General features: G+C 37.6%; 45 protein-coding genes (1 of these 45 cut by a window edge). 20 read left to right on the plus strand and 25 right to left on the minus strand.

Features of this window, described 5'->3' with window-relative positions:
• The 5 genes from B5X53_RS08325 to B5X53_RS08345 form a co-directional block, all read right to left on the minus strand.
• Positions 1-415 carry the beginning of a glycoside hydrolase family 13 protein gene (locus B5X53_RS08325; RefSeq protein WP_079712775.1) on the minus strand. The gene continues 1,442 nt to the left of window position 1, outside the view, so only the first 415 of its 1,857 coding nucleotides appear in the window; it begins with the start codon at positions 413-415; the stop codon falls past the left edge of the window.
• A 206-nt stretch (positions 416-621) separates the two neighbouring features.
• A complete protein-coding gene (locus B5X53_RS08330; protein ID WP_079712776.1) occupies positions 622-2,928 on the minus strand; it encodes a glycoside hydrolase family 65 protein in 2,307 nt (768 codons plus the stop codon).
• Between the two features lie 78 nt (positions 2,929-3,006).
• On the minus strand, positions 3,007-3,666 hold the full coding sequence (gene pgmB, locus B5X53_RS08335; RefSeq protein ID WP_079712777.1) for a beta-phosphoglucomutase: 660 nt from the start codon (positions 3,664-3,666) through the stop codon (positions 3,007-3,009).
• A gap of 31 nt (positions 3,667-3,697) precedes the next feature.
• Positions 3,698-5,044: an MFS transporter gene (locus tag B5X53_RS08340; RefSeq protein WP_079712832.1), complete on the minus strand. Its 1,347-nt coding sequence runs from the start codon at positions 5,042-5,044 to the stop codon at positions 3,698-3,700.
• A 224-nt stretch (positions 5,045-5,268) separates the two neighbouring features.
• A complete protein-coding gene (locus tag B5X53_RS08345; RefSeq protein WP_079712778.1) occupies positions 5,269-6,291 on the minus strand; it encodes a LacI family DNA-binding transcriptional regulator in 1,023 nt (340 codons plus the stop codon).
• A 225-nt stretch (positions 6,292-6,516) separates the two neighbouring features.
• Here B5X53_RS08345 and B5X53_RS08350 point away from each other — a divergent pair, with 225 nt between their 5' ends.
• The 5 genes from B5X53_RS08350 to B5X53_RS08370 all read left to right on the plus strand — a co-directional run bounded on the left by B5X53_RS08350 (position 6,517) and on the right by B5X53_RS08370 (position 16,729).
• On the plus strand, positions 6,517-9,435 hold the full coding sequence (locus B5X53_RS08350; RefSeq protein WP_079712779.1) for a SusC/RagA family TonB-linked outer membrane protein: 2,919 nt from the start codon (positions 6,517-6,519) through the stop codon (positions 9,433-9,435).
• A 24-nt stretch (positions 9,436-9,459) separates the two neighbouring features.
• Positions 9,460-11,046: a RagB/SusD family nutrient uptake outer membrane protein gene (locus tag B5X53_RS08355; RefSeq protein ID WP_079712780.1), complete on the plus strand. Its 1,587-nt coding sequence runs from the start codon at positions 9,460-9,462 to the stop codon at positions 11,044-11,046.
• Between the two features lie 18 nt (positions 11,047-11,064).
• Entirely contained in the window at positions 11,065-12,216 is a 1,152-nt protein-coding gene (locus B5X53_RS08360) for a SusE domain-containing protein (protein WP_079712781.1), read from the plus strand.
• A gap of 57 nt (positions 12,217-12,273) precedes the next feature.
• The gene (locus B5X53_RS08365) at positions 12,274-13,731 is read left to right on the plus strand and encodes an alpha-amylase (protein ID WP_079712782.1); all 1,458 of its coding nucleotides are present in this window, start codon (positions 12,274-12,276) and stop codon (positions 13,729-13,731) included.
• Positions 13,732-14,173: 442 nt separating this feature from the next.
• Positions 14,174-16,729, plus strand: coding sequence for an adenosylcobalamin-dependent ribonucleoside-diphosphate reductase (locus B5X53_RS08370; RefSeq protein WP_079712833.1), 2,556 nt, complete (start codon positions 14,174-14,176; stop codon positions 16,727-16,729).
• Between the two features lie 220 nt (positions 16,730-16,949).
• Here B5X53_RS08370 and B5X53_RS08375 read toward each other — a convergent pair whose 3' ends face one another.
• From B5X53_RS08375 to pabB, 10 genes are all read right to left on the minus strand, one after another.
• Entirely contained in the window at positions 16,950-19,520 is a 2,571-nt protein-coding gene (locus tag B5X53_RS08375; protein ID WP_079712783.1) for a cellulase family glycosylhydrolase, read from the minus strand.
• Between the two features lie 9 nt (positions 19,521-19,529).
• Complete coding sequence (locus B5X53_RS08380; protein ID WP_079712784.1) at positions 19,530-20,426, minus strand: hydroxypyruvate isomerase family protein; 897 nt, start codon at positions 20,424-20,426, stop codon at positions 19,530-19,532.
• Positions 20,427-20,684: 258 nt separating this feature from the next.
• Positions 20,685-21,389, minus strand: coding sequence for an NUDIX hydrolase (locus tag B5X53_RS08385; RefSeq protein WP_079712785.1), 705 nt, complete (start codon positions 21,387-21,389; stop codon positions 20,685-20,687).
• 59 nt (positions 21,390-21,448) lie between these two features.
• A complete protein-coding gene (locus B5X53_RS08390) occupies positions 21,449-23,038 on the minus strand; it encodes a solute:sodium symporter family transporter (protein ID WP_079712786.1) in 1,590 nt (529 codons plus the stop codon).
• A 70-nt stretch (positions 23,039-23,108) separates the two neighbouring features.
• Entirely contained in the window at positions 23,109-24,104 is a 996-nt protein-coding gene (locus B5X53_RS08395; protein ID WP_232764147.1) for an aldose epimerase family protein, read from the minus strand.
• A 10-nt stretch (positions 24,105-24,114) separates the two neighbouring features.
• Entirely contained in the window at positions 24,115-25,938 is a 1,824-nt protein-coding gene (locus B5X53_RS08400; protein ID WP_079712788.1) for a DUF885 domain-containing protein, read from the minus strand.
• Positions 25,939-25,941: 3 nt separating this feature from the next.
• Positions 25,942-27,789, minus strand: a complete 1,848-nt coding sequence (locus B5X53_RS08405; RefSeq protein WP_079712789.1) for a CocE/NonD family hydrolase — start codon at positions 27,787-27,789, stop codon at positions 25,942-25,944.
• Positions 27,790-27,938: 149 nt separating this feature from the next.
• Positions 27,939-29,954: a protein-disulfide reductase DsbD family protein gene (locus B5X53_RS08410; protein ID WP_079712790.1), complete on the minus strand. Its 2,016-nt coding sequence runs from the start codon at positions 29,952-29,954 to the stop codon at positions 27,939-27,941.
• On the minus strand, positions 29,951-31,261 hold the full coding sequence (gene tilS, locus B5X53_RS08415; RefSeq protein ID WP_079712791.1) for a tRNA lysidine(34) synthetase TilS: 1,311 nt from the start codon (positions 31,259-31,261) through the stop codon (positions 29,951-29,953). Before tilS ends, B5X53_RS08410 begins: the two co-directional genes overlap by 4 nt.
• A 121-nt stretch (positions 31,262-31,382) precedes the next feature.
• Complete coding sequence (gene pabB / locus B5X53_RS08420) at positions 31,383-32,678, minus strand: aminodeoxychorismate synthase component I (protein ID WP_079712834.1); 1,296 nt, start codon at positions 32,676-32,678, stop codon at positions 31,383-31,385.
• Between the two features lie 215 nt (positions 32,679-32,893).
• On the opposite strand from pabB, the gene B5X53_RS08425 reads away from it, so the two are divergent.
• Complete coding sequence (locus B5X53_RS08425; protein ID WP_079712792.1) at positions 32,894-33,844, plus strand: sterol desaturase family protein; 951 nt, start codon at positions 32,894-32,896, stop codon at positions 33,842-33,844.
• A gap of 3 nt (positions 33,845-33,847) precedes the next feature.
• Here B5X53_RS08425 and B5X53_RS08430 read toward each other — a convergent pair whose 3' ends face one another.
• Positions 33,848-34,384: an NADPH-dependent FMN reductase gene (locus tag B5X53_RS08430; protein ID WP_079712793.1), complete on the minus strand. Its 537-nt coding sequence runs from the start codon at positions 34,382-34,384 to the stop codon at positions 33,848-33,850.
• A gap of 584 nt (positions 34,385-34,968) precedes the next feature.
• Between B5X53_RS08430 and B5X53_RS08435 the strand changes: the two genes are divergently transcribed.
• From B5X53_RS08435 to B5X53_RS08445, 3 genes are all read left to right on the plus strand, one after another.
• Complete coding sequence (locus tag B5X53_RS08435) at positions 34,969-36,318, plus strand: DEAD/DEAH box helicase (protein WP_079712794.1); 1,350 nt, start codon at positions 34,969-34,971, stop codon at positions 36,316-36,318.
• Between the two features lie 6 nt (positions 36,319-36,324).
• On the plus strand, positions 36,325-37,197 hold the full coding sequence (locus B5X53_RS08440; protein WP_079712795.1) for an aldose 1-epimerase family protein: 873 nt from the start codon (positions 36,325-36,327) through the stop codon (positions 37,195-37,197).
• A gap of 80 nt (positions 37,198-37,277) precedes the next feature.
• Positions 37,278-38,372 carry a DUF748 domain-containing protein gene (locus tag B5X53_RS08445; RefSeq protein ID WP_079712796.1) on the plus strand — a complete coding sequence of 365 codons (1,095 nt, stop codon included), beginning with the start codon at positions 37,278-37,280 and terminating at the stop codon, positions 38,370-38,372.
• 156 nt (positions 38,373-38,528) lie between these two features.
• Here B5X53_RS08445 and B5X53_RS08450 read toward each other — a convergent pair whose 3' ends face one another.
• Positions 38,529-38,777 (minus strand): hypothetical protein, encoded by a 249-nt coding sequence (locus tag B5X53_RS08450; protein WP_079712797.1) that lies wholly within the window; start codon positions 38,775-38,777, stop codon positions 38,529-38,531.
• A gap of 93 nt (positions 38,778-38,870) precedes the next feature.
• Positions 38,871-39,260: a bacillithiol system redox-active protein YtxJ gene (gene ytxJ, locus B5X53_RS08455; protein ID WP_079712798.1), complete on the minus strand. Its 390-nt coding sequence runs from the start codon at positions 39,258-39,260 to the stop codon at positions 38,871-38,873.
• A 181-nt stretch (positions 39,261-39,441) separates the two neighbouring features.
• On the opposite strand from ytxJ, the gene clpB reads away from it, so the two are divergent.
• Positions 39,442-42,048 (plus strand): ATP-dependent chaperone ClpB, encoded by a 2,607-nt coding sequence (gene clpB / locus B5X53_RS08460; RefSeq protein WP_079712799.1) that lies wholly within the window; start codon positions 39,442-39,444, stop codon positions 42,046-42,048.
• Positions 42,049-42,119: 71 nt separating this feature from the next.
• Here the strand turns inward: clpB and B5X53_RS08465 are convergent, their stop codons facing one another.
• Positions 42,120-42,305, minus strand: a complete 186-nt coding sequence (locus B5X53_RS08465) for a CsbD family protein (RefSeq protein ID WP_079712800.1) — start codon at positions 42,303-42,305, stop codon at positions 42,120-42,122.
• A 120-nt stretch (positions 42,306-42,425) separates the two neighbouring features.
• On the opposite strand from B5X53_RS08465, the gene B5X53_RS08470 reads away from it, so the two are divergent.
• Together B5X53_RS08470 and B5X53_RS08475 are read left to right on the plus strand one after the other, a co-directional pair.
• Complete coding sequence (locus tag B5X53_RS08470; RefSeq protein ID WP_079712801.1) at positions 42,426-43,520, plus strand: esterase-like activity of phytase family protein; 1,095 nt, start codon at positions 42,426-42,428, stop codon at positions 43,518-43,520.
• A gap of 3 nt (positions 43,521-43,523) precedes the next feature.
• Positions 43,524-44,066 carry a SixA phosphatase family protein gene (locus B5X53_RS08475; RefSeq protein WP_079712802.1) on the plus strand — a complete coding sequence of 181 codons (543 nt, stop codon included), beginning with the start codon at positions 43,524-43,526 and terminating at the stop codon, positions 44,064-44,066.
• Between the two features lie 45 nt (positions 44,067-44,111).
• On the opposite strand, the gene B5X53_RS08480 is transcribed toward B5X53_RS08475, so the two are convergent.
• Together B5X53_RS08480 and B5X53_RS08485 are read right to left on the minus strand one after the other, a co-directional pair.
• Positions 44,112-44,444 carry a hypothetical protein gene (locus B5X53_RS08480; RefSeq protein WP_079712803.1) on the minus strand — a complete coding sequence of 111 codons (333 nt, stop codon included), beginning with the start codon at positions 44,442-44,444 and terminating at the stop codon, positions 44,112-44,114.
• Complete coding sequence (locus B5X53_RS08485) at positions 44,408-44,764, minus strand: hypothetical protein (RefSeq protein ID WP_079712804.1); 357 nt, start codon at positions 44,762-44,764, stop codon at positions 44,408-44,410. The genes B5X53_RS08480 and B5X53_RS08485 overlap by 37 nt, the downstream gene beginning before the upstream one ends.
• A gap of 134 nt (positions 44,765-44,898) precedes the next feature.
• On the opposite strand from B5X53_RS08485, the gene B5X53_RS08490 reads away from it, so the two are divergent.
• A complete protein-coding gene (locus B5X53_RS08490; protein WP_079712805.1) occupies positions 44,899-45,711 on the plus strand; it encodes a response regulator transcription factor in 813 nt (270 codons plus the stop codon).
• A 105-nt stretch (positions 45,712-45,816) separates the two neighbouring features.
• Here the strand turns inward: B5X53_RS08490 and B5X53_RS08495 are convergent, their stop codons facing one another.
• Together B5X53_RS08495 and B5X53_RS08500 are read right to left on the minus strand one after the other, a co-directional pair.
• A complete protein-coding gene (locus B5X53_RS08495; RefSeq protein WP_079712806.1) occupies positions 45,817-47,202 on the minus strand; it encodes an NAD-dependent succinate-semialdehyde dehydrogenase in 1,386 nt (461 codons plus the stop codon).
• 129 nt (positions 47,203-47,331) lie between these two features.
• Positions 47,332-48,075: a DUF6503 family protein gene (locus tag B5X53_RS08500; protein ID WP_079712807.1), complete on the minus strand. Its 744-nt coding sequence runs from the start codon at positions 48,073-48,075 to the stop codon at positions 47,332-47,334.
• A gap of 161 nt (positions 48,076-48,236) precedes the next feature.
• Between B5X53_RS08500 and B5X53_RS08505 the strand changes: the two genes are divergently transcribed.
• The 5 genes from B5X53_RS08505 (at position 48,237) to B5X53_RS08525 (ending at position 53,784) form a co-directional block, all read left to right on the plus strand.
• Positions 48,237-48,671, plus strand: coding sequence for a lipocalin-like domain-containing protein (locus B5X53_RS08505; protein ID WP_079712808.1), 435 nt, complete (start codon positions 48,237-48,239; stop codon positions 48,669-48,671).
• Between the two features lie 91 nt (positions 48,672-48,762).
• A complete protein-coding gene (gene smpB / locus B5X53_RS08510) occupies positions 48,763-49,227 on the plus strand; it encodes an SsrA-binding protein SmpB (RefSeq protein ID WP_037320176.1) in 465 nt (154 codons plus the stop codon).
• A 6-nt stretch (positions 49,228-49,233) separates the two neighbouring features.
• On the plus strand, positions 49,234-50,409 hold the full coding sequence (locus B5X53_RS08515) for an MFS transporter (protein WP_079712809.1): 1,176 nt from the start codon (positions 49,234-49,236) through the stop codon (positions 50,407-50,409).
• Positions 50,410-50,482: 73 nt separating this feature from the next.
• A complete protein-coding gene (locus tag B5X53_RS08520; RefSeq protein WP_079712810.1) occupies positions 50,483-52,972 on the plus strand; it encodes a DUF5686 and carboxypeptidase regulatory-like domain-containing protein in 2,490 nt (829 codons plus the stop codon).
• Positions 52,973-53,190: 218 nt separating this feature from the next.
• Positions 53,191-53,784 (plus strand): hypothetical protein, encoded by a 594-nt coding sequence (locus tag B5X53_RS08525; protein WP_079712811.1) that lies wholly within the window; start codon positions 53,191-53,193, stop codon positions 53,782-53,784.
• Between the two features lie 17 nt (positions 53,785-53,801).
• Here the strand turns inward: B5X53_RS08525 and B5X53_RS08530 are convergent, their stop codons facing one another.
• Positions 53,802-54,950, minus strand: coding sequence for an MFS transporter (locus B5X53_RS08530; RefSeq protein ID WP_079712812.1), 1,149 nt, complete (start codon positions 54,948-54,950; stop codon positions 53,802-53,804).
• A gap of 80 nt (positions 54,951-55,030) precedes the next feature.
• Positions 55,031-56,413 carry an MATE family efflux transporter gene (locus B5X53_RS08535; RefSeq protein ID WP_079712813.1) on the minus strand — a complete coding sequence of 461 codons (1,383 nt, stop codon included), beginning with the start codon at positions 56,411-56,413 and terminating at the stop codon, positions 55,031-55,033.
• Positions 56,414-56,618: 205 nt separating this feature from the next.
• Here B5X53_RS08535 and B5X53_RS08540 point away from each other — a divergent pair, with 205 nt between their 5' ends.
• Together B5X53_RS08540 and B5X53_RS08545 are read left to right on the plus strand one after the other, a co-directional pair.
• Positions 56,619-56,852, plus strand: coding sequence for a cation transporter (locus tag B5X53_RS08540; protein ID WP_079712814.1), 234 nt, complete (start codon positions 56,619-56,621; stop codon positions 56,850-56,852).
• A 21-nt stretch (positions 56,853-56,873) separates the two neighbouring features.
• The gene (locus B5X53_RS08545; RefSeq protein ID WP_079712815.1) at positions 56,874-57,557 is read left to right on the plus strand and encodes an aspartate/glutamate racemase family protein; all 684 of its coding nucleotides are present in this window, start codon (positions 56,874-56,876) and stop codon (positions 57,555-57,557) included.
• Positions 57,558-57,671 lie beyond the last annotated feature (114 nt).

Here is a 57,671-nt window from a genome sequence, read left to right on the forward strand (position 1 = left end):
CATTAGATTTATCACCGTTGGCAAAACGATCGGGAGTGATTAAATAAATCGCGTCAGAATTGTCGAAACCAACGTATTCTGAAGCAGGTTTTTCTCGTTCTTTCAGCTCATATTTATATACTTCTTCTGAACCATTTTCCAGCTCAAAAGTGATATCAAAAGTTCCAGCTTGGGCCTGCCCGATTTGCAAATCGATAAACAGGTAATTCGGACTATCGGCTTTTTTTACATTTTCAATGCTTACTCCGGGATAATCGATCTTTGGAGTGGCATTTCCAATATGCTCCCCGTAAACCATTAACTGGAGTTCGGATTCTTCAAAACCCGTCCACCAGTTTGGTGGCTCTATGCGTTCAATTTGCGCAAAACCGGTAAAACCGGCAAAGAGCATTAAGGTGATTAGTATTTTTTTCATGATTATTTATTTAAAAAATGATATGTTGAAAATTGTTCGTCAAGCTGAACTTGATTCAGCTTCTAACATTTTTCGATAATTAACTTATTAGATCCTGAATCAAGTTCAAGATGACGGTAAATATCCAAAGCAACGAATTATATCTCCGTATAAATTTCGGAGCAAGCTCTCAAACGATTCTGAAGCTTCGGGACCGATTACCGTAACTACACCGCAAATTCCTGATTCGGATGTACCTCTACAGCTTTTCCTTTCACGTTTATTTCAATGGTATTCTCCCCTTCTAAATGAAACACAGTTTTTTCAGCAGAGACTTTTACTTTTAAAATCTGGTCTCTAAAATTCACTTTAAAGGAATAGGATTTCCAATCTTCAGGAATTGTGGGATTGAATGAAAGCTGATCATTTTTAACTCGCATTCCACCAAAACCTTCAACAATACTCATCCAGGTACCCGCCATACTGGTAATGTGGCAGCCCTGCTCTACTTCTTTATTATAATCGTCCAGATCAAGTCTGGAAGTCCTTAAATAAAAATCGTAAGCCTGTTTTGTTCTTCCTAAAAGTGCCGCCTGAATACTATGAACGCAGGGAGAAAGTGAAGATTCATGAACGGTTATGGGCTCGTAATAATCAAAATGTTTTTCGAGTTCGTTTTTACTAAAATGGTCTTCAAAGAAGTAAAAGCCCTGCAAAACATCGGCTTGCTTTATATAGCAGGAACGTAAAATCCTGTCCCAACTCCATTTCTGATTGATTGGTCGCTGAGATTTGTCTAATTCAGCGATTGGTACGATTTCTTTATCTAAAAATCCGTCCTGCTGAAGGAAAACTTTGTGCTCTTCAGAATAAGGAAAATACATATTTTCGGCAACTTCTTTCCATTTTGCGAGTTCGCCTTCGTTAAGTTTGGTTTTACCCATTATACGCTTATAATCCTCAAAATAGGCGTCTTCAACTTTATCAATCGTTTCTAAACAATACTCAATACACCATTTTGCCAAATAGTTGGTATACCAATTGTTATGCACATTATTTTCGTATTCGTTTGGTCCTGTTACACCCAGCATAACGTATTTATTCCGGTCTTTGCTGAAATTCACCCGTTGCTGCCAGAATCTCGCAATTGCGATCATTACTTCCAGGCCTTTTTCAGGGATATATTCGAAATCGCCGGTATAACGTACGTAGTTATAAATGGCATAAACCATTGCACCGTTTCTATGAATTTCCTCGAAAGTAATCTCCCATTCGTTATGACTTTCTTCACCGTTCATCGTTACCATTGGATAAAGTGCAGCTCCATTTTTAAACCCAAGTTTTTCGGCATTTTCTATGGCTTTATCGAGGTGGTTATATCGATAGGTCAAGAGATTCCTGGCCACCTGCTGGTCTTTGGTTGCCATATAGAAAGGAATACAATAAGCTTCGGTGTCCCAGTAGGTACTTCCGCCGTATTTTTCACCGGTAAAACCTTTCGGGCCAATATTTAATCGCTCGTCTTTTCCTAAATAAGTTTGATTCAGCTGAAAAATATTAAAGCGGATTCCCTGCTGGGCTTTTACATCCCCTTCAATAGTAATATCGGCCATTTCCCAAATTTTCCCCCAGGCTTCTTTTTGCTCCTGAAGCAATTTTGAAAATCCAGTTTTTTTAGCGTAATCTAATACCTTACTCGCCGCTTCATGCAATTCTGAACGTTTATGGTTCATGTCGGTTACATAACCGGCGTATTTTCTAAGGCTTAATTTTTGACTTTTTTCAGCTTTAACTGAGTAGGAAAAAGTAAGTGAATCTTCGGTTTTGGTTTCAGTGAAATCAACATCCTGTTTTTCACCATTCAACAAAACTTCAGAGTGCATATAGGTGTTTACATGAAACTCCGTTTTTAGAGTTTTAGAAAGGACAAAACCTCTATTTCCTTCAGATTTCACTTCTAAAGTTTTCCAAAAACGCTCTTCCCAATTGGCATCGGTATTGGTAATTCCACCATCAAGATATGGATCAAAACGAACCTCAGCATCGCTGTTTAAAACTTCAATTTCAAAATCTATCGCGCCAAGTTCATCTTCAACAATAGATAGAAAACGGGTAGCCTTTACTGAAATTTCAAGCTCGTTTGGTAAAGTAGCTACGAAACTACGGCGGTGAAAACCTTCTTTCATATTAAGCTCTCGCTTAAAATCTTCTACTTTTTTACAGGTAAAAAGATCTAAGGCTTCATCGTTTATAAACACATTGATCCCAATCCAGTTGGGCGCATTGAGCACTTTTGCGAAATATTCGGGATAGCCGTTTTTCCACCAGCCTACTTTGGTTTTATCGGGATAATAAACACCACCAATATAGCTTCCCTGGAAACTTGGCCCTGAATATTGTTCTTCAAAATTGGCTCGCTGACCCATCACGCCGTTACCGATACTAAAAAGGCTTTCAGACGATTTTACTCGTTCTACATCAAATCCTTCTTCCAGAATGGACCACTCGTTAGCTTGTATATAATCTTGGTTCATTGCTTTATTTCTGTCTAATTTCTAATTAATTAACCCCGGGACAGGCCCATAGGTTTAAATTCTAATATTTTAAAAGCCTCACTTAGTGAGTAATTTCTTTATAAAATCTATATCTATTTCCGTGAAATCTTTAAATACATAATCGGCTTCGCCCAATGTTTTTTGTTCCCCAATTCCTATGCTGATCATATTTGCATTATTCGCCGCCTGTACCCCAGCTACGGAATCTTCAAAAACGATACTGTTTTCCGGTTTAATATTTATTTTTTCGGCAGCGATAAGAAATACTTCGGGATCTGGTTTTGCTTTGCTCACATCGTTTCCGTCTACAATGGCATCAAACTTTTCCAGCAAATTGATCTTTTTCAAAATGACACGGGCATTTTTACTCGCGGATCCTAATGCAAACGGAATATTATTTTCAATTAAATAATCGATCAATTTTTGAACGCCGGGAAGAATTTCATCTTCCTCCATTTTGGCAACATAAGAGAGATAATTTTCGTTTTTAAGCGCCATCTGGCGTTTAAATTCTGTTTTTGAAAGTTCCAGTTCTCCCCATTCCAGTATTTTTTTTAGAGATTCTACCCTGCTAACACCTTTAAGTTGCTCGTTTTGAGCTTTGGTGAAGTCGAAACCCAAATCGTTAGCCAGTTTTCTCCAGGCCAAAAAGTGAAATTTCGCGGTATCTACAATCACCCCGTCTAAATCGAATATTACTCCTTTATTTGTTTCCATTATTTTAAATTATCTGGATCTGTTTTTTATTTTATGCTTTTACTGGTTCATCTACATCATCTATTCTAAATGTGAGTATTGCTGCAATTAGGAAAGCAATTCCGCTGGTAACCAACGCGTAAATCGGGTTTCCATCGTAAAGATATTTTACCATTAATCCGCCAACCAGGGCATTTACTATTTGCGGGATCACAATAAAAAAGTTAAAAATCCCCATATAAACCCCCATTTTTTTCGCAGGGATGGAACCTGCAAGAATCGCATAAGGCATCGCTAAAATACTGGCCCAGCCAATTCCAATTCCGAACATAGAAAGCAAGAGCCAATACTCGTTTGGCATAATGTAAATGGAAAGCATACCTAAGGCTCCTATAAACAAGGAAACGATATGCGTACTCTTTCTTCCAATTTTAAGTGCAATTGCCGGAAGGAAAAATGCAAAAACAGCTGAAACAGCATTATAAACCCCGAAAAGTACACCAACCCAATCACCGGCATCCTGGTAGGTTTCACTGCTGTTATCTGATAATGGCAAACCGTAAATATGATGAGCTATGGCGGGAGTAGAAAACACCCACATTCCAAATAGACCGAACCACGAAAAGAATTGAACCCAACTAAGTTGCCGCATGGTATGTGGCATCTTGGCAAAATCTGAAAAAATATCCATTAAACTGGATTTTTCTTTTTCATCGACCGTCTCGGGCACGTGGTCGTCCATTTTCTCGAGTTCTTCAGGAGAATATTCTTTGGTGGTAATTACCGTAACCAGAATACTTCCCACCAAAATGGCCGCCCCGATCACAAAAGAAAGCAGTAAATTCAATGGAACTTCACCTATTACCGCCCTGTTACTAATATCAAACCAGTTGGTTAAAACATAAGGCAACCAGGAACCAATTACGGCCCCAATTCCTATTAAAACGGTTTGTACACTAAAGCCAAGGGTTCTTTGATCTGAAGGTAATTTATCGGCCACCAGGGCGCGAAAAGGTTCCATCGCAACATTAAAGGAAGCATCCATAATAAAGAGCATCCCGGCACCTACCCAAAGGGAAGGTAAAATAGCGATAAACCAATCGGCATTAGGCATTAAAATCAGACCTATGGCTGCTAAAATCGCGCCTGTAAGAAAGAATGGACGCCGACGGCCGAGGCTGGTCCAGGTTCTATCGCTGTAATAGCCAATTATAGGCTGAACGATTAAACCGGTAACCGGCGCAACCAACCAAAACCATGAAAGTTCATGAATATCGGCTCCGAAAATTTGTAAAATTCTACTTGCGTTGGCGTTTTGGAGTGCAAACCCCATCTGGATTCCAAGGAAACCAAAACTCATGTTCCAGATTTCCCAGAAACTTAATCTACGTTTTTGCATATCGTACAATTATCGTTTACGATAAGCATAAGGCTTATCAAAACTTATTTTAGGTAGGAAGTAAAAATATAAGTTCTGATAAATTAACTAAGCTGGGGTAAATATATATAAAATTTTAAAGATGAGAATCCAAAATTACTTGATAATCGAAATTTTAATATTTCAAGGAATATTTCAAGATCAAAAAAATCACCTAATACCCCGTTGACTTGATACGAAGTTGTTTACAATTTGGTTGAATTTCTTTCTATTAAATTGGTTTCTACAATTACTGTTCTGTAAGATTCTTCCTCCTCTGGTTTTCTTTCCAATTTATCTATTAAAAGCCTGGCAGCTTCCGCTCCCATCCGTTCGCCGTGTTGACTTACTGTAGTAAGACTGGGAATAAATCTTTTTGAAAGTTCTCCATCGGTAAATCCAATTACCGAGACATCTTCAGGCACTTTTAAACCTTTCTCCTGTATGGCTTTTATTGCGTAAATAGCGAAATGCTCATTTACTGCGAAAACTGCATCTACTTCATTTTTATCAATAAAGTCTTTAATTTCAGTTTCACTATTATCCATATCCTCTATTTTAAGGATAAGCTTATCATCAATTTCTACATTATTTTCTCTTAAAACTTCAAGATAACCGCGGGTTCTTAACTTCCCTACGCTCACATAATCTACCGTAGAAACCAGTCCGATTTTTTTAGATCCCTTATCCAATAAATATTGAACTGCTTTTTTAGCACCAAGAACATCATCAATAATCACTTTATCGCAATGAATTTCATCTACCACTCTATCAAATAAAACAACCGGCATTCCCTGGTTGGTGACCTCAGTAAGGTGATGATAATCTTCTTTTTGCATAGTTTCCTTTGCCATAGATAGGATAAAACCATCGGTACTGCCGTTGGCCAGCATTTCAAGGTTTAGCACTTCTTTATCAAAAGAATTATTAGACAAGCACACAATTACGTTATATCCCATTTCGTTTGCAACCTGCTCTACACCACTAATCACCGTAGTAAAGAAATAATGAACAATCTCGGGAATAATTATTCCTATAGTTTTTGTTTTTCGGTTTTTAAGACTAAGTGCAATATTATTTGGCCTGTAGTTATATAATTTTGCAAAAGCCTTAATTTTTTTTCGGGTTTCTTCCCCAATTTCAGAACTGTCTCTTAGGGCTTTTGAAACAGTAGAAATAGATACGTCTAATTCTCTTGCAATTTGTTTTAGGGTCAATTTTGGTTTCATAAAAATCTATTATTTAGAAATAACTCAGGGAGAATTTTTAAGATGTCGTAAAAATACTATAAAAATTACGCTATACCCGCAAAATTCAAAAGTTTTCAACACTCAAACGTTTGCGCAAAATACTGGTAAGGGAATGCCTATTTCTTTACATTCTGTTTACATACTTTTAACCTCAGGAAGTAAAAATATAAGCATAATTTTTAGTAAAAATCAATAAAATAATTTATGAAAACACTATTTAAAAGCACGTTGATGTTGCTCTTAATGCTGCCAATGAGCTTTTTTGCGCAGGAGACTGTGAGCGGGGTTGTTAGCGAAAGCGCAACCGGCCTTCCAATTCCCGGTGCAAACGTTATTGTGAAAGGAACAACTAATGGTGCAGTCACAGATTTTGATGGTAATTATACCATTCAAAACGTTAGTGAAGACGATATTCTTGTTTTTTCTTTTCTGGGTTTTGCCAGTGAGGAAATTCCCTATGAAGGGCAGGAAACTTTAGATGTTCAGTTAGACGAAGATCAGGCTACTTTAGAAGAGGTAGTTCTTATTGGTTATGGTAGTACATCTGAACAGGATGCTACAGGATCTGTAGAAAAGATTTCTTCGGAAAGCTTTAACCAGGGAGCAGTAGTTTCACCAGAACAATTAATATCGGGTAAATCGGCCGGGGTTAGAATTACTCCCGGAAGCGGTGAACCAGGTGGTGGTTCTGAAATTAGAATTCGTGGTGGTTCTTCCCTATCGGGTAACAACTCTCCACTTATTGTAGTAGATGGTGTGCCATTAGACCAAAGAGGAGTTCAGGGTGTTAGAAACCAGTTAAACTCTATTAACCCAAACGAGATTGAAGATTTCGTAATATTAAAAGATGCTGCTGCAACCTCTATTTATGGTTCCAGAGCTTCTAACGGGGTGATTTTAATTACTACCAAATCTGGTAAAAAAGACTCTCCGCTTGCGTTAAGTTACGATCTTAAAGTTTCAGCGGGTAGAATTATAGACAAAGTAGATGTGTTGGATGCCGATCAGTTTCGTAATTTAATAAACGATACTCCGGGAACAGATCCTTCTTTATTAGGCGATGCTAATACCGACTGGCAAGACCAAATTTACCAAACTGCTGTAGGAGCAATACATAACTTTACGGCAACTCAAGGTTTCGAGAATTTCTCTTACCGGGTAAATTATAACCATACTTCACAAACAGGAGTTTTAAAGACCGATGTTTACGAAAGAAATGCGCTTAACATTGCACTTAACCAGGATTTATTTGATAATCACCTAAAATTATCTTTAACTTCTAAAGGAATTGTAGATGAAAACCGTTTTGCAGATCAGGGTGCTATTGGCGCAGCTGTAGGCTTTGACCCTACCCAGCCGGTTTATGAGGAAGGAAGCTATTTTGGTGGGTATTATGAACACACACTTTCACCCGGGCAACAACAAATCCAGGCTACACGAAACCCGTTAGCACTCTTAGAGCAATTAGACGGTCGTGGAGTTACTAAAAGAAATATCACAAACCTGAATGCAGAATATAAATTCCATTTTCTACCGGAATTGAAATTTAATGTAAATGCAGGTTTTGATTATTCAGAAAATGATGGTTATAACAGAAGACCATTAACTTCTGCTGCAAACAACCAAGATATTCCTTATTTTGAGGATTATGGTGGTTTCAACAGAAATACACTTCTAGATTTCTATTTCAATTATAAAAATGATATAGATTTTCTGGATACTGAAATTGATTTAACTGCAGGACATTCTTACCAGGAATTTTTTATCACCAGTAAGACAACTGAAACAGTTTCTAATAATATTCTTGAGTCACCACGAGATACCGATCGTAATGCACTGGAATCTTATTTTGGTCGTGCCAGTTTTGACATTGCCAATAAATACCTGATTTCAGGTAGTGTACGTAGAGATGGTTCTTCAAGATTTGGAGGAGATAATAAATGGAGTATTTTCCCCGCATTATCTGTAGGTTGGAAATTGCACAACGAAAATTTCCTTGCAGATTCTAATGTATTGAACCAATTAAAACTTCGTGCAGGATACGGGGTAACCGGGAACCAGGAAATTGGACCAAATTATGGTTACTTCGGAACTTATAACCCAAGTGTTGGTGGAGCGCGCTACCAGTTTGGCAATCAATTCTACAATACTTTACGCCCTGAAGCATACGATTCTGACCTGAAATGGGAAGAATTACAAACCTATAATGTTGGTATAGATTACGGGCTCTTTAATAACAGAATTTCTGGTACCGTAGAAGCTTATTACCGCGAAACCGAAGACCTTTTGGCCACGGTACCGGTACCGGCAGGTGCTAACCTTACAGACCTTTTAGTTACCAACGTAGGTAGCACGGTAAGTAAAGGACTTGAATTTGGGATTAACGGTGCTATTATTCAGCAGGAAGATTTCAACTGGGATATAAATTATAATTTAACTTTCCAGGATTTAGAAATCACGAACCTAACTTTAGGTGACAATCCAAATTTCCAAATTCCACAAGGAGAAATTAGCGGTGGTGTTGGCAACAACATTCAGTTATGGAAAGAAGGTTACGATCCTACAACTTTCAATGTTTTCCGCCAGGTTTACAATGAAGATGGACAACCCATAGAAGGTGCGTATGTAGATGTAAACGGGGATAATGAAATTACAGAAGAAGACAGGGTTGCTTATAAAAAAGCTACACCAGATTACTTTATGGGATTAACTAATACTATGAGGTATAAAAACCTTGATTTCAGCTTTACTTTTAGAGGTAACTTCGGAAATTATATGTATAACAATACCCAATCAAGTAATGGATTTGTTGGCGCAGGTACCGTTACCCCGCAGCCTTACTATTCAAACTTTAACAGCAATGTTTTAGAAAGTAATTTCAACAATAACCAGTTCTTTTCAGACTACTATATTCAGAAGGCTGATTTTGTGAAATTAGATAACATTTCTGTAGGATATTCATTCCCTGGAGAAGAGCTTGATATTAGAACTTCATTAACCGCCACCAATGTATGGACTATAACCGATTATGAAGGTTTAGATCCAGAAATTGCAAACGGTATAGACAACAATTTTTATCCAAGATCTACCACCATTGTACTTGGTTTAAATCTTTCATTTTAAGAAAAAATATATAATAAATTAGTTATGTTAAAAACACTAAAACCATTCTTAATCCTATTTATAAGCGCCGGTTTCTTCTGGTCTTGTGAAGACGATTTAGATTTGCAGCCTGAAGATAACAGGCTCACGGCCGAAACCACCTTTGAAGATCCAGAATCTTACAAACAGTTTTTAGCCAAGCTTTACGCCGGTCTTGCAGTTAGTGGCCAGGAAGGCCCGGCCGGTGATCCAGACCTTATTGGTCTTGACGAAGGTTTCTCCCAGTATTTAAGATTATACTGGTCTATGCAGGAACTTACTACAGATGAAGCTGTAATTGGCTGGAACGATGGTACTATTCAAGACCTGCACGCCCAAAACTGGACAGCAGGAAATGAGTTTATTAGAACTATGTACTCAAGGATTATGTACCAGGTTGCTCTTACTAACGAGTTTTTAAGACAGAGCACTCCCGAGCTTCTAGAATCTCGCGGTCTTGCTTCTGAAGAAAGAGAAAATGTGGCCCGTTACCGAGCTGAAGCAAGGTTTTTAAGAGCTTTACATTATTATCACGCTTTAGATTTATTTGGAAATGTTCCATTTGTAACCGAAGAAGATCCTGTTGGAGCTTTTCTTCCGCAGCAAATTCAGAGACCGGAATTATACGATTTCGTAGAAAGTGAACTTTTAGCTATAGAAAACGACATTGTGGCCGCGAATTCTAATGAATACGGACGTGCTGACCAGGCTGCTGTTTGGATGCTTCTTTCTAAACTTTATCTAAATGCTGAAGTTTATACCGGTGAAGGCCGATATGCAGACGCATTAAATTATTCTGAAAAAGTAATTAACGCCAATTATACCCTGGCAGATAATTACCAGAATTTATTCCTGGCAGATAATGATTCTAATGGAGCTCAAACTGAGGTTATCTTCCCTATCGCTTTTGATGGGCAACAAACCCAATCTTACGGTGGGATGGCTTTTATTATTCACGCTGCTGTTGGTGGTGATATGGAACCTGAGGACTTTGGAGTGAGTAGTGGCTGGGCAGGTTTAAGAACTACCGCTGCCCTGGTTGATAAATTTCCTAATGGAGCAGAATCTGAAGACGAAAGAGCACTTTTCTTTACAGAAGGACAAACCAAAGAGATAGATGAAATTTCCAGCTTTAACGACGGTTTTGCGATTGCTAAATTCAAAAATGTGACCGTGGATGGCGAATGGGGATCTGATGATACAGGGGAATTCCCAGACACAGATTTTCCAATGTTCAGACTTGCTGATGCATATTTAATGTATGCTGAAGCTCACCTAAGAGGTGGCGGTGGTAGCCAATCGGCTGCTTTAGGTTATGTGAATGAATTAAGGGAAAGAGTTGATGCCGATCAAATTGGAGGATCAGACCTAAGCTTAGATTTCATATTAGATGAACGCGCCCGTGAATTATACTGGGAAGCTCATAGAAGAACAGATCTTATAAGGTTTAACCAATTTACTGAAAACGGAATCTGGCCCTGGAAAGGAGATGTTCCGCAGGGAGCAACTACCCAAAGTTACAGAGACCTAATGCCTATACCGGCTTCAGATTTAGGAGTTAACACCAATTTAGAACAAAATCCAGGATATTAATTTTATAAAAGAATTAAAATGAAAAAATTTTCAATTTTATTTTTAGCATTTGTCGCGCTACTAAGTTTTAACGCGTGTACACAAGACGACGATATTGTATTCGTTGCACAACCAGACCCGGAGGGAATTCAGTTTAGCAATTCATTTCAAAACACCTATGTGTTACCGGCCGGAAATCCAGATAATCTTGCCGAAAGATTTGTTTGGAACGAAGTAGATTTCGAGGCTCCTACTACAATTACCTATGAGCTTCAGGGATCTGCAGATGAAGCTTTTGGGGACCTTATGGTAATAGGAAGCACAGATAATAATAATCTAGGTGTAACTATTGGCCAAATGAGAGAACTTGCTGAAGATGCAGGTCTTGATAACGATCCTGAAACCGAAGCGCCAAATACTGGCATGGTTTACTTTAAGGTTCGTGCTTTTGCCGGTGACGGGGAAGGAAATGCTTTAGAAGAATTTTCTGAAACTATCGCTCTTAATGTAGAGTTACCAGAAGCTGAAGAAGAAGGTGAAGCACCAAAAATGGAGCTATTCCTTGTTGGAGATGCTACTGAAGCCGGTTGGGAGCCAGACAATAACAACACTCCTTTATTTAGAGATGGTGAAAATGAGTCTGTTTACTACTTTGAAGGAAGATTTGCCGGAGGCGGAGATACAGAAGGTTTCAAATTTTTACAAACTACAGAGTGGCAACCACAATGGGGGATTTCTAATGGAGAACTTACCAACAGTGAGATCTTAGGTGATGACCCTGATGCTTTCCCGGTAGAAGATGATGCTTACTATTCTTTAATGGTAAATGTTGATGAAATGACTTATACCTGGGAAGAAATTGATGAAAGTTCAGCAACAGTTTATGAAACAGTTGGACTTGTAGGTGAAGGAACCAGTGTTGGCTGGCCAACTGAGGATAATGAAACCCCTGATATTGTAATGAATCAGTCTGAATTCAACCCTCATATCTGGTATGCAGAAGACATTGTGCTTTCTGATGGACCAATTAAATTTAGGGCGGATCTTGCCTGGGATGTAAGTTGGGGTGGTACAACCTTCCCAAGCGGTGAAGCTGCCGGTGATGATATTCAGGCGACAGCAGGAACTTACGATGTTTGGTTTAATACACTGGATGGTCGATATATCTTTATCCCTCAAGGGGAAGAGTAAAAGACTCAATTAACTTAAAGGGCTGCCGCGTGCAGCCCTTTTTTAATTCTTTTTATTATGAAAAAAACTAAACTTTTATTCCCTTTTCTTTTCGGCTTGCTGTTAGTGCTATCCGGCTGTTCTAAAGACGACGATGAAGTTGTTGATGAAACAGATGATATTACCGGCGGTGAAGAAGAGGAAATACCAACTCCGCAGGATCCCGAAGCATTAGATCTTTCGCAATATACAAGCGGGCAAAAAGTAATGATGCAAACTTTTTACTGGGACGTAGAACCTCGCTTTGAGTGGTGGAACAATCTTTCAGATAAAGTTGAAGGCTGGGCAGATGCAGGAATAGACAGGTTATGGCTTCCTGTGGCTACAAAAGGCCAATCTGGCGGATATTCTATGGGTTACGATCCTTCAGATTATTTTGATTTTGGAGAATACGACCAGCACGGAACCGTACCTACCCGTTTTGGAAGCCGTGATGAACTGGAAAATCTTATTTCCAAATCTCACGATTTAGGCCTGGAAGTTATTGCAGATATTGTATTAAATCATAATTCCGGTGGAGGGTTAGAATATAACCCTTATCGCGAGAAAGAAACTTACACCAATTTTGATGAAGAAAATGGAAATGCTTCAGGAATGTTCAATAGAAGTTACGAGCATTTTCATCCAAATGATATAAGCGAGAGTGACGAAGGGGACCTTTTCTTCTCTGAACAGGATCTGGATCACGATGTTCCTTATGTACAGGAGTGGCTTTGGGAGAAAGAAAATTCTGTAGCAAAATATTACAAAAACGAAATGGGCTTTGATGGCTGGCGATTTGATTATGTAAAAGGTTTTGGAACCTGGGTAATTAAAGAATGGATGGATGAAGTTGGCGGATTTGCCGTAGGTGAAAATTTTGATGGTAATCCAGATGTTTTAGTAGACTGGGTAGACGCCACAGGAGTTTCAGCTTTCGATTTTGCCGCTTTCTACAAAATGGAAGAAGCTTTTGATCGTTTTGATGACTTAAATTATTTAGATGGAGGAATGCTTCGGAAGGTTTATCCGGACAAAGCAGTGACTTTTGTAGCTAACCATGACACCGAAAAAGACGAAAATGAGGATAATAGGATAGCTTCAGAAAATAAAATGAAGGCTTATGCCTATATTTTAACACACGACGGATATCCAACAATTTTCTATTCAGATTACGAAAATGAGACTTTTAACGAAGAAATTAAGCAGTTAATCGAGATTCATAACAGTCTGGCAGTTGGTGATGTAGAAGTACTTCACGTAGATAAAGACGAATATTTAATGAAAAGAGAAGGTAATGCTGAAAACCCCGGATTAATTATATATATTAGCACCGGCAGCACTACCAAGCGTAGAAACGTTCAAACTAATTGGAATAACGTTACCCTTTTAGATTATAGTGGTAACACAACATATACCCCTACCTCCGATGAAAACGGAATGGTAACGATTGAAGCTCCCGCGAATGGATATTCAATATATTCCATCACGAAATAGGTTTTATTTTGAATTTTCATAGGTGTTAATTCAAAGACTGGCTGGTTGTTAATTCAACCAGCCTCTTTTTTTCCAGCCATTCGGCTTTTACTCTTCCAAACAATTTTTTCCGGAATCAAATAATTTCTCTTTTTCAAACTGAATAAATAGTACAATTTTTCGCGAATATTGATTAAAATTATTCGTAAATTTTATGCGATTTTCAGTAGAAATTACTTTCTGCACTTCAGCTTCAGCAGTTTACTCCCGCCCAAACTTTAATTGACTTTTTTTACAAATTTGTCAACTTTTTAATGTTGATAAATTCGTATTTAACTGACAATTAGCTTATTAACAATTTTTGTTTGATAACTTTTTTTAACAAGATTTTATATTCTTGTACATCTTTGTCTATATTTACATTCCGCTTGAAACAATTACTAATCCAAAATCTAAAATTAATATGGGTGTGAACACTACTACCGCCGCTCCTAAGACGTATAGCCAGGATGAGGCTTTTAAAGCTTCGTTAGACTATTTTAAAGGAGATGATTTAGCCGCACGGGTGTGGGTAAACAAATATGCTCTTAAAGATTCTCAAGGGAACCTTTATGAACTTACGCCAAACGATATGCATCGTAGAATTGCAAAGGAAATTGCCCGTGTAGAGCAACGCTACCCAAACCCAATGAGTGAAAATGAAGTTTTTGACCTAATTAAAGACTTTAAATACATTGTTCCTCAAGGTAGCCCAATGGCCGGTATTGGTAATCCATACCAAATTGCTTCTCTTTCTAACTGTTTCGTTATTGGTAACGACGGGGATTCAGATTCTTATGGGGGGATCATGAAAATAGACCAGGAACAGGTTCAGCTTATGAAACGCCGTGGCGGTGTAGGTCATGACCTTTCCCACATTCGTCCAAAAGGTTCTGCGGTGAAGAACTCTGCCCTTACCTCTACCGGAATTGTTCCGTTTATGGAACGTTACTCCAACTCCACCCGCGAAGTGGCTCAAGATGGTCGTCGTGGTGCGCTTATGCTTTCGGTTTCTATAAACCACCCAGATTCTGAAGATTTTATAGACGCTAAAATGGAGCAGGGAAAAGTAACCGGCGCCAATGTTTCAGTACGAATAGATGATGAATTTATGCGTTCGGTTAAAGAAGATCGCAATTACGTTCAGAAATATCCAATCTTTAGCAAAAATCCTAAGAAATCTAAGGAAATTGAAGCTAATAAACTTTGGAAAAAAATAGTTCACAACGCCTGGAAATCGGCTGAGCCGGGAATCCTATTCTGGGATACGGTAATTAACGAATCGGTGCCAGATTGTTATGCCGATCTTGGTTACAAAACGGTTTCTACCAATCCTTGTGGTGAAATCCCGCTTTGTCCTTACGATTCATGTAGACTTTTGGCCATAAACTTATTTTCTTATGTAGAGAATCCGTTTACGGAAAATGCATCCTTTAATTTTGAACTTTTCAAAAAACATATCGCCGCTGCACAGCGCATTATGGATGATATTATTGATCTTGAATTGGAAAAAATTGATGCAATTCTTGCTAAAATAGAAGCCGATCCTGAAGGACTGGAAATTAAAGGTGTAGAATATAACCTTTGGAAAAATATTCAAACTAAAGCTAAAGAAGGAAGAAGAACCGGAATTGGCATCACTGCAGAAGGCGATATGCTTGCCGCTTTAGGTATTAAATACGGAAGCGATGAAGGAGTAGATTTCTCAGTAAAAATCCATAAAACCATCGCTTTAGAAGCTTACAGGGCTTCGGTTTATGCAGCAAAAGACAGAGGTGCTTTCGGTATTTTCGATTCTGAAAGAGAAAAAGAAAATCCTTTCATTCTTAGACTTAAAGAAGCCGACGAAAAATTGTATTACGATATGCTGGAATACGGTCGTCGTAACATTGCTTTACTTACTATTGCTCCAACCGGGACAACCAGTTTAATGACCCAAACCAGTTCTGGAATTGAGCCGGTATTTATGCCGGTTTACAAGAGAAGAAGAAAAGTAAACCCCAACGATAAAGATTCGCGCGTAGATTTTGTTGATGAAGTTGGGGATTCCTGGGAAGAATATGTGGTTTTCCACCATAGATTCAAAGAATGGATGAAGGTAAACGGCCACGAAATTACTGATGATTATTCGCAAGAAGAATTAGATAAACTGGTAAAAGCTTCTCCTTATTATAAAGCAACTTCTAATGATGTTGACTGGTTAAGTAAAGTGAGAATGCAGGGCGCAGTGCAAAAATGGGTAGATCACTCAATTAGTGTGACCATTAATTTACCAAACGATGCTACGGAAGAATTGGTGGGTCAGTTATATTTAGAAGCCTGGCAAGCCGGTTGTAAAGGAGTTACTGTGTATCGCGATGGATCACGCTCTGGGGTTTTAATTTCTAATGAAGAGAAGAAAGAGGAAGCCGAGGAAGAAAACAATACGCCATTCCCAACTACCAGACCTGAAACTTTAACGGCTGATGTGGTTCGTTTCCAGAATAACAAAGACAAATGGATTGCTTTTATTGGTTTAATAGACGACAGGCCTTACGAGATCTTCACCGGATTCGCCGATGACGAAGACGGAATCTTACTTCCGCGTTGGGTTACTGAAGGCGCTATTATTAAAGCCCGAAATGAAGATGGAACCTCCCGTTACGATTTTCAATACGAAAACAAACGAGGCTATAAAACTACTATTGAAGGATTATCACATAAATTCAATCCGGAATACTGGAACTATGCAAAACTAATTTCTACCACCCTTAGACACGGAATGCCTATTGAAAAAGTGGTAGATTTAATAAACAGCCTGCAGTTAGACAGCGAGTCTATAAATACCTGGAAAAACGGGGTTGCCCGCGCGTTAAAACGCTTTATCGCCGATGGTACCGTTGCCAAAAAACAAAAATGCAGTAACTGTAATTCTTCTAATCTTATCTATCAGGAAGGTTGCCTTACCTGTCAGGATTGCGGCTCTTCCAAATGTGGATAGAATAGCTCTTGTTAGATTAGATAAAAAATGCCTTTTGAGCTTTTCAAAAGGCATTTTTGTTTTGTAGAAATGTCGCTTCCCTGGAGCTGTATCTTTAAAATTCTGCTGTACTATAAATATACCGCCGCTCTGAGGCTCATTAAGATTTTGATCCTGGGTTTTTATATTTTAGAGATATACAATGGTAAAACAAGGTTTAAACATTCATCTATATTTTCTTTTACTCCAAACTCACTGAAATAATCCCCACCCCATGCGGATTTTCCAGTTCGTTATCTTCAATTCCGGGACCTATAGAAAATTGCAGGGCTTCCGCATTTTCCAACTCCAAATCTCCTTCATAAGAATGCTTAAAATAATATGGCAAAAAAGACGGATATGGTCTTGGTAAACTAACCGTTTTAACCGGTTTTAATGAAGAAAGTTCAATTTCGTAGGTTTCGGTTTCTGCATCTAAATCAATTAAAGTCCCAAAAGCTGCACCGTTTTTCATAATAATTGCAACCTGAAATTTATCTGTACTTTCAGTCAGTGCCCGAGCCTTAATTATAATTTTTTCTTTAGAGTCCAGCTCAGTTTTACGTCCCTCAATTTTTCTGCTAAAATTATATCGAAACGAATAATCATAAACAGGCTCTGCTTCAGGATTTTCAACATCTTCTTCAAAAAGCTTTTCTACTTTTACCTGGTATTCTGCTTCCCCGGGATTATTGGTTGGCACTAAATTATTCTGCGGACTCCACTCCCCTACTATATAATCTTCATCTTGGGATGCATTAAAAATATATAAAGGTTTTTCTTCTCGTACCACCCTTGTGGTATACTTTGCTTCGGAATGAAAATCCCAATCTTCTGGACTTCCTGAAACTTCCCCGGGAAAAGTTTCTTTTCCTTTATCTGTAGTTACTATAATCCTATACTCCAAAAACCCATTTTTTAATAGATTTTCAGGGATTTGGGCTGAAAAATTATAAGTCCTATCATTTTCTAATTCTACCGAATCATAAGTGTTTCCATTTTTTAACCAGGCTTCTACTCCTTCAATTTCTTTATCTGAAACGATCTCCGCCGTGATTTCCAACGAGGAATTTGCAGTAATCTCCTTAACTGGCTCGTGTAGAACATAAGTTTTCTCTACGGTGGATTCCGGCGCGGTAAACTCTTCCAATTCAACTCTTAAATCCAGCTCTGTGTTTTTATCCAATTCAGCACCATTATTTTTTAAAAGATAGGTGCCGGGGCGAATTTTAAAGGATTTTCCTTCAATTTCAGGGTTAAACGAATTATTTTCATTTATAGCTTCCAGACTGAAATTATCGCTTATTCCTGGCAGGTTTAAATCCATTTGCCAGTTCTCCCAGTTGATCACCGCCACGGTTTTATCAAGGCTGTTGCTTCCAAAAGGATTATCAACCAGAATAGCATCGGGCATTACTTCCAGCCGCCAGACACCATCGGTTAATTTATCCAGAAAATAAGCGCCTTTACCTTCATATTTAATCACTTCAGAATTTCCAAATCCGGCGACATGATTCAGGTTTTCTATAGATTTAGGCTGAACTTCATTGGTATTCGTATAAATAAATTTTCCTTCAGAATTTAAAACGGCCAGGTCATTTTCATAATCTATTGTAAAATCCTGGAATTCCAGATTTTTGGGAAAAACCCCAAAATCACTATTTACAGGAACCTGATGAAAAATCTCCCCTGCAATCATTAAAGCTAAAGCCCTTTGAGGCGTGTAAGCAAGGTTCATATAATGGGTGTTATATTCGGTATTCCCAAATGCCAAATAAGTAGGATCGTAAGCAAAATGAGTCCCAATTTGAATCCCTGCTTCCCTGAAACTCCTCGCCATTGCGGCATAGATGTAAGATTTCATCACATCGGCCGCATCAAATTCATAAACCAGTTTTGCCGCGTTATTTTCTTCAATCACATCATTAAATGGAATTTGATATTCGTTCACGTTTGGTAATAAATTTCCTTCCAGTTCCTTCTGAAATCCGAGCCCGGTTGGGTACCACTGAAAAGTTCCGCCATCTATTCCCGCGTCAAAATAGGTTTCGGCGAGATGAATGCTATGGCTTACATTATAGAAAATTGGTTTTTCTGTACCGGTACTTTTCATTGATTTAACCATTTTCTCAATGAATTCCTTTACTTCTTCCGGTTTACCTTTATGATGCGGTTCGTTGCTAATTTCAAAAGCAATAAGGTTTGGCTCATTTTTATAAGCCACGCCGGTATGCGGATTTACGTGATTTAAAAATTGCGCTAAATAGTTTTCCTGTGCTTCAATCGCACCCGGTTCGGTAAGGCTTCCTGCTTTTCCGTATTTATTGGAGAATCCGGGCGTGTCCTCATCGGGTTCGGGCCATCCATTTCCCCAATAAGCAATGGGTGTTATCACGAAATTGATATCGCGTTCCTTCAGTTTTTTCAGTAGATAATCGAACAATTTTAAATGTTCATTTTCTATTAAATTTCCTTCTTCATCGCTAATTTCGGTATCCCAAACGTGAATTCTAAAAAGATCAAATCCCAGTCGGGAAAAATGGTAGACATCTTTATCTATAGCCTCTTTTAAATTAACACCTAGTTGCTCGCCGCTTCGATAGCCGTGGGCAAAAGGAACCGAATAATTCACTCCAAAACCTTTGACTTCTTCATCGTTATGCCCCCAACGCATAAGACCTTCATCATCTACATAAACATCCTGTTTTTCCTGGGCAAAACTTATAAAACTGATTACGAAAAATATAAAAGTCAAAAAAAATCTCTTCTTCATATATAAATTTTAAACATCACAAATTTCAATAGCTTTCTTTAAGGAAGAAATTTCATCAGGATGGGTAGGAATAAATTCCTGGGCAACGAAACCGTCAAAACCGGTTTCTACAATTGCCTTCATAATCGCAGGATAAAAAAGTTCCTGGGAATCGTCTATTTCATTCCTTCCTGGAACTCCTGCGGTATGATAATGATTTATGTGCTTGTGGTGTTTTTTGATGGTAGCAATAACATCTCCTTCCATCACCTGCATATGATAAATATCGTAAAGCAATTTAAAGTTATCAGCCCCCATTTCTTCAGCCAGCGCCACACCCCATTCGGTATGGTCTGCCATATAATCGGGATGATTTACTTTACTGTTAAGCAATTCCATTACCAGGGTTACATTCTTCTCTTTTGCATATTTAAGCAGCGGTTTTAAACCTTTTGAGCAATTGTTAATTCCGGTTTGCTCATCCATTCCGCGCCGATTTCCGGAGAAAACGATCACATTTTTAATTTTACGCTTAGAAGCTTTATCGATTAAACCTTTATATTTTTCCTGAAGATCTTTATGATTTTTTGGCTCATTAAATCCATTTTCAATATTGGCAAAATCATCTGTGGCCATAGAACAAACCAACCCATATTTCTCTACCGTAGCCCATTCGGAAGGTTTTAAAAGATCTATTGCCTGAATTCCCATATTTGCACAGGTTTTCGCAAACTCGTCTAAAGGAATATCCTGAAAACACCAACGGCAAACCGAGTGTTTAATATTGTTCCTTTTACTAGTAGGTAAATTATTATTGTCTATATAATTCATAGCAGCAAAAGAAGATGCTACTCCACCAAGGCTCAAAACTCCTGAACCAATTGCTATACTCTTTAGCGCATCGCGTCTTGAAAATTTCTTATCCATTATTTATGTATTAAGTTGGTATAATAAATTGAAAAACAGAAAAGTCAAAATTCGGGTAAAACTCAAGGTGAATAAGACTTTATCAATAGAAAATTAAACTGAAGAAAAAGCGATTTACGCATTAAAAATGTATCCCAAATCATCCTTTTCTTAGCAAATTATCATAAACGTAATATTTACAATTATTTGTCAGTAAACAAATTTTTTGGAATAATTTTTTAATTTTTTCTTAACAAATTTAAGCTATGGAAATTTCAGTTATGCAATTTCAAAATTGAAGCCTGATTCCTGAAGTTTAAGGTATTTTTTACGGTCAAATTTGTACAAAAATGCACCACGGCGGGAGGTTGACATATCTTTTTCGTCTAATTTAACGAGCACATTTAAGGAAAGTACTTTTTTTCTGAAGTTTCGAGCATCGATTTCTTTATGATAAACTGCTTCATAAAGCCTCTGTAATTGCGGAATTGTAAATTTCTCAGGAAGTAATTCGAATCCGATGGGTTTATACCTTGCCTTTCTTCGAATTCTAACCAGAGCATCTTTTACCATTTGGTTATGCTCCAGCACCAAATCGGGCACATCTTCAATATCATACCAATGCGCACCGTGTCTTTCTACCAATTCTTTATCATATTCTCCAATCCTTATTAAAGCGTACTGGGCAATAGAAATAGTGCGATAACCCGGATCACGAAAGGTGGTGCCATAGGTTTTTAGCTCTTCCATAAACACGTTCTCAAGACCGGTTATTTCCTTTAAAACACGTTTTGCGGCTTCTTTTACATCTTCATCCAGCTTTACAAAACTTCCTATAAGAGACCAGGTTCCCATAAGCGGTTTTACCCTTCTTTTAAAAATTAGAAGCTTCAGGTTTCCTTCATCAAATCCAAAAATTACGCAGTCTGTTGCCACGTACATTTTATCTTCCTGAATGTAGAAATCCTTTTGAAACGGTTTCATTAAAAATTGAAGTTTAAACTAAGATATAAAAATTCTTTAAGCTGTTATTTTGTACTTATTTATTGAGCAAAATAAACATAAATAAATACCACGAGTACCACAATTCCCAGCCCAACCGGTTTTACCAGTTTCCAGGGTTGAATATCTACCTGCCTGGTATAATCCAAAATGAAAGGTTCAATTCTTGGTTTCCATTTTCCAATTATAAACATAATAAGTACGTTAAGAACAAATAATATCGCCATTACGTGAAGATAATGCGGTAGTGCATCTTCTCCTACCACAAAGTACTTTAGTCCCAAATAGATTAAATAGAAACCAACCCCACTAAAAATTGCGACTTTTGCTGCGATAGCGGGGATTCTTTTGGTCAAATAACCCACAATAACAATAGTTAAAATAGGAATACTGTAACTTCCGTTTACTTCCTGTAGATATCCGAAAAGACCCTGAGGAGCATTAGCAATAAAAGGTGCAATAAGCATCGCTCCAATGGCCAGAAATATTCCGAAGCGTTTTCCTTGTTTTACCACTTTAGCTTCACTAGCATCCTTGTTAAAATATTGTTTGTAAATATCAATTCCGAAAAGTGTAACCGAACTGTTCAATGCTGAATTAAAAGAACTCAAAATTGCCCCAAAAAGTACAGCCGCAAAGAAACCTGTAAGAACCGGTGGAAGTACCGCATTTACCAAAGCAGGATACGCCTGGTCGGCATTATCTAAATCGCCCTGAAACATATGCCAGGCAATAATACCCGGAAGAACCACAATGATTGGCCCCAGAATCTTAATAAAAGCAGCAAGCATTAAACCTTTCTGGCCTTCTCTAAGGTTTTTCGCTGCTAAAGCTCGCTGAATAATCGCCTGGTTGGTTCCCCAATAAAACAATTGAACCAACATCATCCCGGTAAATATGGTGGAAAAAGGCACCGAAGCATCGGGCCCTCCAATTGAATTAAACTTCTCTGGATTGGAATCTACTAAAACTTCCAGACCATTAATAATTCCGCCATCTCCAATAGCCATAAGTCCAAAAATGGGAATTAAGAGACCTCCAATAAGCAGACCAACAGCATTAATAGTATCTGAAACAGCAACAGCTTTTAATCCCCCAAAAATTGCATAAATAGATCCAATAATACCAATCCCCCAAACCGTAAGCCAAAGTGCAGTATTTGAACTTACTCCTAACATTTCGGGAATTCCGAACATCGTGCTAATAGCCAATGCCCCTGAATACAAAACAATAGGCAGGAAAATAATCATATATCCTGATAGGAATAGACCCGAAACCAGGGTTTTGGTTCCTTTATCAAAGCGTTTTTCTAAAAATTGCGGTACTGTGGTTAGTCCTCCTTTTAAATAACGCGGTAATAAGAATAATGCTGTGATTACTATGGCGATGGCTGCCAGGGTTTCCCAGGCCATTACCAAAATCCCTTCACTAAACGCCTGGCCGTTTAAACCTACAATCTGTTCAGTAGATAAATTTGTGAGTAAAACTGAACCAGCAATAACTCCAGCGGTAAGACTTCTTCCTCCAAGGAAATATCCGTCACTCGTACTTTCATTGGTTTTTCTTGTGGCTAAATAGGCAATTATAGCCACTAATAAGGTAAAACCGATGAATGATAAAATTCCAACCATAGCTTATTTAAAAATTTTGTTAAATATAAAATTTTATACGAGAGTTAATCCTACTTCAGCCTTAAACTTATTATTGACCGCTAACAGAAAATTTATAGGAAATCCAGTTATAGTATTGTTCTCCAGGTTTTAAAACCGCCTCAGGAAAGTTTCTAAAATTAGGTGCGTCAGGAAAATTTTGTGCTTCTAAACATAACGAAGGATATTCTTTAGCAATTTCCGTATGGTAGGTCAAATCTTCAGGAAGATTTTCAGGAGCATAAGCCACCAGGCCTTTTTGATTGGTTTTCACCTCCATCTTTATTCCTGTTAACGGAGCAAAAAGCCTTGCGGCAACTTCATCTTTATCAGATTTTAAAACGTAGGTATCGTCAAGACTCCGGTTGCCTATTAACTTACCTTCAATAAAGTTTTTTGGGTGTTTTTTCAGCTTTGTTAAATTTCCGGTAGGCAATAGATTTTTATCTACTTCAAGGATCTTTTCAGCTGCAATCTTTAAAAAATGATCACTTATACTTCCGCTGCCATTGAGATTAAAATAAGTATGATTGGTAAGATTAATCACCGTTTTTTTATCGGTTTTAGCCGAATATTCTATAAGCAGTTCATCATTTTCGGTAAGCGTATATTTAACCTCCACCTGTAAATTCCCGGGGTAATATTCTTCGCCGTCCTTACTAAAATAACTGAGTTTCACTGAAGGATTGGGAGCAGCTTCCTGCTCTTCAACTTTCCATATTTTATACTGAAATCCACTCTCGCCACCGTGAAGATGCACGTTGTTTGTCTCGCTTAATTTATAGGTAGTATTATCCAGTTGAAATTCACCATTGGCTATTCTACCTGCATAACGGCCCACTGAAGCACCAAAACATTTGTTATGCTCTTTGTAAACTGAAGTTATAAATTCTTCGGCTCGTGGGCTAACAACTACATTTATTTTATTCCCCGCCTTGTCTTTAATTTTAAAGCTTAAAACAGCTGCTCCATAGTTAAGAACCTGGAGTTCACTCCCGTGATTATTGATAAGATTAACTGTTTTTAGATCTTCTTTTTGAGTTTTCAAAATCAATTTTTTAGTTGGTTTTACCGGAAATCCAGTCATCTACTTTTTCTTCAAGAATATTTAAAGGTAGAGCTCCGTCTAATAGAATCACATCATGGAATTCCCTTATGTCAAAATCTTCACCCAGTTTCTCTTCTGCGTTTTCTCTTAATTCCAGTATTTTGTTCATTCCAATTTTATAAGCTGTAGCCTGGCCGGGCATAACAATATGCCGTTCCACCATTTTCACACAATCACTTTCTGCATTTGGTGTATTCTCTTTATAATATTCAATTCCTTCCTGTCGGGTCCATTTTTTAGCGTGAATTCCTGTGTCTACAACAAGTCTGCAAGAACGCCAGAGCTCCATTGCCAGGCGTCCAAAATCGGAATAAGGATCTTTATAAAACCCAATTTCTTTTGGCAGCAATTCGCTATACAGCCCCCAGCCTTCTACATAAGCGGTATAAAAACTAAATTTCCTAAACTGCGGAATCTCCTCTAATTCTTGTGCAATGGCAATTTGCATATGATGCCCGGGAATTCCCTCGTGATATGCCAAAGCTTCCAATTGATAGGTAGGCATAGCGGCCATATCGTATAAATTAGCATAATAAGTTCCCGGCCTTGAACCATCTTTTGCAGGTTGCTGGTAAAATGCTTTTCCGGCGCTTTTCTCCCTGAATGGTTCTACTGCTTTTACTACTAATTCTGCTTCGGGTTTAGTGAGAAAAAGTTCGTCTAAGTTCGCCTTCATTGAATTTATAACATCGGTAGCTTCAGCAAGATATTTTTGTTTACCAATAGAATCGTTGGCGTAATAAAATTGCTCATCGGTACGCATGAACTCAAAGAAATCCTGCAGTGTACCTTCAAAATCTACATCTTCCTTAATTTTTTCCATTTCGCCATGAATACGTGCCACCTCATCCAAACCAATTCGGTGAATTTCCTCAGCCGAAAGATTAGTTGTTGTAGTTCTTTTTAGGGCGCTGGCATAAAACTCATCTCCTTTTGGAAATTTCCAGGCCCCGGCATCATTATTTGCGCGTTTCTGCTGGGTTTCAAGAAAGGAAATTAAATTTTCATACGCGGGTTTCACTTCCTTAACCAATGCATTTTCAGCTTTAGAAATCAGTTCTTTTTCCTGCTCTTCTGAAATTTCCAGGTTAGAAATCTTCGATTTAAAATCGCTTAATAACGCACTGTTTTCTACAGATTTCCCGAAAGGTTTGCCTTTAATAACGTTTCGACTTGATTCCAAAACCCTGTCAAACACAAAAACCGGTGGCACAATCCCGTTTTGTTCCCTGATTTTAATATTTCCAATCACCTCTTCCATCACCTTTGGAATACCTTTTAACCTGGCAATATAGGCTTCGGCATCGCTTACAGAATCTATACGGTGCATATTGATTAAAAAAGCAGGCAGCTCGGCATGGTGACCAAACATTTGGTTTACCGGATAGTTATAAAACCGGAAATCATAATCGGCTAATTCATTTTCCAATTTCTGCTTGTATAAATCGTAACTCAAACGTGTTTGCTCGTTTAAAGCAGAAACATCTACTTTTTTTATATACTCCAGGCGTTTTTTAGCTTTTTTACGATCTTCAGCATATTTTAAATGTGAAAAATCGTCCCACTTACCGTAATTGGTTTTTTGTCCCAATTGGGTTTGCATCATAGGCGATTCTTCAACATCTTTTTGAAATTCTTCTTCAAAATAATCGTTCAATTCTGCTGAATGCTCTGCGATTTCTGCTTCGGAATAGTTCTCTTCCTTTTGATCACATGAAACACCCAGAACCAGTAAACTGATAAAAAGGAGTTTATGAATAATTCTAATGCTCATTGGCTATTCTTTTATTACTGAAAATTCTATTACAGAATCTCCAAAAACGGTATGGGTTTGCTTCTGAAAATCCTCTTCTTCCGCTTCAAAAATATTTGGAACATAAGTTTGCGGATTTCTATCTATAAGCGGAAACCAGGTACTTTGCACCTGAATTTGCAATTTATGTCCTTTTTTAAAGGTATGGTTAATATCCTGAAGCGTGATATTCACCGGTGTTTTCTTGTTCGCTTCAAAAGGCTCCGGGTTTTCAAAACTGTTTCTAAAACGCCCTCTCATAACTTCACTACGCACCATCATATGGTAATTCCCCATATCTAGATGTTTCATAGTTTCTTCATAATTTTCGGCATCCGGAGGGTAAACATCAATTACTTTTACCACCCAATCTGCTGCAGTTCCAGTTGTTGCTACATTTAAACGAGCCAAAATCTTTCCGGTTAGTTTCATGTCTTCTTCCAGCACTTCGGTTTCAAAAACCAAAACATCCGGTCTTCTGGCAGCGAAACGCTGGTCGCCAGTCATATACTCTCTTGGGGTGAAAACCGCTTTAATTTCATCATTATAAGAAACCGGTTTGTCGGGGTCGCTTACGAATGTTTCTTCATTATCGGTAGCTTCACCGGTTAACTCCTGATCATCTCCCAGGTAAAAAACCTTTTCTTCGGTATTTTTTGGAGGCCAGGCTTCATAAGAATTCCATTTTCTGGCACCGGTATCGTAAACATAAGCTTCAGCAAGATCCACATCGCCATCGCCGTCTCCTTTTAGAAAATGATTAAAGAATTTTGTTTCAATATTCCTTTGATAATCTTCAGATAGGTTATCACCAAAATAAACATTCCCTACCGCCTGTCTTTCGGTTTGCCTGGCCCAATCACCGTGGCTCCACGGGCCAAAAACCATTATATTATAATTATCGCTGGTTTCTTCAATTTTCTTGTAAGTATTAAAAGGCCCGTAAAGATCTTCAGCATCAAATAGTCCGCCTACGACCATTACCGCAGGCTCAATATCTTCCAAATGCTGAATAATCCCGCGACTTTGCCAAAATTCATCGTAATTTGGATGTTCTTTTAATTGTTGCCAGAATACATTGTCTTCACCATAATATTCATCCAGATTACTTAGCGGACCAACATCTAAAAAGAATTGATACTGATCTTGAGTACCAAGATCCGGCAAATCGTACCAGGCCTCGGTAGTCGGGCCGGTTTTGTCATATCCAAAAAGTGCGGTTACTCTCCAGTAACTCAGTAAATAAGCGCCATTGTGATGAAAATCGTCAAAAAAGAAATCCCCGATTCCGGCTTGTGGCGAAGAAGTTTTTAACGCAGGGTGCGCATCTACCAAAGAAGCAACAGCGTAGTGACCGGGATATGAAATTCCCCAGGTCCCTACCCTTCCGTTATTATTATCCACATTCTCAATAAGCCATTCAATGGTATCATAAGTATCACTGGATTCATCAAATTCATCTCCAGATTTATTCGGAATAATAGCTCGCATATTATCATATTTCCCTTCACTCATCCAACGTCCGCGTACATCCTGATACACAACTATATTCCCTTCTTTCATCAAATATTCGTTAGGACTAATTAGGGAACGGAATTGATCTTCACCATAAGGCCTGGAGCTATATGGCGTGCGTTGCATTAAAATAGGATATTCTTTAGAAGTATCTTTTGGGGAGTAAATTGTAGTGTGAAGTAAAGTTCCATCACGCATTGGGATATCTACTTCCGTTTTATTGTAATGTTCTTTTACATCATATTCTTCCTGTGAAATGAGGTGAACAGGTAAAAAACTCAAAAACAGAAGGATAAAACTTAACCGCAGTAATTTCATAGTTTAGGAAAATTTAAGGGCCTAAGATAGAAATTACCCCGATAAACCTAAAGGAATTTTACTCGATAATCGAGAATTAAATACTCCAGGGCTTAACTAATAATTCAAGTATAATTTTTTCTAAAAACTTCTCGTAATTCTGAAGTAGATTATTTCCTCGCGGTTTCCTGAAATTTGGCAAGACCTTCTTTTAACCAGCTTAAATATTCTGATTCGTTTGGCGTATAACCAACAGGTTCATTAAGAAGGTTCACGTCATTATCTAACAAGACGTAAAACGGCTGCGAATTATTCTTGAAATTAAGAGTTTGGAAAGTCGCCCATTTATCGCCAATAGTTTGAATAGGTTTTATTCCGCCTTTTGGTTTTAGATAATTAAATTGCTCATCTTCCGGTAAATCTTTTCTATCATCTACATAAAGCGAAATAAGGATATAATCATCGTTTAAAACATCAAAAACTTCGGGATTACTCCAAACCTGTTCTTCCATTTTACGGCAATTTACACAAGCCCAACCCGTAAAATCAAGGATTATAGGTTTGTTTTGTTCCCGGGCTGCTTCCAGGCCTTTATCCCAAACTTTATAGGCTTCCAGGCCTAAGGGTGCTTCAGTTCCTTTATCGTAAATACTATAAAATAATGGAGGTGGAAACCCGCTTAAAAGTTTAAGATTTGCTGCAGAGGTATTGGTTAAACCAGGAATCAAATAAATCACGAACAAGAAAGTGATTACGCCCACTCCAAACCTGGCTTTACTAATTCTCTTCTTTGGCCCATCGTGAGGAAAACGAATAAATCCGAATAAATACGCCATTAGACCTAAACCAACGAGAATCCAAATTCCGAGGAAAATCTCACGTTTTAAAAGTCCCCAATGCTCTACAAGATCGGCATTAGAAAGGAATTTAAAGGCCAATCCTAATTCTATAAAACCTAAGGTCACTTTTACCGTATTTAGCCAACCGCCGCTTTTGGGTAACGAATTAAGCCAGTTAGGAAACAATGCAAAAAGCGCAAAAGGCAATGCCAGGGCAAGCCCGAAACCGCCCATTCCCATAGAAAGTTGCATTGCACCACCATCACTGGTTAAAGACCCGCCTAGAAGCGAACCTAAAATTGGGCCGGTACAGGAAAAAGAAACCAGTGCCAAAGTAAGCGCCATAAAAAAGATACCGACAAAACCACCAACACTGGAAGCTTTATCATCCATTTTATTACTCCAGGAACTCGGCAAAGTAATCTCGTAATATCCAAAAAAGGAAAACGCAAAAATTATAAAAATGATAAAGAAAATAATATTCAACGTAACGTTGGTGGAGATATTGTTAAGAATTTCAGGGTTTACGCTGTCCAGTAAATGAAATGGTAAACTGAGCAACAGATAAATTATGAATATAAAAAAACCGTATAAAATTGCATTTACCAGCCCCTTTTTTCGGTCTTTAGCTCCTTTGGTAAAAAATGAAACCGTAAGCGGAATCATAGGGAACACACAAGGCGTTAACAAGGCGATTAAACCCCCAATAAATCCGAGTAAAAAGATATTCAGGAAATTATTGCCCTCTTCCTCTTCAGGAGCAAACTTTTCCATTCCGGAAACTTCTATATTTAAAGCTTCGGTTAGTTCTTTATCTTTTTCTGAAATTTCCAGGTCGGTAAAACCTTCGGTTACTTCATTTCCATCCAGAGAAATCGTGAAACGCTCGGTTTCAGGAGGTAAACATTTTTCATCATCACAAACCGAAAAATATATTTCAGCAACAATTTCTGGTTTAGATTCCCCAGGAACTTTAATTTTTTGGGTAAAAACCGCCTCATCTTCAAAATAGGTAATATCGGCTTCAAAGACCTTATCGTAAATGGGTTCTATCTCAGGCTCTGTAGTTTCCCCTATAAGCTCAAAATTCCCTTCAGAATTATAAGAAAAAGTGGTGGCAATTGGCGCGATATCAATATCGGCCTCTTTTTGTGAATATAAATGCCAGCCATCTTCAAGATTAGCCGTGAAAATAAGGGTGAAAACACTGTCATTTTCTTTTTCTACCGACGCCTCCCAGGTAATAGGATCTGCCATTTGAGAATCGCCGCTACCGTCGTCAAAATATTGTGCCTGTAATTGAAGTAAAGGAATTAAGAATAAAAGCAGACTCGCCAGATATTTCATAAACTGAAGGTAATTTTTATAATTTTTTGATCGGGTGAAGAAATTGAAAAACGCCTGTCGGCGCGTTGATTGATCACCCAGACAATTTTATCTCCCGAACACAGCAACCAGCTGTTTTCTTTCTCGGGCAAAGATAATTTTTTGTCCTTAAAGAAGTCGCTTAACTTCTTTTTTCCTTTCATTCCAAACGGATAAAACAAATCGCCTTCCTGCCATTTTCTCACCGTAAGCGGATAATCAAGTTTTTCAGGATCTACATAAATACAATTGGAAGCTTTTTCTTTTATTTCTTTAACTTCTGAAAACGAAAAAGTTCCCATAGGCAGCATCGCAAAATCTTCATCTTCAGCAATTTTATAAACTTTATCTTCCACCTGACTTTTTTCAGTTAAAATCAAATATTCCCGGTCTTTCACTAGTCTATGGGATGCTGAAAAAACCATCTTCCCGGGCTGAGCATCTAATAAATTATATACATCGTTCCATTCGGTAAAACCGAAAGATTTAAGCAACTGATACAACACCGCCGAAGTATTCGGAACTTTTTTAAGGTAACCTATGTCCATGCTGTATCCGTATTTTGTTTTTTCTATAATTTTCGGGTAGAGCAAACTCATATAATCCTCAACCAGTTCTTCGTTTTCCTTTAAATGCGACTGGGTTTTTAAAAAAGTTTCTAAAAATTGAGGATTAAGTTCCTCAAAAACCGGTACAATGTCGTGCCGAATTTTATTCCGAAGATATTTAGTAGAAGTATTGCTGCTGTCTTCCCGCCAGGAAATATTATTTTCTATTGCATAAGCTTCGATTTCTTTTCGGGAAAAATTAAGTAAGGGTCTGATTATTTTATTGCTATCTGAATTTATCCCGCTTAAACCTTCCAAACCGGCCCCACGTAATAAATTGATAAAAAAAGTTTCCAGGCTATCGTTGGCGTGGTGAGCCGTTAATGTATAATCATATTGATATTTTAGCCGTAGTTCCTCAAACCACTCATACCGAAGATCCCGCGCCGCCATTTGAATGGACAAGCCATTGTCTTTCGCATACTGCTCAGTATCAAAATTTTCTACAAAAAGTTTTACTTTCAGCTTTTTTGCAAAATCGGCAACAAAATCTTCATCGGCGTCACTTTCTTCATCCCGAAGGTTAAAATTGCAATGTGCCAAAGCGAAATCAAGTTTGGCTACGCTGCACAAATGAGCAAGAACCACACTGTCTACCCCACCACTAACTGCCAGTAAAAGCTTGGTATTACACAGGTAAGGAAACCTGGTTTTGATCTCGTTTTTGAAAGCTTTTTCCATAGAAAATCAAAGATACGAAAAGAGTTTGCAGTGTTTAAGCAAGCAGTCTACAGAATCTTATGATCACTATTTATTAAAGGAGCAATCCACCACTAATTTAAGAGATTTTTACTTAAAAATGCTAAGAAAGAACCTTTCTCATAGCGGATGCTTTCAGCAAACATTCTTCGTACTCTTTTTCTGAATCTGAACCGGCTGTTATCGCACCTCCCACCGAAAAAGAAACATATTTTTTTGCTGAATTATAAAGAATGCTGCGTATCACTACATTAAAATCAAAGTCACCGTTTGGGGTAAAATATCCAACCGCGCCGCTGTAGAGTCCGCGTTTGGTTTCTTCCAGCTCTTCGATGATTTTCATCGCTGAAATTTTTGGAGCGCCCGTCATACTTCCCATTGGGAATGTGGCACGCAAAGCTTCAACCGGTGGAATACCGTGGTCGATTTCTGCAGAAATGGTAGAAATCATTTGGTGCACCTGTTTAAAGGAATAAACCTTGCAAAGTTCATCGACTTTTACACTTCCCTTTTTGGCTATTTTAGAAAGATCATTTCTAACCAGGTCAACAATCATCACGTTTTCAGATTTTTCTTTTGGATCGGTGGAGAGTTGATTGGCAATTTCAGCATCTTCTGTGGAATTCTGAGAACGTCGCGCAGTTCCTTTTATAGGTTGAGAGATTAATTTATCTCCAGATTTCTTTAAATAACGTTCCGGCGAAGCCGAAAGCAAATAATGTTCTTCCAGTTTAAGAAAAGTGGCAAATGGTGGACCTGAAATTTCATTGAGTTCCTGAAAAACATTAAAAGGTTGAATCTCTCGGTTTTCAGCAAAAAACTCCTGACAAAAATTGGCTTCATAAATATCTCCCCTTTGAATATAGGCTAGCATTTTCCCGACTTTTTTCAGGTAATCCTCTTTAGAAATTCTGGCCTGTATAGGTTCTCGGTTATCAGTTGTCGGTGGGCGGTTATCAGTGATTGTGAGATTTAAAATTTCATTAAAATCATCTTCAATTTCATCATCAAGCATATTTAAATAATGCATCTCCAATTGGTCACCTTTCAGCAGAAATAATTTTTGTGGCTGGAAAAAATAAAGATCCGGAAAACCGAGTCTGTCGTGGTTTTTGGATGAAAGCGCCTCTATATCATTTTTAAGATCATAAGACAAATAGCCAAAAACCCAGTCTTTGGTAGTTTGCTGGTATTCCTGAAGTTTTGCAAAAGCCTGGTGATAATCGGTTTTTATCGCGGTAAATGCTCCCAGCGCGAGTAGCGCATCAAATTCACCGTGCTCCTGCTGATAATTATTGCTATCCAGCCAGGCAATTTCCTCGAACTCCCGGCTCCATTGCAACAGTTGTTGTTTAAATTTTAAAGGCTCTTCTAAAGTGTAAGTCGATTTAGTGCGCACCTGGCTTTTAATTTGGAGCGCAAAGGTAAGAACAATTTGACGTAGCACATATTTTAATCCCTTTACAATTTGCTGAAAACCTTTTTAGAAAAATCTACAATTTTAAAGAGAAAAGAAATTAACTAAAAAATACTTTTGAAATTGTTGGAAAAAAGTTTAATATTAAGATAAGACTTCCAAAGTACGAATTACAAGATAAAGATCTAATATTCCCAATGTTTACAGATACAGAAAAACTCACTTTAGCCGATATAGAAAACCTGGATTTCACTACTGTAATTTGGATTGCTGCCCCACTTATGTTTTTGTTTGTTCTCATCGAATTTTTAATCGGAAGAAAAAAATATAAGAACCTTTACTCGGGGAAAGACTTTCTGGCTTCTTCAGCTATCGGAATCGGTAATTTAATCCTGAATGGTTTTATGAAAATAGGGGTCTTTATGATTTTTCTTTTCTTTTTCAATCTGGCGCCCTTTAAAATACCACCTACCTGGTGGTCTTATGTTTTGTGCTTAATACTATTGGATTTTAGCAGGTACTGGTCACATCGACTCGCACACGAACAACGTTTCTGGTGGTCTACGCACGTTGTTCACCACTCTTCAGAACATTATAATTTATCTACTTCTTTTAGACTCTCCTGGACACAAAATTTAAAAATAATTTTCTTTTTACCGGTAGTTCTATTAGGTTTCCATCCGCTAGTATTCTTTATTGTTCATCAACTGGAAGTGCTCTATCAATTCTGGATTCATACGGAATTGATAAAAAAATTACCAAAACCAATAGAGTATATATTTACCACGCCATCGCATCACCGTGTGCACCATTCGGTTAATGAAAGATATTTGGATAAAAATTATGGATCTACTTTTATTTTCTGGGATCGCATTTTTGGAACATTTCAGGAAGAAGATGAAAAGCCTCGGTACGGGATCACTAAACCGGTAAATTCATACAATCCCTTTTTCCTGGTTTTCCACGAATGGATTGATATTAGTAAAGATATCTGGAAATCGAAATCATTAAAAGAAGCCTGGATAATTTTATTTGGAAGCCCTGTAGACAAACACAAGGAAGATATGGGAATTAAAGGGAAATCTGATGCTGAATTGGCCAATATTGGCAAAGCAAATGAAGAATTCAATATAAAAAAAGCAAGGTGATTTTTATTCTTCCAATTGATGAGAAAAAGTAGTTAAAACGTCCTGAATTCCCATATCCAGTACTTCGTTCAACATTTCGCCATCTTTAAAATTATCGTTGAAAGAAGGAAAACTAAAACTTTCTATCACTTCGCCACCAAACCTTGGTAAAATTCCTTTGGTATATTCTAAAGCTGATGCCGCTCCGCGTTTTCCGGGTGATGTACTGATTAATAAGATTTTTTTTCCGTCCAGGAAATTCCGGTCTAAACGTGAAAGCCAGTCAATGATATTTTTAAAATACGCCGAAACATTGCCGTTATGTTCGTTTACCGCAATTACCAGCGCATCGTGTTCTTTGATAATGTTATTAATTATTGTGGCGCCTATAGGCATTCCTTTTTCCTTTTCCCTGTCGGCACTGTAAATAGGCAGATCATATTGCTTAAGATCCTGGATTTTCACCTCGTGCCCCTGGATGCGATTGGCGACGTGTTTTAATAATTGAAAATTAATAGAGGTACTACTATTTGAACCGGCAAAGGCAAGGATCTTTTTCATCTTGAGTTTGAATTTCACCAAAAATACCGAAATAAATGAAATAACTCATTTTGATAATATCAGAGTTTTTCTTGATTCATAGTTCGTAATTGATTACGTCACCCGGAAACCTGTGATAAAAAAATTATCTAGCCTAGGATGACTTTTTCGACCATAGCGAGTTTTAAATTCCGTGTGTGAGTGTAGAAAATCAGCAACGTTAATAATTTTTGAAACCTTGGAAAAAATTTAGCTGCTGATTTGCGATTTTTTGGTCTTGTTGCCAAAAAAACACCTCCACACAAAGGACGCCCTTTTTTGTTTCGTTTCTTGGGCGAGCGAAAAATGAAACTTCCCAATCTGGCAAGTCCCTATTAAATTAATTAGAGCAATTCTAAATATCAGAATTTAAAAAACATCAATGGTAAAATGTTTATCTCAGATGCTGAAACAAATTCAGCAAGACGGAATTATAAAATTTTAAGTATTTTAGTTTGAGATCCCGCCCTGCGGCGGGATTAATTCAACTAACTATATTAAAATTGCCTACAGCAATTTTAATATAGAGTTTCACTAACTTTGCCGATTCATAAAAACTTCATTTAGTGACTTTTCAAGACTTAAATATTACTACTCCTTTACGCAATGCACTGGAAGATATTGGGATTACCACGCCCACTCCTATTCAGGAAGAATCTTTTTCTACCATTATGTCGGGAAAAGATATGGTGGGAATTGCCCAAACCGGAACAGGGAAAACCTTTGCCTATATGCTTCCCATTTTACGTATGCTTAAATATTCGGAACAGAAAAATCCGCGGGTGCTGGTTTTAGTTCCTACGCGCGAGCTTGTGGTGCAGGTGGTTGAAGAAATTGAAAAGTTAACCGCTTATATGAATGTTCGCGTTACCGGAATTTACGGAGGCGTAAATATGAACACCCAGCACCAGTCGCTTTTGCAGGGTCAGGATATTATTGTGGCCACGCCGGGAAGGTTGTACGATCTTGTGCTTAGACGCGCACTTCAGCTAAAATCTATCCAGAAACTGGTGATAGATGAAGTTGATGTAATGTTGGATCTCGGTTTCAAATTTCAGATAAATAATATTTTTGAATTGCTTCCACAGAACAGGCAAAATATTATGTTTTCGGCAACGATTACAGAAAATGTTGAAAATCTAATTGAAGCTAATTTTAAAAGTCCTGAAACGATTTCTGTGGCAGCGAGTGGAACGCCACTGGATAATATTAAGCAAACCGGGTACAAAATCCCGAATTTCTATACTAAGGTAAATCTACTGAAGTATCTTTTAAAAGATAAGGAAACCTACTCCAAGGTATTGATTTTTGTGGCTTACAAGCGAATGGCCGACCGACTTTACACCGAATTACAACAGCATTTTACGGATGAATGTACAGTGATTCATTCTAATAAAACACAGAATTACCGCTTGCGGAGTATAAAACAATTTGGCAGCGGATTTTGCCGAATTTTGGTTGCTACCGATGTTATGGCGCGAGGCCTCGATATTGAATCGGTAAGCCATGTAATTAATTTTGATACGCCAAAATATCCTGAAAATTATATGCACCGAATTGGTCGAACCGGAAGGGCCGAGAAAGAAGGCAATTCAATTTTAATGACTACCGAAGCTGAAATGGAATACCTTGATAAGATTGAAGCCTTAATGAAAATGGAAGTTCCGCAGGAAGAATTACCAGAGGAAATCGTGGTTTCTTCAGAATTAATTCCCGAAGAGCAACCAAAAGTTTTTGAAATTAACAATCCCGGGAAAAATAAAGATGAGGATGCGCCGGGGCCTGCCTTTCACGAGAAAAAAGAAAAAAACAGGAAAGAGAACCTGGGTGGTTCTTACAGAAGGGAAATTGCCAAGAAATATAAAAAACCTAAAACCCGCGGGGACAAAAATGCTAACCGCAAAAGGAAAAAATAAGCCAAAATGCACGAATTACAGAATGAATATCTAAGTATAAAAGTGAATCCCGTTGGAGCCGAATTATCCAGCCTGAAAAACCTGGAAAGCGGTATTGAACATCTATGGCAGGGAAATCCTGAATTTTGGGCAAGCCGGGCACCAAATTTATTTCCAGTAATTGGGGTTTTAAAAAATGGTGAATTCATTTTTGAAGGTAAATCTTATAAAATGCCCAAACACGGTTTTGTAAGATATAATGAGGAAATTCAGTTAAAAGAAAAAACCTCGAATGCATTGGGTTTTCAGCTAGAATATTCGGAGAAAACTTTAGAAAGCTATCCTTTTAAATTCAAGTTTGAAATTTCCTTTATTCTAAAAGATAAAAGTCTTGAAGTTCATCATAAAGTTTTCAATTTAGACGAAAAGCCCCTTTATTTCTCACTTGGTGGGCATCCTGCTTTTAACGCTCCTATTAGTAAAAATGAAGTTTACGAAGACTATTACCTGGAATTTGACCAAAAAATGGATCTTAGAACCCACGTTTTAAGCGAAAACGGATTGATAAGCGATAAAACCGAGGGTATTTTAGACAATGAAGATAAAATTAGGTTACACAAAGATCTTTTTGCTAAGGATGCACTGATTTTTAAAAATATTCCGTCTAAAAAAGTAGCTTTAAAAAGTAAAAATTCAGGAACAATCTTATCGGTAGCATATTCAGATTTTAAAAACTTAGGAATTTGGGCCAAACCGGGCGCGCCCTATGTGTGTATTGAACCCTGGCTGGGCATTGCAGATATTGAAGGTACCGATCAAAACCTAAAAACCAAAGAAGGCATTGAAATTCTTGAAGCCCATACAACTTTTGAAGCTACTTATACAATTCATATTAATTAGCATTTTTTCCGAAGTATTTTTAAAATATTTTTAACTTAACATACTAATTTTTAATCTCATTTTAGCATAAACTTCTGAGCATGAGTGAAAATGGGAAAAGGAAAAAGTACCGTAAGAAAAGGTATGTCTTACCTATTCTTATTGTTTCGTTAGTGATAATTGCCAGGATAGCACTTCCCTATATTCTTGAAAATTACGTAAATAAAACCCTGAATAATATTCCCGGTTACGAAGGTAGTGTTTCAGATATTGACCTTTCCTTATGGCGTGGCGCTTACCAAATAGAAGGTTTGATTTTGCGGGAAGAGAATTCCCTGGGAGAAAAACCCCTTTTAGACTTTCCGTATAGCGATATTTCTATAGACTGGGCCTCTTTATTTAAGGGAAAGATTGTTAGTGAAATTGAAATGCAGGATCCTAATTTCAATTACATTTTCGAAAATCAGGAAGAGGAAGATGAAGCAGATGTTGAAGATTGGACTAAAGCTCTTACCAATTTAGTGCCTATAGATATTAACCATTTTGTAGTGCATAACGGGACTGCAAATTTTGTAGAAGTATCTGCAGATCCTCAAATCAGTTTATTTTTAGAGAAAATTAGTTTAGAAGCACATAACCTTAGCAATGTTGTGAATAAAGAAAAAGAACTTCCCTCCCATTTATGGGCAAATGCTGTTTCTATGGGCGGTGGCGATGTAGAAATTCACGGAAATTTAAATTTACTGAAACAAATTCCTGATATAGATATGGAATTTAGCCTGCAAAAAGCCGAAGCCACTTCTTTAAACGACATTACCCGCCGCTATGCCGGAGTAGATTTTGAAAGCGGAACCTTTGAATTATACAGCGAAGTTGCTATAGCCGACGGTTTCTTAAAAGGCTATATAAAACCGATGTTGATAAATACAAAACTTCTTTCAAAAGATGACGACGGCGGATTCTTTAAAAAGTTATGGGAAGGTTTTGTTGGTTTCTTTAAGTTCGTTCTTAAAAATCAGGGTACCGATACTTTGGCTACACGGGTTCCTTTGGAAGGGGATTTAAAAAATGTAGAATCTGGCGTTTGGACCACGGTTTTAAATATTTTTAAAAATGCCTGGATAGAAGCCTTCAAGGGATCTGTAGACGAAGATATTGAGTTTGAAGATGCTAAACAGGAAAGTGCTGAAGAATAGTTGGTAATCTTTTCCTGAAAAATAAAATTAAAAAACCTGCATAAATAAGTAATTCATGCAGGATTCATATTGTTTTGAATCATTGACCGATTAATATCGAACTGTTAGTGGGAAGCGGCAGTTGAAATAGAAACGAGGTCAAGCATTTGTATCGATCTATCGTTTATCTTTCTTAGCGGTTTTTTCCTTCTGGCTTTGATCCATAAACTCCCGCTCTTCCCGGGCACTGGCTTTACCGGTTTTTGCAGAATCTTCTTTACTATCTTTATTTTTAGACTTGCTTTTATCCCTATCGCGTTCTTTTTGCTTAAGATCACGAAATTCTTCCTGCTCCCGGTCTTTATCCTCCTTTTTCAAAGACTCCCAGTTCTCCTCCATTTTTTTAATATCTTCCTTCTTAGCCATTACAATTTAATTTATTGGTTTTTTGTAGATAAAAGATACAAATGCAATTCCATCAAACTCAGGTTACCGGCAGTTTTAACAAGAATTTATTTTTTAGGTTAAATCTTTCAATTTTGTAGCATTAATATCCTGGTGAGAAGCATGGTGCACTACTTCTTCATTTTGCATAATAATTAACTGCGGACTTTCGTGTCTTACACTCAAGTCATCGGCCACCGCGTTAGAAACATCACGATGCTTTCTTAAATCCAGAAAATAGAGTTTTGTTTTTTCATTTTCTTCATATTCCCTTTCAAAATTCCTCAACACCATTTTACTAATTCCACAACTTGTAGAATGTTTAAAAATCGCTATCGTTTTTTCTTTAGATTCTTCTTTAGCGATGGTAATCTGGTCTTTATCGGTTAAATCTGTCCAGGGAAATTCAGATTTTTCTTTCGCTTCATCCCCATCACTTTTAAATAATTTATCTAGTAAACCCATAGTTTTTTCTTTCGTATAAAATTAATTCTTAATAAATTTAATCTCCCTCTCAAATCAAAATTATTTTCAAAACTTTAACCCAAGTGTCAATTTGACGTTAATTTCTGAATAAAATCGGTCATTTTGTCTTAATTTTTTAATGGTATATCAATTGCTTTATTCAATCAAAAAATAAACGACTATGAACTTTAATAATTTTACCATAAAATCACAAGAGGCCATCCAGCAAGCACAACAACTTGCGCAGGAATTAGGCCATCAGCAAATTGAAAATGAACACATTTTTAAAGCAATAAGTATTGTAGACGAAAATGTAGCTCCTTTTTTGCTGAAAAAGCTAAACATAAACGTCAACCTTTTTAACGAAATTCTGGACAAAACCTTACAGAGTTTTCCGAAAGTAAGCGGGGGAGACATTGTGCTTTCACGCGAGGCAGGAAGATCGGTTAACGAGGCTTCTACAATCGCTAAGAAGATGAATGATGAATATGTTTCTATTGAACATCTTATTCTCGCCATTTTTAAATCGTCCAGTAAAGTAGCCCAAATTTTAAAAGACCAGGGCGCGACTGAAAAATCTTTAAAAGCCGCGATAGAAGAATTGCGCAAAGGAGATCGGGTGACTTCACAAAGTGCCGAAGAAACCTATAATTCCCTTGATAAGTACGCCAATAATTTAAACCGAATGGCTGAAGAGGGAAAGCTGGATCCTGTAATTGGCCGGGACGAAGAAATTAGACGAATTCTGCAAATTCTTTCCCGAAGAACTAAAAACAATCCAATGCTGGTTGGAGAACCAGGAACTGGTAAAACCGCAATTGCCGAAGGTTTGGCGCATAGAATTATTGCCGGTGACGTTCCAGATAACCTTAAGGATAAGGTGATTTATAACCTGGATATGGGAGCACTTATTGCCGGGGCTAAATATAAAGGTGAGTTTGAAGAACGCCTTAAAGCCGTGATCAAAGAAGTAACCTCCAGCGATGGAAATATCGTGCTTTTTATAGATGAAATTCATACGCTTGTTGGTGCCGGAGGCGGCCAGGGCGCTATGGATGCGGCAAATATTTTAAAACCGGCTTTGGCGCGTGGTGAATTGCGTGCAATTGGGGCCACCACTTTAGATGAATACCAGAAGTATTTTGAAAAAGATAAAGCCCTTGAAAGAAGGTTTCAAAAAGTAACGGTGGATGAACCTGATACTGAAAGCGCAATCTCTATTTTACGCGGAATTAAAGAAAAATACGAAACTCACCACAAGGTTAGGATAAAAGACGAAGCTATTATCGCCGCCGTAGAATTATCTCAGCGTTACATCACCAACCGTTTTCTACCCGATAAAGCTATTGATTTAATGGATGAGGCGGCTTCTAAACTGCGCATGGAAATTAATTCTAAACCCGAAGAACTCGATGTTCTGGATAGGAGAATTATGCAGCTGGAGATTGAAATTGAAGCTATAAAGCGTGAAAAAGATGAAACTAAATTAAAAACGCTTCGGGCCGAATTGGCAAACTTGAAAGAAGAACGCAACGAGTTACACGCTCGCTGGCAAAATGAAAAAGGCGTCGTAGACAATATTCAGAATTTAAAATCTGATATTGAAAACTTTAAAATTGAAGCCGAACGTGCCGAACGGGAAGGCGATTACGGAAAAGTAGCCGAAATTCGTTACGGAAAAATCAAGGAGGCCCAGGAGAAACTGGAAGAATTGCAAACAAGCGTTGCTAAAAATCAGAATGAGAAATCGCTTATCCAGGAAGAAGTAACCAACGAAGATATTGCCGAAGTTGTAGCAAAATGGACCGGAATTCCGGTGACTAAAATGTTGCAAAGCGATCGTGAAAAGTTGCTGAAACTTGAAGACGAACTGCATAAACGAGTAGTTGGACAGGAAGAAGCTATAATTGCTGTAAGTGACGCGGTAAGGAGAAGTCGTGCTGGTTTACAGGATCAAAAGCGGCCAATTGGTTCTTTCTTATTCCTGGGCACTACAGGAGTGGGAAAAACCGAACTTGCCAAAGCCCTTGCAGAATATTTATTTGATGATGAAGCTGCAATGACGCGAATTGATATGAGTGAATATCAGGAAAGGCATTCGGTGAGTCGCTTGGTAGGAGCGCCTCCGGGGTATGTTGGTTACGATGAAGGCGGCCAGCTTACCGAAGCTGTTAGAAGAAAACCTTATTCTGTAGTGCTTTTAGACGAGATTGAAAAGGCTCATCCAGATACTTTCAATATCCTATTGCAGGTGCTGGACGAAGGAAGGTTAACCGATAATAAAGGACGCCTGGCAGATTTCAAAAACACTATTATTATAATGACCTCGAATATGGGAAGCCATATTATACAGGAAAAATACGAGAATGTAAAAGACTTGGATACCGCGATGGAATCGGCTAAAACCGAAGTGCTGGCCTTATTAAAACAGAACGTAAGACCGGAGTTCATCAATAGGATAGACGATATTATTATGTTTAGTCCGTTAACGCAGAAAAACATCAGGCAAATTGTTTCGCTTCAGCTTAAAGGTGTGAAGAAAATGCTTGAAAAACAGCATATAGTTCTGGAGGCTACTGAAGAAGCAATCAGTTATCTCGCTGGTCGCGGATTTGATCCACAATTCGGCGCAAGACCTGTTAAAAGAGTGGTACAACGGGAAGTTTTAAATAAGCTTTCCAAAGAAATTCTTGCCGGGAATATCCAGACCGATCATATTATTCTGTTAGATGAATTTGACGATCAACTGGTATTTAGAAATGAAACCAATCCGGTAGAAACCGAATAGTGTTAGAAAAAAATTATAAAAAAGGCTGGGTAAAAATTTACCCAGCCTTTTCTCTTTTTCATAGTTGTAAACTACATACTATCAATTTCTCTTTTCAATTCTTCTTTAGTCTTACCGGTTCTTTCCTGTAAACGACCAAGCATTTCATCAAATTTTCCTTCAGAATATGTGGTATCATCGTCGGTCACATCGCCATACTTTTGCTTAAATTGACCTCTAACTTGTTTCCACTTTCCTTCTAACTGATCATTATTCATAATATATGGTTTTTTGTGTTAATAATATATCCAATTTACAATATGACTCCTGCTTAAACTCTCAATAAACTCCCATAATTCTCTTAAGGATTTGTTATTTTTGAACCTCAAATTCTATTGATGAAAAAACTCCTTTTATTCCTTTTAGCTACAGGCCTAATTGGCTGCGCTACCACTAAAAAAATTGATGATTCAAACATTAAGTTGCGCTATTTAGACGATGTGGTAATTCCGCAAAATCTTGAAGTTGAAGGAACCAAAGTGGGCGGACTTTCAGGCATAGATTTTCACCACGGGAATTATTACCTGGTTTGCGACCAGCCTTCCAACCCGCGTATTTATAAAGCTGAAATTCCATTAATTAATCGTTCTATAGACACGGTTTTAATTACTGAAGTTATTAAACTGGATAAAAACGATGAGTTTTATAAAAAAAACACACCCGATTTAGAAGGAATTAGATTTGATGCTGAAAAAAATGAACTTGTTATTTCTGCTGAAGGTTCTATTCAAAATGGTAAAGATCCCTCGGTTTTTCATATTTCTACCGAAGGGAATTTTATTTCAGCATACGAGATCCCGGAATATTTTAAAGCTTTAGGAGAACAAAAACCCAGAAATAATGGTGTTTTTGAAGGTTTAGCCGAAAGTTATGATAAAAAAGCTTATTGGGTGGCAATGGAACTTCCTTTGGAAAAAGATGGCCCTAAACCTAAAATCTATGCTACCAATTCGCCTGTTAGAATTACTAAATTCAATAAAAATACGCAAAAGGCAGAGCGACAATTCGCATATAAACTGGATGGAATTTCAAAATTACCAATCAATTGGTTTGCGGTTAATGGTGTTACCGAAATTCTGGAATATGCCGACGATAAATTCCTGGTTCTGGAACGCGCATTTTCGGCCGGATATGGTTCAAACGGAAATACCGTGAAAATTTTTGATGTAGATGCTTCAAACGCAACTAATACTTTGGAAATGGAAAACCTCCGAAAATCTGATTACCAATATGCAGAGAAAAAACTGGTTTTCGATTTTAAATCGGTTAAAAATTCCCTCACCGAAGAAACCATAGATAATATTGAAGGAATGACTTTTGGACCCGATTTGCCTAACGGAAAAAAATCTTTAATTCTGGTATCAGACGATAATTTTAGTAGCTTTAGTGATCAAATTACGCAGTTTATACTTTTAGAACTGGAAATAAATTAAAATATGAAACGATATCTTTTAGTTTTGTGCCTTATTATTTTAACCTCCTGCAATTTTGGAGATAAAGAACCTGAGGAAATTATGGAAGATGCAAAAGATCCTTCAGAAGAAATCACTACCTATTATTTTATTCGCCACGCTGAGAAGGATACTACAGATACTAAAAACGAAGATCCTGATTTGACTGAAGCCGGCCGAAAAAGAACCCAGGATTGGGTAAAAACCTTTAAGGATATAGATTTTGATCTTGTTTATAGTTCAGACTATAAAAGAACCTTAAATACAGCCGAGCCAATTGCTGATTCTAAAAACAAAGAAGTTAAATTCTACAATGCAGAAAAGTTAAACGATAAAGATTTCCAGGAAAACACGAAGAATAAAACAGTGTTAGTGGTGGGTCACAGCAACCTCAACCCCGAATGGGTGAATTATATTTTAGGAAGAAAAAAATACCAGGATCTTGATGAAAAAGTTTACGGTAGTTTATTTATAGTAACCATTCATCCAGATGATTCAAGGACTTCGCAAGTTTTGTATTTAAATTGAAATCTAAAGCGCCTCAATTAAAATTGGAGTTTAAAATTCAATTTTTTAGAAAGAAAAACCTATTCCTATATTAAAAATCATCCCTTCATATATCAAGTCCAGGAAGCCACTATCTGCCGATAAATCCAACTCCTGGTTTTCGGAGGTACCATCTTCAAATTCAACAAGCATGGGCAGACTTGAGGGGAAAGGATTAAAAGCATACCCGATTTCTGGTCTAAAGTAAAAGAAACCTCCCCACTTCGCACCTGCTTTAATATTAACCGAATTATTAGAAAAATCTACATATCCGTCTCCCAGGGCCTCATTTTGATTTTCTGCAATATTTGGCACGGTTCCTTTTAAACCATAATTTGAATAAGTGATACCGGCATACAAACCTTTTCCCGCTTTAAAAAATAATAATGAAGACCTAATTCCAGACAATCAAACTCCTGTTCCAAAATTTCATTATCCCCTTCAGCCTCAAAACCAAAATCTCCCGTGTCCATATTTATTTTAGAATAATCTGCACTCACAGCGAATTTCCTGTTTAGTAAAGGAAGAACATATTCTATATGTCCGCTAAGCAAATTTGGAATACCAGATTTTACAACTATCCTAAAAGGTCTTACATTTTCATACCCCTCCCGGACAGTATTCCTCTCCTGGTCAAATATGGTAGTAGAACTTAGAAAAATACCACTGCTTAACAGCATATCCTAAAAAAGTAGCTTCATATCATTTGTTAATAAGATATTAATACAAATAAATTTATATCGCTCTAATTATTAAGGCAATACTATTTCTGTGGTATTTTTTATATATTGTAAATGTTAAAAATTTAACTTTTATGAATGTAGATTTTAACTCAATAGCGCATTACTGGAAGCATAGCTACTGCAAGCCCATAGAAAGTAAGAAGTATGCAAATACAGAGCAATTTAAGAAAATGGCAAAGCTTATGGCGCCGGGTAAATCCTATTATTATATTGCCAATTTTCAAACCCTGGAAATAGAAATGATCTCTGATTCGGTTACTCATTTTATTGGTAAAAATCCAGGTTCCATAGAAAGAAAAATTGAAATACAGAATTTATTAGCTTTAGCATTACCTGAAGAAATTGAAAAAATACAGAGGAAGGAGCAAGTGATCAGGGATTTTTTTATGGATTATCTTCCTTCAGAGAAAGTCCAGGATTATAAGGTTCTTTATACTTATATTTTAAAAGATTATGAAGACAGCCGCAGGGTGATGCTCCACCAGGCCACACCACTCTCTCAGGATTCTGAAGGGCAATTTGTTCACGTTTTTAGTATTCATACAGATATTAGTCACTTAACAAATCAAAGTGTAGAAGAAGTTTCATTTCTAAATATAAATGGAGATACATCTTACTTAAATGTTTGTACAAAAAATGGGCGGTTTGATCCCAAAACTGATCGAGAACGAAATATCAAGAATAACCTTTCTGAAAGAGAACTGGAAATTACTAAAATGCTCGCTAAGGGTTTAAATGCCGATGAAATTGCCGGTAAGCTCTTTATCTCCTCCCACACCGTGAGAACTCATAGAAAAAATATTCTTAAAAAAACAAACTCCAGAAATACTACTCAACTTGTGTCCCGATGTATTGCAGCAGGATTTATTATCCCTGAAATTTAAAGCCCTCCAATTCAATGATTCTTTTCACTTTTGAATTTAATTGAAACAAAAAAGAGGCTGAAAACTCAACCTCTTTTTCTAAATTTCAATAAACAGATCGCATTTCTATCCATTTAGGATATTAATCGCCTTGGCGTTTACAAATTCTTTAAGTCCGAAGCCACCGTGTTCACGGCCGTAACCTGAATTCTTCACTCCACCGAAAGGCATATTTGGTTGTGCGAGACCAAAGGAATTGATAAATACCATTCCGGTATCAAAATGTTTACTGGCCAGTTCTACCGCTTTATCTACATCTTCAGAAAATATTCCACCTCCAAGACCAAAACGGCTATCATTGGCAATTCGCATCGCATCTTCATCATCCTTAGCTTTTATTAACGAAGCCACGGGGCCAAAAAGCTCATCATCGTAAGCGGGTTGTCCCGGTTTTACATTCGCTAAAACCGTGGCAGGATAGTAAAAACCGTCGCCATCAGGTATATTACCGCCGCAAAGTACAGCTGCACCTTTTTTCACGCTGTCTTCCACTTGTTCGTGCAATTCTTCCCTAAGATCTTCTCGCGCCATGGGTCCCAGGTCGCTATCGTCACTAGTTGGATCTCCGGCCTTTATATTCTTCATCTTTTCTACAAAAGCTTCTTTAAATTCATCGTAAACTTTTTCTGTCACAACAAAACGTTTAGCAGCAACACAGGTTTCGCCATTATTATAAATTCTACCTTTTACGCACCATTCAACAGCTTTTTTTATATTGGCATCTTCAAGCACTAAATAAGCATCATTAGAACCAAGTTCCAAAACGGTTTTCTTAAGTTCAGAACCGGCTTTTTCACCAATTATTTTTCCTGCTCCGGGGCTTCCGGTTAAGGTTACACCTCTAACAAGATCGTGTTCAATTATAGAATCTGACTGGTCGTGATCTATTAAAAGCACTTTAAAAAGGTCTTTGGGCAAGCCGGCTTCTTTAAATATTTTTTCAAGAAGTAATCCCGACCCGGTCACACTTTCAGCGTGTTTCAGTAAAACTCCATTACCAGCCATAAGATTAGCAATTGTATATCTAATTACCTGATAAGCCGGGAAATTCCAGGGCTGGATTCCGTAGATTACACCAATAGGTGAGTATGTAATTATTCCGCGACCGCCATCGGGCAACTCCCGTTCTTCATCTTTTAAATTTTCAGGACCATTGGCTGCTGTCCATTCACAAATTCCTGCACAAAGATCAATTTCCTGTTCTCCCTGCTTGAGTAATTTACCCATTTCGGCAGTCATCAATTTCACCAATTCAGCTTTGTGTTCGGTTAATTTCTCCCCTATAGCTTGGATTACTTCAGCTCTTTGTTTTGGAGATTTTTCACGCCATTTTAAAAATGCCTGATGGCATTCTTCAACGGCATCTTTTGCTTCCTGGTCTGTAAAATAATTGTACGTGTCTAATTCTTTACCCGTAGCCGGGTTAATGGTTTTCAATGTTTTCTCTTTCATAACTATTTTTTTGGAAATTTAAAGTTATGAACTGATGCAAAGAATGAGGACTAAGGCGTTGTTAAAGCTTTTAAAACAAGGCGTTAATTAGGAAGAATTAACAGGTGTGCGTAAGAATATTCTTTAAAATTATTCTAAACGTTTCACTTCTATATTCTTGTTTTCGATTTTTGAGAGTAATTCGAGTTGTCGGGCTTCGTAAAGATCATCCAATTGGGTTAAAGGCGTATCCAAATCATCGGTTTTGTAATTTTCGTAATCTACAAAACGAATTCCTTCAATAGTTCTGGGGTTGTAAGCTTTCCTAAAACGCAATCCGCCATCATTGACTTCAAAACTATAGGCCAGGTAATCTACGTTGTAATTCTGAGTGTCAATCCAGTACATATATACATCTTCATGATCGGCGCCGCCACCTTCAACATTAAATGTAACTTTTACTTCATAGTATTCCTTATCGTGAATGGTGTCTTTTCCTATTAATTCTTTATTTACAGCGTCATCATTTAAACCGAAAGGTAATTGCACAAAATAGTGAACCGAATTCACCGAATTTGCATAGACATTTTTCATAGAATCTGAGAGCTGCACTACGGTATCCTTGTAATATCGGGTAAAACCTTCGTTAGTTACCACATCGCGATACTGAGTTCCGGTAGAATCGGCCAGAACACGCTCTAAATGAAATTTTCCACCTTCTCTTTCGCTTTTATAGGAACCCTTTCTAAAATCGAAACTAATTTCGGCATTTTTATAGTTGTCTCCGCCTGCTTTTTCAATGGCTTTATCTATAATTTGCTGTGCATTTTCCTTATCGGAATTACAGGCAAAAGTTACTGCGATAATAAGTGCTCCTAAAAAGTATTTTTTCATTTTTAAAACTATAAATATTGAAGGCTGTTGAAATCCCAAAATTGTTTGCAAAGGTATATAAAATGCTGAATTGACATGTGACCTAAGTTACATATTGAAGTTGTGAAATTACCTATTTCATTTTCATTTTACTATTTTGCAGCTTCTAACTAAATACACCTATGAAAAAACAAATTTTACTATTAGCATTTTTAAGCTTCGGGTTATTCACCGCCTGCGACACAGATGATGATTCACCTGACGAAACACCGCAAATCAATGAAGAATTAGTGGGTATCTGGTATATTGATGATATGATTGTTGATGGCGAGAAAATACCTTATAACGACCACGAAGATTGCGGTAAGGATTATATTGAATTTAATGAAGACGGAACTTATAGGCAGATTGATATATGGGGTTGTGAAGAAGACGTTGATGAGGAAGGAACATACACCGCGACTGATAATACTATTACCCTTACCATTTCTGGAAATGATGTGGTTGTTATGGATATTGTTACGCTAAATTCTGAAACGCTCCTGGTAGAAGGAATGGATGATGTAGATGATGACGGCGAAGAGGAAGTGGTACAACAGCGGTTTACAAGGGAGTAAAACTACTAATTCTTCGTAAAATTGATTTAAAGTGTTACGAATTCCGTAAATACAGGTAAAGTTTCTGTAAAGCTTCCTATTTTTGTTTCTTATGAAGAAGACCAGCAATACCATAAATATAAAGAATAGAAAGGCTCGATTTGAGTATGAAATCCTCGATAAATACGTGGCGGGGATCAAACTGGCCGGGACCGAGATAAAAGCCATAAGACAAGGAAAAGCTTCTATAGCCGAGAGTTTTTGTGAGTTTCAGAACAACGAATTATTCGTGATTAATATGCACGTTGAAGAATATTCTCACGCCACGCATTTTAATCATAACCCAAAAAGTGAGCGCAAACTCCTTTTACAACGTCGGGAATTAAGAAAACTTGAAAAAGAAGTAAAGAATTCCGGACTTACCATTATTCCGCTGCGTGTTTTTATTAACGACCGCGGACTCGCGAAAATGCAAATTGCGCTGGCCAAAGGTAAAAAGCTCTACGATAAAAGAGAGACAATTAAAGACCGCGAAAGCAAAAGAAAATTAGACAGGATTAAGAAAGAATACAAATAAATCTGGATGCAGCCGGCAAAACAGATTCTCCCCTTAATCGTTTTTTCCCAGTTTTGCTGCACCTCGCTTTGGTTTGCCGGTAATGCCGTGATGCCAGAGCTTTACCTTAACTTTAATTTAAATGATGAAGCCCTTGGGCATTTAACCTCGGCGGTACAATTCGGTTTTATTTTTGGTACGCTCATATTTGCTTTTCTTAACCTTGCTGACAGGTTTTCTCCATCAAAACTCTTCTTTATCTCTGCTGTTTTCGGTGCGGTTTTTAACCTGGGTATTATACTCGAAAACAACAGTTTAAACACCTTACTCCTATTGCGCTTTCTCACCGGATTTTCATTGGCTGGAATTTATCCCGTTGGAATGAAGATCGCTGCAGATTATTACGATAAAGGCCTCGGAAAATCGCTGGGTTATTTGGTGGGCGCATTAGTTTTAGGTACTGCTTTTCCGCATTTTTTAAAGACTTTTACCGGTGCAGAAAACCTTCCCTGGCGCTGGGTAATTATTGCTACTTCCGGTTTTGCATTCCTGGGTGGACTATTAATTTTGCTGTTTGTTCCCAACGGTCCATTTAGAAAAGCAAAAAGGAAGTTTAAAACTGATGCCATTTTTAGCGTTTTTAAAAATAAAAATTTACGCAGCGCTGCCTTCGGTTATTTTGGGCATATGTGGGAACTCTATACTTTTTGGGCTTTTGTTCCTATTATCTTAGCCGCTTATAAAATTTCATTTTCAGATAGTAATTTTTATATTCCGTTTTGGTCGTTTATAATTATTGGAATTGGTGGACTTTCCTGTGTGTTGGGTGGTTATATTTCGGAAATCTTCGGGGTAATACGAACCGCCGCTACGGCTCTGCTCCTATCTGGTTTATGCTGCATCATATTTCCCTTCGTTTTTCTTCAGCCTTCAGCTTCAATTCTTATCGCATTCTTATGTTTTTGGGGAGTTGTGGTAGTGGCCGATTCTCCCCTATTCTCAACATTGGTGGCTGGAAACGCCCCACCGGAAATCAAGGGCACAGCCCTCACCATTGTGAATTCTATTGGTTTTGCGATTACTATTGGGAGTATTCAGTTAATTACTTATTTAAATCAAATAGAACCAGTTTATAGTATGAGTTTACTTGCATTTGGACCGGTCCTGGGATTATGGGGATTATTTCAGAAGAAAAAAGTCTGAAGTTCCGCTTTCAGCAATTTCAATAAACTCTAATTATTTTGTCTATTTTGGCTGCATCAAAAAATTCATCATCATGCAGCAAAAAATCATCATCATTTTTCTTATTTTTTCATCAATTAACTTATCTGCCCAAATAACCGGAAAGCTTACCGATACCGAAAACAAGATACTTCCTTATGTAAATATTTATACGGAAGACGGAAAATTTGGAACCACCTCTAACGAAAACGGCGTTTATGAATTAAAAATAAATCAGACGGGAGATTACAATTTAGTTTTTCAATATTTAGGATATCAAACACAGAAAAAGACAATTTCAGTTGAAGCATTTCCTTACGAATTAAATATCAGCCTGAAACCGGAAACCACCAGTTTGGATGAAGTAAATATTTCATCAGGTGAAAATCCCGCAAACGCAATAATCAGGAAGGCGATTGATTTCAGAAAACGAAATGCCGAAAAACTTGAAGCTTATACCGCCGATTACTATTCCCGCGGATTATGGCGAATTAAAAATGCCCCGGAAAAGATACTTGGCCAGGAAGTTGGTGATCTTGGAGGCGGACTCGACTCTACCCGAAGCGGTATCGTGTATTTAAGTGAAACAATTTCTGAGATTTCCTATAAACGGCCCGATGATTTTAAGGAAAAGATCATTGCTTCTAAAGTCAGTGGTGACGATAATGGTTTCAGCCTAAATTCCGCACAGGAATCCTATTTTTCATTTTATGAAAATACTATTGAAATTAACAGCGAGATGGTTTCCCCAATCGCCGAATATGCTTTTAATTATTACGATTATAAGTTAGACGGAATATTTTATGATGAAAACGGAAACCTCATCAACAAGATAAAAGTTAGTCCGAAGCGTGAAAAAGACCGGGTTTTTTCTGGCCATATTTATATCGTGGAAGACCTCTGGCAAATTTTTGGCGTAGAATTGCAAACCAACGGGCAGGCTATACAGGTACCACCTATTGAAACTTTAGATTTTAAACAGAATTACCGCTTTTCTGAAGAAAACGGCTTTTACGTTCAAATTTCCCAAACTGTTGATTTTAAATTTGCGATGTTTGGGATTTCAGGAGATGGAAGATTTACCGCGGTTTACAGCGATTATAATTTCGAACCGGAATTCAATAAAGATGATTTTGGCAGGGAAATTATGTCATTTGCTGAGGCTGCCAATAAAAAAGATTCGGTTTACTGGGAAAAATTGCGCCCGGTGCCTTTAACCGATGAGGAAATTGGAGATTATGTAAAAAAAGACAGCATTCAAACGCTTCGAAATTCCAAACCCTATTTGGATTCGATAGATAATGTTCGCAACAAATTCAATTTAACCGATCCTATTTTTGGCTATTCCTGGCAAAACTCCCACAAAGACAGGTACTTTAATATAAGTTCACCTTTAATGGGTACGCATTTTAACACCGTACAGGGCTGGAATACATCTACTACAATTTCTTACAGGCAAAATGACAAGGAGGATGAAAATTCAGGGAAATTCTGGCGTTTATATTCTACAATTAATTATGGTATTAGTGATGACCGCTTTAGGATAAAGGGTGGTTTTCAGAAACAATTCAATAATTCCAGCAGGCCGGTTTTAAGTATTTCCGGTGGAATTGAAGCTACACAAATTAACGATAGAACACCAATTTCTGAACGATTAAACGATATTACCACCATATTTTTCGAAAGAAACTACCTGAAGCTTTACGAACGTTCCTTCGCTGAAATTGCTTATCAGCAGGAAATTTTCAACGGATTCTATCTTTTAGGAGACGTTAGTTATGAAAACAGGAACCCGCTCATTAATTCTACAGACCAGGTAATTATTGATAATGATGATATACAGTACACCTCTAACAATCCACTGCAACCCGATAATTTCAGTTCGTTGCCATTCAGGGAACACGACATTTTTAAACTAAACCTGAATACGAGATTTAGGTTTGGACAAAAATATATGAGTTACCCAAGTGGGAAGTTCAATATCAATAATGAGAAATACCCGACTATGTACCTGGGTTATGAGAAGGGCTTTGGCGCGAGTATAGAAGAATATAATTTCGACCAATTTAAAGCTTCGGTAACCCAAACTTTAAAACTTGCCAATAAAGGAGAGTTCGGTTATAATTTAAATGGAGGAACCTTTCTTAATGCCCAAGATATGGCCTTTGTAGATTACAGGCATTTTATAGGTAATCAAACCCGTGTAAATAATGGTTTTAGCAACTTATCAAGGTTTAATCTTTTACCCTATTATTCGATGAGCACTAATAAAACCTATGCTGAAGCTCACGCCGAACACGATTTCAAAGGCTGGGTTTTAGGGAAAATTCCATTTTTAAATCAGTTGAATTACAACCTGGTAGTTGGCGCTCACGCACTTTATACGCAAGATAATAAACCCTATTCTGAATATTCGGTTGGAATAGATAACCTTGGTTTTGGAAAATACCGCTTGCTACGTTTGGATTACGTGGTTTCCAACCAGGATGGAAATCGGGAAGGTGCTTTTGTTTTCGGTCTAAAGTTTTTGGGCGTGCTGGATTAAATTTTAGCAGAAATGTTATCAAGTTTGATCCCGGAATAATTTCAGAGCAGACTCTGAAACCATTCCGAAGCTTAGGGATGGGGCAACGAAATCAAACAATTTTTGACATTCTAAAAAATCATCAAAAAAATAATATTAACTTACAGGTAACGAATATCATCTTGACGTTTTCTATTTGTGAATTAAACTACAAGCATTATAATTAAAATCAATTTAAAATGAAAAAAATACTCTTTTTTCTAACAATCCTGGCTTTCGGCTTTCAGGGAATAGCCCAGGATAAATATCTTTCTGAAGAAATCCAGGTGAAAATGGCAAGTATGGCTGCGCCTGAAGAAGACAGGGATGCAGTAACTGTTTACGGCTATGATCGTGAAGGTAAACCGGTTTTATTAAAAGAAGGCACCAATAATTTAGTTTGCATTGCCGATAATCCTAATATGAATGGGATTTCGGTAAGTTGTTACAACAAAAAGCTGGACGATTTTATGTCCCGAGGAAGGGAATTAAGTGCGGAAGGCAAAGATATGATGGAAACCCGCGCTATTCGCCAACAGGAAGTGGAAAGCGGAAAATTAAAAATGCCTGATGCACCAAGTATGACTTATATACTGTCGGGAAAAGAAGCGAATTTAAATCGTGAGACCGGGGAGCTTAAAGATGCAAAACTGCGTTATGTTATTTATATGCCTTATGCTACTACCGAGGAAACCGGACTTCCAGATAAACCACATACTCCCGGCATGCCCTGGTTAATGGATCCCGGAACGCATCGCGCGCACATTATGATTACCCCGGCTGATAAGGAGTAATTGAAATTGAAAATTTCTTACTCTTCAATGTTCTCTTTCTGCTTTTTAAAGAAAAGCTGGGAAATGGGAATAAGCATTAATGCTGAAATAAAGAAAAGGATAAAAGATACCTTCAAATTAAATAGATGCGCTAAATACCCAACCAGCGGTGGCCCCAGGAGCATTCCTACGATAGCATAGGTTGTAATAATGGATATGGCCATTCCCGGGGAATATTTTTTAGAGGATCCGGCTAAAAGAAATGTCATTGGGATTATTGCTGCGACCCCAATTCCTACTAAGCAGAAACCAATTAATGCCGGCCAGAAATAAGGAAAAATAACCATTAGCAGTACACCTAAACATACCAGACAGGCACTGATGATATAATTCTTTTCCATTCCTATTTTTTCTACAATTCTATCTGAAGAGAAACGCGATAAGGCCATAAAAACCATAAAGATCAAATAACCCAGCGTAAAAATATCTTCATTCACCACTTCTTTAAAATAAACCCCGCTCCAATCGAACATTCCGCCTTCGGTAATTGCGGCAAGAAAAACTATAAAGCCAAGATACATCGTTGGTTTATCAGGTTTTCCAATTCGTAGTTTATTCCCCTGGGTAGATCGATCTTTTTTCAGTAAAAATGAAAAAGAAGAAAAAGCTATAACAAGCGTAAAAATTGCAACTGCTGGTAAATGCTGATAAATAGGGACATCAAATTTTATAAGAATTGTTGAGAAAGCTACACCTAAAAGTCCGCCGGTGCTCCAAAGTCCGTGGAAAGAGCCAATAATCTTTCGCTTAAAATTCTTCTGCAGGGTTAAGGATTGCGTATTCATAGCAATATTAAAAATTCGCATAGAAAAGGCAAAACAAAATATTCCTGTAATTAGTAAAAAGAGGCTATCCGCTATACCGATTATACTAAGGGAAGCCGCCAGTAAAATGTAAGAAACGATAAGTGGATACCGACTTTCAAAACGGGAAACCAGCCAGCCAGAAACCGGAAGCCCAATTAACGAACTTATCGGCATCACCATTAACAAATTCCCCAATTCGGCTTCATTGAAATCGAAAGCCATTTTAATGGTTGGAATTCGCGAAGCCCAGGTAGAAAAGCAGAACCCAGATAGAAAAAAGTACGTACTAAGTGCAATTCGCTGTTGGTTTTCGATCTTCATTTTTTGAAACTTATGAGGGGATAAAATTGGTGTTTATTTTTATCAGGACAATTATTCAGAAAACTAAATTTTTCTAAAAATTAAAGCTGGCGATGTCGGTAACGAATGGTTCTTAATTTCCAATAACCCATTTTATAATAGGTAAAGGCTACAATTGCAGCAATAACATTAGAAATTGGGAACGCCCACCATATTCCTTCAAAAGAAAGATCGGTATTATTAGACAGAATAAATGCCGTGGGAAATCTTACAATCCAAAGCGCAAATACGGAAATTAACAAAGAGGCTTTTGTAAATCCGGCGCCATTGAAAACACCGTTTAAAACCTGCTGCACACCCAGAACGCCAAAACTGGGCGCCATTATTTTAATGAACAAAGAGCCATCCCTAATCACGCCGGGATCGTTGGGAACAAAAAAGGCGGTAATTGGTTCAGCTAGAAAGAAAAGAATTAAACCAACCGCGGTAAGGCCGAAAAAGGCGATTTTAGCACTTAAATTTCCAATTTTTTCAGCACGTTTTATTTTTCCGGCACCAACATTCTGCCCTACCAAAGTAGTGGTGGCAATGGCAAATCCAAGGGCGGGTACCACAATTAGGCTTAAAACCCTGCTTCCAATTCCGTAAGCCGCGACTACTTCGCTTCCAAAACTGGTTACCAGCATCACCATAACCGTCATTCCGCCGGCACGGGTAGACATTTCTATACTGGAAGGAATCCCAATATTGAACATACTTCGTGTCCAGCCAAAATCGAATTTCATTCTACTAAAACTAATTTTTATGCCTTTATTTCCGCGGAAAAGAATAAGTAATCCTATTAAGGCCGATAAACCCTGGGTAATTACACTGGCAACAGCTGCTCCCGCAACCCCAAACCCCGGAATAGGCCCAAAACCAAATATAAAAAGCGGATCTAAAATTAAATTGAGAAAAACCGTAGCCAAAACGATATACATGGGTAGTAAAACATTTCCTATTCCGCGCATAAGCGACTGGAAAACGTAGAACATAAAAAGGAAAATAAAGCCCAGCGACGAAACTTTAAAATAGCTTACAGAATCACTTAAAATTTCGGGGCCCGCGCCTATAAGTCTCATTAAGGGTTCTGAGGAAAAATAGCCTACTATAGCCAGTAAAACCGAAATAAAAAAGATCACAAAAACGGTTTGCGAAGAACTGTAATTTACCTGGTCCTGATTTTCAGCGCCTTTATATTGAGAAACAATCACCGTCCCGGCCAGCGTTAAACCAGCTCCCAGCGATAGAATAAGAAAAAGTATAGGAAAACTAATACTCACCGCAGCCACGGCATCGGCGCCCAGTCTTCCCAGCCAAAACGTATCGATTAACTGGTAGGCGGTTTGCAAAATATTAGCCAGGATTATAGGCCAGGCCAGGTTGGCCAGGGAGCTAAAAATCCTGCCTTCGGTATATTTTATGGGCTGCCTCTTCTTGCGCAATCTCTTTAAATTTTTAAAAAATCTTCCCGGTAAGAAAATTTCAATATCCTACTCAGTCATTATTTTATCAGCGTTTTTTAAAAAGTAATTTGCAAAAGTAAGAAACAAGCCCTGTTTTTTTCAAGTAAAATGGCTTAAACTGATTTTCCTCATAAAATTTTCCGAGTCCTGCCTTTAAATTTGTGCTAAACAAAAATCAGAAACTATGAAAGCTACTATGTTATTGGAAGAACTTAATGTTGGTAATTGCATAACATACATTACCAGGGAACTTTCTAAAATTAAAGATATCTGTGATATTTATGCAGATTCAGAAGCGTCTAAAATCACTTTTACTTATAATTCAGAATTTGCGGCTTTGGAAGCTGTGGGAATTCTAAGTTCTTTCAGGAATAAAGAAAACGACGAAGAATTTAATGAAACCCTTAAAATTGCATAATTTAGGGAAAAATTAAATTTTATGAATTTACTGGGAATGATTGGTGGTACCTCGTGGCATTCTACCATAGAATATTACCGACTTTTAAATGAGCTTGTAGGCGAGAAAATTGGGAAGCAGCAGAATCCGCCGCTACTTTTATACAGTCTCAATGTAAAATTGATGCGTGAGAACGATCCCAGGAAAATTAAAAAATCATATTTAGAAATTGCTCAAAAACTTGAAAATGCAGGTGTCGGCGCTATAATAATTTGTGCCAATACACCGCATTTGGTTTACGATTTTGTGCAACCAAAAATTGATATTCCCATACTTCATATTGCCGATGCCATAGCCAAAGAAGCGAAACAGAAAGGTTTTAAAAAACTTGCCCTACTGGGTACAAAACCCACGATGACAGGAGATTTTATCCAGGGAAGGTTAAAAGATCAACATCAAATTGAAACTATAATTCCCGCACAGGAATATATTGATGAAACCCACAGATTTATTTCTGAAGAACTTACGCAGGGAAATTTCACCGATACCGCAAAAAATTTCTATTTAGAACAAATGCAACTTTTAAAAGATCGCGGAGCTGATGCAATAATCTTAGGCTGTACCGAACTGCCGATGCTTATTAAAGAAAAGGATACCGAAATTCCACTTTTAGATACTACAAAGCTACACGCGCAATTAGCTACTGAATTTATTCTTAAAGATTAATAGTTTTCTTTTTTTGAATTTCAGCCTGGTACCCGGCATAAAGAAAAGGCATTTTCAAACCTCTATTATCGAGTAAATTTCTACATACTTTTACGCAACCATTATCAGTTTTCT

It is taken from the genome of Salegentibacter salinarum, from assembly GCF_900168115.1.
Lineage (GTDB): Bacteria > Bacteroidota > Bacteroidia > Flavobacteriales > Flavobacteriaceae > Salegentibacter > Salegentibacter salinarum.

Excerpts from the sequence above, each read along its gene's own strand:
- B5X53_RS08390 (WP_079712786.1), bottom strand. The coding sequence starts at position 23,038 with ATGGTTGGAATTTTATCATTCATCGGTTTTACCTTATTAGTGGCTATA.
- B5X53_RS08490 (WP_079712805.1), top strand. The coding sequence starts at position 44,899 with ATGAATGTAGATTTTAACTCAATAGCGCATTACTGGAAGCATAGCTAC.
- B5X53_RS08470 (WP_079712801.1), top strand. The coding sequence starts at position 42,426 with ATGAAAAAACTCCTTTTATTCCTTTTAGCTACAGGCCTAATTGGCTGC.
- B5X53_RS08405 (WP_079712789.1), bottom strand. The coding sequence starts at position 27,789 with ATGAAATTACTGCGGTTAAGTTTTATCCTTCTGTTTTTGAGTTTTTTA.
- tilS (WP_079712791.1), bottom strand. The coding sequence starts at position 31,261 with ATGGAAAAAGCTTTCAAAAACGAGATCAAAACCAGGTTTCCTTACCTG.
- B5X53_RS08450 (WP_079712797.1), bottom strand. The coding sequence starts at position 38,777 with ATGGCTAAGAAGGAAGATATTAAAAAAATGGAGGAGAACTGGGAGTCT.
- B5X53_RS08385 (WP_079712785.1), bottom strand. The coding sequence starts at position 21,389 with ATGAAACCGTTTCAAAAGGATTTCTACATTCAGGAAGATAAAATGTAC.
- B5X53_RS08345 (WP_079712778.1), bottom strand. The coding sequence starts at position 6,291 with ATGAAACCAAAATTGACCCTAAAACAAATTGCAAGAGAATTAGACGTA.
- B5X53_RS08515 (WP_079712809.1), top strand. The coding sequence starts at position 49,234 with ATGCAGCCGGCAAAACAGATTCTCCCCTTAATCGTTTTTTCCCAGTTT.
- B5X53_RS08360 (WP_079712781.1), top strand. The coding sequence starts at position 11,065 with ATGAAAAAATTTTCAATTTTATTTTTAGCATTTGTCGCGCTACTAAGT.
- B5X53_RS08500 (WP_079712807.1), bottom strand. The coding sequence starts at position 48,075 with ATGAAAAAATACTTTTTAGGAGCACTTATTATCGCAGTAACTTTTGCC.
- B5X53_RS08505 (WP_079712808.1), top strand. The coding sequence starts at position 48,237 with ATGAAAAAACAAATTTTACTATTAGCATTTTTAAGCTTCGGGTTATTC.
- B5X53_RS08350 (WP_079712779.1), top strand. The coding sequence starts at position 6,517 with ATGAAAACACTATTTAAAAGCACGTTGATGTTGCTCTTAATGCTGCCA.
- B5X53_RS08445 (WP_079712796.1), top strand. The coding sequence starts at position 37,278 with ATGAGTGAAAATGGGAAAAGGAAAAAGTACCGTAAGAAAAGGTATGTC.
- B5X53_RS08400 (WP_079712788.1), bottom strand. The coding sequence starts at position 25,938 with ATGAGCATTAGAATTATTCATAAACTCCTTTTTATCAGTTTACTGGTT.
- B5X53_RS08525 (WP_079712811.1), top strand. The coding sequence starts at position 53,191 with ATGAAAAAAATACTCTTTTTTCTAACAATCCTGGCTTTCGGCTTTCAG.
- B5X53_RS08465 (WP_079712800.1), bottom strand. The coding sequence starts at position 42,305 with ATGAATAATGATCAGTTAGAAGGAAAGTGGAAACAAGTTAGAGGTCAA.
- B5X53_RS08545 (WP_079712815.1), top strand. The coding sequence starts at position 56,874 with ATGAATTTACTGGGAATGATTGGTGGTACCTCGTGGCATTCTACCATA.
- pgmB (WP_079712777.1), bottom strand. The coding sequence starts at position 3,666 with ATGGAAACAAATAAAGGAGTAATATTCGATTTAGACGGGGTGATTGTA.
- smpB (WP_037320176.1), top strand. The coding sequence starts at position 48,763 with ATGAAGAAGACCAGCAATACCATAAATATAAAGAATAGAAAGGCTCGA.
- B5X53_RS08370 (WP_079712833.1), top strand. The coding sequence starts at position 14,174 with ATGGGTGTGAACACTACTACCGCCGCTCCTAAGACGTATAGCCAGGAT.
- B5X53_RS08430 (WP_079712793.1), bottom strand. The coding sequence starts at position 34,384 with ATGAAAAAGATCCTTGCCTTTGCCGGTTCAAATAGTAGTACCTCTATT.
- B5X53_RS08530 (WP_079712812.1), bottom strand. The coding sequence starts at position 54,950 with ATGAAGATCGAAAACCAACAGCGAATTGCACTTAGTACGTACTTTTTT.
- B5X53_RS08425 (WP_079712792.1), top strand. The coding sequence starts at position 32,894 with ATGTTTACAGATACAGAAAAACTCACTTTAGCCGATATAGAAAACCTG.
- B5X53_RS08540 (WP_079712814.1), top strand. The coding sequence starts at position 56,619 with ATGAAAGCTACTATGTTATTGGAAGAACTTAATGTTGGTAATTGCATA.
- B5X53_RS08340 (WP_079712832.1), bottom strand. The coding sequence starts at position 5,044 with ATGCAAAAACGTAGATTAAGTTTCTGGGAAATCTGGAACATGAGTTTT.
- ytxJ (WP_079712798.1), bottom strand. The coding sequence starts at position 39,260 with ATGGGTTTACTAGATAAATTATTTAAAAGTGATGGGGATGAAGCGAAA.
- B5X53_RS08475 (WP_079712802.1), top strand. The coding sequence starts at position 43,524 with ATGAAACGATATCTTTTAGTTTTGTGCCTTATTATTTTAACCTCCTGC.
- B5X53_RS08380 (WP_079712784.1), bottom strand. The coding sequence starts at position 20,426 with ATGGATAAGAAATTTTCAAGACGCGATGCGCTAAAGAGTATAGCAATT.
- B5X53_RS08440 (WP_079712795.1), top strand. The coding sequence starts at position 36,325 with ATGCACGAATTACAGAATGAATATCTAAGTATAAAAGTGAATCCCGTT.
- B5X53_RS08375 (WP_079712783.1), bottom strand. The coding sequence starts at position 19,520 with ATGAAGAAGAGATTTTTTTTGACTTTTATATTTTTCGTAATCAGTTTT.
- B5X53_RS08485 (WP_079712804.1), bottom strand. The coding sequence starts at position 44,764 with ATGCTGTTAAGCAGTGGTATTTTTCTAAGTTCTACTACCATATTTGAC.
- B5X53_RS08330 (WP_079712776.1), bottom strand. The coding sequence starts at position 2,928 with ATGAACCAAGATTATATACAAGCTAACGAGTGGTCCATTCTGGAAGAA.
- B5X53_RS08355 (WP_079712780.1), top strand. The coding sequence starts at position 9,460 with ATGTTAAAAACACTAAAACCATTCTTAATCCTATTTATAAGCGCCGGT.
- B5X53_RS08410 (WP_079712790.1), bottom strand. The coding sequence starts at position 29,954 with ATGAAATATCTGGCGAGTCTGCTTTTATTCTTAATTCCTTTACTTCAA.
- B5X53_RS08520 (WP_079712810.1), top strand. The coding sequence starts at position 50,483 with ATGCAGCAAAAAATCATCATCATTTTTCTTATTTTTTCATCAATTAAC.
- B5X53_RS08365 (WP_079712782.1), top strand. The coding sequence starts at position 12,274 with ATGAAAAAAACTAAACTTTTATTCCCTTTTCTTTTCGGCTTGCTGTTA.
- clpB (WP_079712799.1), top strand. The coding sequence starts at position 39,442 with ATGAACTTTAATAATTTTACCATAAAATCACAAGAGGCCATCCAGCAA.
- B5X53_RS08495 (WP_079712806.1), bottom strand. The coding sequence starts at position 47,202 with ATGAAAGAGAAAACATTGAAAACCATTAACCCGGCTACGGGTAAAGAA.